The sequence below is a fragment of the Nocardia pseudovaccinii NBRC 100343 genome, assembly GCF_001613225.1.
Taxonomy (GTDB): domain Bacteria; phylum Actinomycetota; class Actinomycetes; order Mycobacteriales; family Mycobacteriaceae; genus Nocardia; species Nocardia pseudovaccinii.
The window spans coordinates 1-51,159 of the sequence record NZ_BDBY01000024.1; the positions used below are offsets into that span (position 1 = coordinate 1).

A 51,159-nucleotide genomic window follows, 5' to 3' on the forward strand; every position below is an offset into this window, starting at 1 on the left:
AAGCGGTCGGCGAGGCCGTTCTCGATGGCCTGTTCGGAGACGAAGTGCAACGAGGTCGCGGCGGCGGCCAGCGGTGCGGCACCGAACATGGGGCGCGGCAACACCGGCTGCGGCGTGGGGATGGAGGCGTTGGCATCGCCCATGGCGGCCCAGGCGATCGCGCCGCCCTTGAGGACGGCATGCGGGCGGACACCGAAGAACGCCGGATCCCACAGCACGAGGTCGGCGAGCTTGCCCACCTCCACCGAACCGATTTCGTGGTCGAGTCCGTGGGCAATGGCCGGGCAGATGGTGTATTTCGCGATGTAGCGCCGCACGCGGGCGTTGTCGGCGGCGCCGTCGCCGGCCAGCGCACCGCGGCGGCGCTTCATGACGTGCGCGGTCTGCCAGGTGCGCATGACGACCTCGCCGATGCGGCCCATGGCCTGGGAGTCGCTGCCGATCATGGAAATCGCGCCGAGATCGTGCAGCAGATCCTCGGCGGCGATGGTGGAGGGTCGAATTCGACTCTCCGCGAAGGCGAGATCCTCCGGGATGGACGCGCTGAGGTGATGGCACACCATGAGCATGTCCAGGTGCTCGTCCAAGGTATTGACGGTATGCGGACGGGTCGGGTTGGTCGAACTGGGCAGCACATTGAGATGTGCGGCGACGGTGATGATGTCGGGTGCGTGCCCGCCGCCCGCGCCCTCGGTGTGGTACGCGTGGATGCCGCGGCCCGCGATGGCGGCGAGCGTGTCCTCGACGAATCCGGCTTCGTTCAAGGTGTCCGAGTGCAGCGCCACTTGTACACCCGCCGCATCGGCGACGGTGAGGCAGGCATCGATGGCGGCCGGAGTGGAACCCCAGTCCTCGTGCAGCTTGAAACCCGCCGCGCCACCGCGCAATTGCTCCCACATGGATTCGGCGCTGACGGTATTGCCCTTGCCCAGCAACACGATATTCATCGGCCAGGCGTCGGTGGCCTCCAACATCCGGGCCAGATGCCAGGATCCGGGCGTCACGGTGGTCGCCTTGCTGCCCTCGGCCGGGCCGGTGCCGCCGCCGATCAATGTAGTGATGCCGCCGCCGAGTGCCTCGTCCATCAGCTGCGGACAGATGAAGTGCACATGACAGTCGATGGCGCCCGCGGTGAGGATCCGGCCGTTGCCCGCGATGATCTCGGTATTCGGGCCGACCACCAGATCCGGATGCACTCCGTTCATGGTGTCCGGATTGCCCGCCTTGCCGACGGCACTGATGCGGCCGTCGCGAATTCCCACGTCGGCCTTGATGATTCCCCAGTGATCGATGATGACCACGCCGGTGATGACGGTGTCGGGGGTGCCGTCGGCGCGGGTCGCGCGGGCCTGGCCCATGGATTCGCGCAGCACCTTGCCGCCGCCGAAGACGGCCTCATCGCCGGCGAGTCCCGGTCCGCCGCTGCGGTCTTCGGTGATCTCGATCAGCAGATCGGTATCCGCCAGGCGAATTCGGTCGCCGGTGGTCGGGCCGAACAGCTCGGCGTAGCGCGCGCGGCTCAGCTCACTCAAGACGCACCGTCCAAACGTCCGGGGGGATTCAGGCCGATGCCGTGCACCTCGCGCGCACCGCCCAGCGGAATCAGCGAAACCCTTTGGCCGAGACCGGGTTCGAAGCGCACTGCGGTACCGGCGGGAATATCGAGCCGACGTCCGTGCGCGGCGTGTCGATCGAAACGCAGCACGGCATTGGCCTGCGGGAAATGCACATGGCTGCCGACCTGGACCGGTCGGTCACCGGTATTCACGACATCGAGCTCGATGCGGTCGGCGCCCGCGTTCAGCTCGATAGTGCCCTCGGCGCAGAGGTATTCACCCGGAATCATGGTCGCCCTAGCCGATCGGATGGTGGACGGTGACCAGCTTGGTGCCATCCGGGAAGGTGGCCTCGACCTGCACGTCGTGGATCATCTCCGGCACCCCTTCCATCACATCGGCACGCGTGAGAACCGTTCGCCCCGAAGACATCAGCTCCGCGACCGTGCGCCCGTCGCGCGCACCCTCGAGCACATGATCGGTGATCAGCGCGACCGCCTCCGGATGGTTCAGCTCGAGCCCGCGCGCCTGCCTGCGTCGGGCCAGTTCGGCCGCGTAGCTCAGCAGCAGCCGTTCCTGCTCGTGCGGCGACAGTCGCATCCGGGCTCCTCAGCGCTCATGGATCGGGGTGACGGTAATTCTGGCACGCCCGTTCCGGGAGCGCCGATCAATCCCGGGCGGGCAGGTTCTGCAGCCGCACCTGGCCACGCGCCACCGTGCGACCCTCGCCATCGGTGAGCACGACCTGCCACAGCTGCTGCAAGCGGCCGCGGTGCAGCGGCGTCGCCTCGCCGAAGACCTTGCCCTCGCGGACCGAGCGCAGGAAGTCGGTGTTGTTGTTCACCCCGACCACGGTGCCCTTATTGCCCTGGGCGTTGTACCAGACCCCACCCCCGACGCTTGCCAGCGTTTCGACAACCGTGCAGTACACGCCGCCGTTGACAATGCCTGCCAGCTGCAGCAACTGCGGCCCCGCGGTCAACTCGCCGCGCACCCGATCCGGCGTCACCTCGGTGAATTCGAGGCCGATCAGATCGGTGAAGGTGTTCTTGCTGAGCTCGGTCATCAGCTCGGGCGTCACGTCGGCCAGCGACTCGAACTGGGCAACTTCCTGCTGTGTCATGCATTCACCTTGACACAGGGCATCCTGGCCCTCGCACGACGGCTACTTCCCGGCGTTCGCTCGCCGAGACAGAGCGGCGGGCTCCACACGCACATGGAGCCCGCCGCGGCAGTGGATCGGGGGTTCACGGCAGCCCTCCGGAACACTCGGCCGATCCCAACGCCGAAATTATTATAGGTCAGGCTTACCTAAGTAGGCAACTCTTGCCGGATCGGACTGCGCACGCGATGGCGCATTCGACCAAGGCCGCGCGGACGGCCAGACACTTTCTGCCATAACCCATTCCACGCGCGACTAGCGTGCCCGATCGTCGTCACGGCCAGGTGGACCGGCTCGGCACGCGACCGGCAACCACGACAATTCGTTCGCCGCGCCCCCCGAGACGCCGCGGGTAGAGCCGAGCAAACCGCCCACTGATAGGGCCTTATCGAACCAAGCAACCCACAACGCGTCGCACGGGCAAACCACGCTCTTCCAGCGTCGACAGCAACCCCTCACCCCGGCGCGCACCGACCAGCGAATCCGTCCGCGCCAGATCCGGCACGTAAGTGGCTGCGCCCACAATCGATTCACCGACCAGCGACCAGAACCGACGCTCACCGAGGCCCGCGCAACCCGCCAATGTCCGCTGGATCAACCGCAACGACGGCTCACACCGATGCGCGAGCCAGACGTACATCGCCCGCTCGCACGGCAACGTGACCACACCAGCCTCCCCTACCAGCCGATCACCGTCGAGCACCCGAATCGTGGTATCCGCCAGGCCCGCCCAGTCGATGCCGCCGTCATTGTCGGTGTGCAGCCACAGATTCTCGAGACCCGGATCCCAGACCCGCCCCTCGGCCACCAGGAGCGCGACCACCCGGCCGATCACCGCGTGGATCAGCGCGGTCGCCACCACCTCGGCGGCGGTATCGGCGCTGATCATCTCCGCGGCATGCCGCCGATACATCAGCTCGATCCGTCCCTCGCGCAATCCGTCGGCCAGCCGCCACCAGCGCCGTTTGCCCTGTTCAGACATGGCGGCGACGGCATATACCCGCGGATGTTCGGGTTGCAACGAGCGCAACCGGGCACAGGCCCTACCGAATGCCACCTGGGACTGGCGAGGCATGTAGGTCGTGACTGGCTCGGACATCGAACCTCCTCGGGTCGGCTCCGTGATGGGTCGGATTGAAAAGATAGGTTAGGCTTACCAGACCTAGCAATCGGATACCAGCTATCCAGTCAGGAGTAGTTCGTCGCCGTGACGGCATCAGGCACCATCGCGCCGGGGGCGCGACGAACGAACACGGCGCGCCATCGTCGGCTCGGACTCGTCGCGTTGACCGCACTGCTCCTCATCGCCACCGTGGCCAGCATCGCCATCGGCACCCGATCACTGTCGCCCGGCACCGTCTACGACGCCGTGCACGATGCCCTCAGCTGCCCGGGCGGGCCGTTCACCTGTCCCGCCGGGTCGACCGCGGAGGAGATCGTGCGCGGACTTCGCTTGCCGCGCACCGCACTCGGGCTGGTCACCGGGCTCGCGCTCGGCATCGCGGGCGCGCTGATCCAGGGCTACACCCGCAACCCACTCGCCGACGCGGGCCTGCTCGGTCTGAACGCGGGCGCGGCCTTCCTTGCGGCACTGAGCATTTACCTTTTCGCGCTGACCGCACCTGAGCAGTACATCTGGTTCGCCTTCGCGGGTGCGCTGATCGCCGGGCTGGTGGTGTTCGGCGTGTCCGCGATCGGCGGTGGCAAGGCGAGTCCGCTCAGCCTGGTGCTGGCCGGCGCCGCGGTGACCGCATTCCTGCAGGCGATGACGAATGCCATTGTGCTCATGGACAATGCCGCGCTGGACACCTACCGATTCTGGGTGGTCGGAACGGTGAACGGGCGCGACGCCGAGGTGTTCTGGCAGGTGCTGCCGTTCTTGGCGAGCGGCGTCGTGCTGGCCGTCGCGGCTGCGCCGGGCCTGAATCTGCTGAGCCTCGGTGACGAGGTCGCGCGTGGACTCGGGGTGCATATCGGACGCAGCCGCGCGCTCGGCCTGGCGGCGATCGTATTGCTGTGCGGCGCCGCGACAGCGGCGGTCGGCCCGATCGCGTTCATCGGATTGATAGTGCCGCATGTCGCAAGGGTTTTCACCGGTCCCGACTATCGCTGGCTGATCCCGTACTCCGGACTGCTCGGAGCATTGCTGCTGCTCGTCGCCGATGTGGTCGGGCGAATTGTGGCGCGACCGGGCGAAGTACAGGTCGGCGTGATGATCTCGGCCCTGGGTGCACCGTTCTTCATTCTGCTCGTTCGTCGCAAGAAGTTGGTGAGCCTGTGAGGGAGATGTCACCGCGATCGCCGCGCACGAATTCGCGGGCCACCGGGGAGCATCCATGAGCGAACGAATCATGGACGCAATCTCCCCGGACAGCACCGCGACCGGGCCTGGCGGTACTCCGTCGGCAGCGCCGTTGCGCCGCCTCCGCCCCGCCTTGCGCCTCGGTCCGGTGTCGATTGTGTCGCGCCCCACCATGGCGCTCATCATTCTGGCGCTCGCCGCGACTGTGCTCACGCTGTTCTGCCTCGATATCGCCTTCGGCGACACCCACATTCCGATCGGCCGAGTACTCGATGTCCTCGGCGGCGGCGGCACTCGATCCCAGCGCTTCATCGTGCTGGAGTCTCGATTGCCGCGCGCGCTCACCGCCGCGGTCGTCGGTGCGGCACTCGGCATCGCGGGTGCGATCACCCAATCGATCCTGCACAACCCGCTCGCCGCACCGGATATGCTCGGCATCACCACCGGCTCGAGCCTCGGGGCGGTCGCGGTACTGGTCGGAACCGGCGGCGCGACAACGGGACTCGCCGCGAGCGTCGGCACACCACTGGCAGCGCTGACCGGCGGTCTGCTCACCGCGATCGTGATCTACCTCCTCGCCTGGGGTCGCAGCGTGACCGGCGACCGCGGCGTCACGCCGATGCGACTGGTGCTGATCGGCATCGGTGTGAACGCACTCTTGTTGTCCGGCATCAGCTTTCTGCTCACCCGCGCCAGCCTGCAGGACGCGGCACGCGCGCAACTCTGGCTCAATGGCTCGCTCAACAGCGCGGACCGCACGAAACTCGTCCCGGCCGCGCTGGCCCTGGCCACAGTCGTCGTGGTCGCGGTGGGCTCCGCGCGAACCCTTGCCGCACTCCGTCTCGGCACCGACACTACCCGCGTGCTCGGCGTGCGGATCCAGACCCAGCAGACGCTATTGATCGGCGCAGCCGTCGTGGCCGCGTCCGTCGCCACGGCGGCTGTCGGCCCGGTCACTTTTGTGGCGCTCGCCGCACCGCAGATCGCACGCCGACTGCTGCGAACTCCCGGCGAACCACTCATCGGCTCCGCGCTCATCGGTGCCATCCTGGTAGTCGGCGCGGATGTGGCCTCGCGCACGCTTTTCCCGGTCGATCTGCCGGTCGGTGTGGTGACCGCGGCCTTCGGCGGACCGTTCCTGCTCTACCTGCTCGTGCGTATGAATCGGAAGGCGACCCTGTCATGACCAGCGATGCGCGGCTCTCCGCACAGGAAGTCACCCTCGGCTACGGCGACCGCGTCATCGTCGACGGCCTCGATATCGATATCGCACCCGGCGTCGTCACCACCGTCATCGGCCCCAACGGCTGTGGCAAGTCGACCATGCTGCGCTCGCTCGGGCGACTGCTGCGTCCGCGGCAGGGGCGAATCCTGTTGGACGGCAAGGCGATTTCGACGATGAAGACCAAGGATGTGGCACGCGTCATCGGCATGCTCCCGCAGTCGCCGGTCGCGCCCGAGGGCCTCACCGTCGCGGATCTCGTTGCGCGCGGGCGTCATCCGCATCAGTCCTGGATAAGGCAGTGGTCGGTCACCGACGAGGCCGAGGTCATGTCCGCACTCGCGGCGACGGGCATCGCCGACCTGGCCGATCGTTCACTCGACGAGTTGTCCGGCGGTCAGCGCCAGCGCGCCTGGATCTCCATGGCATTGGCCCAGGGCACCGATATCTTGCTGCTCGACGAGCCGACCACCTACCTCGACCTCGCCCATTCGGTCGAGGTACTGGACCTGATCGACCGGCTGCACGACGACCTCGGCCGCACCGTGGTGATGGTGCTGCACGATCTCAACCTGGCCATTCGCTACAGCGACCGACTCATCGTCATGCGCGACGGGCGCATCGTCGCCCAGGGCGCGCCCGCCGATATCATCGATGCCGCCCTGCTGCGCGAGGTCTTCGATCTCGACGCCTCGGTCCTCGAGGATCCGGTCTCCGGCCGTCCGATGATCGTGCCCATCGGAACCCGGCACGTTTTGCCCGGGTATGACAAATGACACACCAGCTATCAGGCAGTTACGACGGGGTGTAGTACGCAATTGTGTCGTTGAGTCCGTAAACTTGTGGAATGGCAGGACTTGGTGAACTCGAGAAAGCGGTCATGGACCAGCTGTGGTCCAGTGACGAGCCGCAGACCGTCCGGCAGGTACACGAGGCTTTGGCCGCCCGCCGTGAGCTCGCGTACACCACGGTGATGACGGTGCTGCAACGGCTGGCGAAGAAGAATCTGGTGGTCCAGCGCCGCGACGACCGCGCCCACCGCTACGCCCCGGTGCACACCCGTGACGAACTGGTGGCCAGCTTGATGGTCGACGCATTGCAGCAGGCCGATGTGGCGGGCAGCCGCGCGGCGGCGCTCGTGCATTTCGTCGAACAGGTCGGCAGGGACGATACGGACGCGTTGCGAGAAGCACTCGCTAAGCTCGAGGCATCCGAAGATACTGCGTCGCCGAAGCAGTAGTCTTGGGATCCTGGCCTCACAACGAGGTGAGACCCTGGCCCCACAACGCAGTGAGCTGAGTCGATGAACGCAACCGCGCCGGTCTTCGCCGGTCTCGCTTTGCTTCTCGCGGGGCCTGCCCCAGCGCTGCTGAGCCGCGCGACCTGGCCGTATCGGACTCCGCGCGCCGCGCTCGTGTTATGGCAGGCCATCGCGCTCGCCGCCGTGCTCAGCGCATTCGGCTCGGGCCTGGCCATCGCCGCCCAACTACTCGTCCCCGGACCGAACGGTCGCCCGACCACCTCCCCGGCCCGGGAAATCGACGCGCTCGGATTGCCGCTGTGGCTGGCCTATGTCTTCGTCTTCGCGCTGACCCTGCTGGTCGGCGCGCGACTGATGTACGCGATCGTGCGCGTCGGCGTGCACACCCGCAGGCGCCGGGCGCGCCACCGCATGCTCGTCGATCTGCTCGACCAGAGCGGACCGCAGCGCCGCGCCGCCGATATCCGGGTGCTCGCCTCGACCGAGCCGATCGCCTACTGTCTGCCCGGCCTGCGCCAGCGGGTCGTACTGAGCGAAGGCACGCTGACCAGCCTGCAGGACGCCGAGGTCACCGCCATCGTCAGCCATGAGCGCTCGCACCTGCGCGCGCGGCACGATCTGGTGCTCGAGGCGTTCACGGCGGTGCACGAGGCCTTCCCCCGGGTGGTGCGCAGCAAGGCCGCGCTCGGATCGGTGAAGCTGCTGATCGAACTGCTCGCCGACGACTCGGCGGTGAAGGTGACCGGCCCGAAGCCGCTGGCCCGCGCGCTGGTGGCATGCGCCAAATCCACCGCTCCGCAGGGCGCGCTCGCCGCGGGCGGGCCGACCACCCTGATCCGCATCCAGCGCCTGGGGGGCCGAATCGGCGATATTCGGGTGGCCTCGGCGGCGTATCTGGGGTCGGCGGCCATCCTGGTGGTCCCGACCATGGCCGTCGCGGTACCCTGGCTGGTCGAACTGGATCGACTGCTGCGTAACTGATTCCTCCGGTTCTCCCCGACACACCCGGTCCTACCGCATCCCGATGACCGGGCCCAACCATCTCGGCGGCACCACGCGTGCCCGGATCCGCCCGCGCCGAGACATGAAAGGCACACAACCCCGTTGACCTCCTCCACCCCTGCCACCACCTTCGCGGATCTGGGCCTACCCGCCGTGCTCGTCCAGGCGCTGCGCCGCGACGGCATCGAGGCCCCGTTCCCGATCCAGGCCGCGACCGCGACCGATGCGCTGGCGGGTAAGGATGTGCTCGGACGCGGCCCGACCGGCTCCGGCAAGACCCTGGCCTTCGGGCTGCCGATGCTCGCGCTGCTGGCGGGCGCGCATGCCAAGCCGGGCCGTCCGCGCGGTCTGGTGCTGGTGCCGACCAGGGAACTGGCGGCCCAGATCGAAAAGGCACTGGACAGTGCGGCATTGTCGCTCGGGCTGCGAGTCGCTTCGGTGGTCGGCGGCGCACCGATCAAGCGGCAGGCCGACCGGCTCGCGCGCGGGGTGGACCTGCTGATCGCCACGCCCGGGCGGTTGGAAGATCTGATCAACCAGCGCTCCGCCGACCTGTCCGATGTGCGGATCACCGCACTGGACGAGGCCGACCACATGGCCGACATGGGCTTCCTGCCGCAGGTCACCAAGCTGCTCGACCGGACGCCGAAAGATGGTCAGCGCCTGCTGTTTTCGGCCACTCTCGATGGTGAGGTCGACAAACTGGTCAAGCGTTACCTGCGCTCCCCCGTCACGCATTCCACCGCGCCGCCGTCGGCCTCGGTCGCGACGATGTCGCACCATCTGCTGTACCTGCGCAAGGCCGATAAGCGCGAGATCACCGCGCAGATCGCCGCCCGCGACGGGCTGACCATCATGTTCGTGCGCACCAAACACGGTGCGGACCGGCTCGCCAAGCAGTTGCGCGCGGCCGGAATCGCCGCAGGCGCGCTGCACGGCGGGAAGGCACAGAACAACCGCGTGCGGACGCTGGCCGCATTCGCCGACGGTACGACACCGGTGCTGGTGACCACCGACGTGGCCGCGCGCGGTATCCATGTAGACGGGATTTCCCTTGTCGTGCACGTGGATCCGCCCGCGGAATCCAAGGCGTACCTGCATCGCGCGGGCCGCACCGCCCGTGCCGGTGAGGACGGCGTCGTCGTCACGCTGGTCACCGAGGAGGAACGCGCCGAGGTCGAGAAAATGACCCGCAAGGCGGGCGTCGATGTCGACGGTGTGCAGGTCCGTCCGGGCGATCGGCGCCTGATCCAGATCACCGGCGCGAAGCAGCCGTCGGGCGTACCGATCGTCGCGGCGAACTCGGCGGTCACGGTGGGTGACGAGGGTGAGTTGAACGTCGGTAGGTCGAGCCGCCGGTCTGGCCCGGGTTCCGGCGGTCGTGGTCGCGGCACACGCTCCGGCGGTGCGGGCTCAGCTGGTGCCGGGCGGCGTAGTGCTGGTTCGAGTGGTCGCGCCGGAGGTGCGAAGAAGTCCTCGGGTGGTTCGTCGAGCTCCACCGCGACTTCGAATCGGCGCAGTGTCGCAACCTCCGGTCGGGGGCCGACGGCCGCCCCCGCAACGGGTCGGAACACAGCAGCAGCGGCGACGGCTGCCCGCGGCCGGAGCGCCGGGTCGGCGAACACGGCTCCGGGGCGGACCGCGAGCACGGCATCGGCCGCGCCGGGTCGGGCTGCCGGGTCCGCCAAGGCAGCCCACGGAACGGGCTCATCCGCGCGCGCTACCTCTGGCGGACATGGCGCAGGGGCCACTTCCGGTCGTGGTGCCGGGTCCGGTCGCACCGCTGCGACCAGCGGCGACACGCCCGGACGTACGCGTCGACGCGCCGGGCGGGCACAGGGGGTGCCGGGCAACCGCAATCGCGGGGCAAACTGACCAGGTGGCGAATCATCAGGTGGGCGCGGTCGTCTGTGCGCTGATCGCGGCATTGCTCTTCGCGGTGGCCGCGGTCGCGCAGCAGCATGCGGCGGCCGCGGTGCCCGAGGACGAGTCGCTCATGCGTTCACTGCTGCGCAATCCGCGCTGGTGGGGCGGAATCATTGGAGATGCGGGCGGTTACGCCATGCAGGTCGCCGCACTGACTCTGGGTGCGGTGCTGCTCGTCCAGCCGATTCTGGTGAGCATGTTGGTCTTTGCGCTCCCGCTCTCGGCCCGCATAAACCGCCGCCGCATCACCCCGCGCACCTGGGCGACCGCCGTCGCACTCGCGGCAGCCCTTGCCGCCTTCTTGATCATCGGCGATCCGACCGAGGGCAATACCAATGCGCCCCTGCGTGATTGGATCCCGCCGCTCGCCGCGCTGCTCGGTGTGCTGGCAGTGGCCGTCGTGGTCGGCCTCGGGACCTCCGACCCGACCCGGCGCGCACTCCTGTTCGGCACCGCGGGCGGCGCCCTGTTCGGTCTGGCCGCCGCGCTCACCGAGTACGTGACCGAACTCTTCGACGGCGGCCTCATCCACGTGCTGGGCAGCTGGCAAACCTGGGCTCTGGTGGCCTCCGGTTTGACCGGCCTCTACCTCCAGCAACGCGCCTTCCAATCCGGCCCCCTCGTCGCATCGTTGCCCGCCGTCACCATCGCCGAACCGCTGGCCGCCGCCTTCATCGGCATTACCGTCCTCGACGAACGCCTGCGCACCGACCACATCGGATTCGCGGTGATCACCGTCGCCGTAATCATCATGTGCGCGACCACAATCCAACTCTCCCGTGCCCAAGCCGACGCGTGACACGCACGGCTCGAGATCAGGTGAACACTGGCACAGAGGGAATGCTGGGTGATTGCACCGAACTGCGGCGCACCGGTTAGAATCGGTTAAGTGCAGTTTCTCCCTGGTCATCAACCGCCGTACGACCTGACCTACGACGACCTCTTCCTCGTCCCGAATCGGACGGATGTCGCGTCACGGTTCGACGTGGATCTTTCGACCGCAGACGGGTCCGGCACCACCATTCCCATTGTCGTCGCGAATATGACCGCGGTCGCCGGACGCCGGATGGCCGAGACGGTCGCCCGTCGCGGCGGCATCGTCGTCCTACCGCAGGATCTTCCGATCGCCGCGGCATCGGAAACCATCGCCTTCGTCAAGAGCCGTTCGCTCACCGCCGATACCCCGGTCACGCTGGATCCGGAGCGTTCGGTCTCCGAGGCCGTCGCCCTGATGCACAAGCGCGCCCACGGTGCCGTGGTCGTCGTCGACGGCGGTAAGCCGGTCGGTGTGGTCACCGAGGCGTCCTGCACCGATGTCGACCGGTTCGCCCGGCTGCGCGATGTCGCGGTCACCGACTTCGTGCAGGCACCGGCCAGCACCTCGCCCCGCGATCTGTTCGACCTGCTCGAGGCCGAGCACGCGCAACTCGCCGTGCTCATCGCCGAGGACGGCGGCCTCGCGGGCGTGATGACTCGCACCGGCGCCATCCGCGCCGGGATCTACCAGCCCAATGTGGACGCCAACAACCAGTTGCGCGTGGCCACCGCGGTCGGCATCAACGGCGACGTGGCGGCAAAGGCCAAGGCGCTCGTAGACGCGGGAGCGGACCTGCTCATCATCGATACCGCACACGGCCACCAGGCCAAAATGCTCGAAACCCTCAGCGCCATCCGCGATCTCGGCCTCGGTGTGCCGCTGGTCGCGGGCAATGTGGTCTCCGCGCAGGGCACCCGCGATCTGGCTGCGGCGGGCGCGGACATCATCAAGGTAGGTGTCGGCCCCGGCGCCATGTGCACCACCCGCATGATGACCGGAGTCGGCCGTCCGCAGTTCTCCGCGGTGGCCGAATGCGCCACCGCCGCAAAGGAACTCGGCGTGCACATCTGGGCCGACGGCGGGGTCCGGCACCCGCGCGACGTCGCTCTCGCACTGGCCGCTGGCGCGTCGAATGTGATGATCGGCTCCTGGTTCGCCGGGACCTACGAATCCCCCGGCGACCTGCGCGTCGACCGCGACGGCAATGCCTACAAGGAAAGCTTCGGCATGGCCTCCAAGCGCGCTGTCGCCGCCCGCACCGCCACCGACAGCGGCTTCGACCGCGCCCGCAAGGCTCTGTTCGAGGAGGGTATCTCCAGCTCGCGTATGCGCCTGGATCCGGAACGCCCCGGCGTCGAGGACCTCATCGACCACATCTGCTCCGGCGTCCGCAGCGCCTGCACCTACGCGGGTGCCCGTAGCCTTGCCGAGTTCCACGACAAGGCCGTACTCGGCGTGCAGTCGGCCGCAGGTTTCGCCGAGGGCCGCCCGCTGCCGTCCGGCTGGTAGCCCTACGCGGCGGCGGACAACAGTCGGAAGATTTCCACCCCGGCCGACGACTACGGAGCGAGTCTTACGAGCGACCGTTCGCGGCCCGTCTCGCATCCGAGGGGCCCAAGCGCATGCGCCGAAGGCGCGAGTCTCGGCCCCTCGGATGCGAGACACCAGGGGGCCGCGAACACGCCGCACCGCAGGCGCGGCCAATCAAACACACCAAATCCAACACAGCAATACCGGCCCACGCGGGCACGCGCGTGGGCCGGTAACATAGTGGTTGCCGGTTTCCGGTTTAACAAACCCATTTGCCGAGAGGAACAAGTTGTCACCCGCGTCCGAGGGCGCCACACAGGAGGGCTCCTCTACCGAGCCGGGTGACAAACCCGGCGCCCTCCTTCCCACAGCCGCCCGATCCGATTCAGCTCATCGCATGTCTCGCAGGTGGTGCTGACGATGTCCGTCGTGCTCACCGTGCTCAGCCTGATCGGGTTCATCGCCCTCACCGTCGGCACCGCGTTGTTCGTTGCCGCCGAATTCTCGCTCACCGCTCTGGAACGCAGCACCGTCGAATCGCATGTGCGCACAGTCGGGGACGCCCGCTCGCGCATGGTGCGGCAGGCGCACACCACCTTGTCGTTCCAGCTCTCCGGAGCCCAGCTCGGTATCACCATCACCACGCTGATCACGGGCTATATCGCCGAACCCGTCCTGGCCCGGCTGCTGTCGCCGCCGTTCACCGCGCTCGGTCTGAGCGCGGGTGCGGCGCATGGCATCTCACTCACGCTGGCGTTGGTGCTCGCCACCTCACTGTCGATGATCTACGGCGAGCTCGTCCCGAAGAACATCGCGATATCGAAGCCGCTCGGCACCGCCCGGGTGACCGCTGGCCCGATGATCGCGTTCTCGGTGGTGTTCAAGTGGATGATCCACTTCCTCAACGGCACCGCGAACTGGGTGGTCCGCCGCCTCGGCGTGGAACCGGCCGAGGAGCTGCGTTCGGCACGCTCCCCGCAGGAACTCGGCTCGCTGGTGCGCACCTCCGCACTGCGCGGCGCACTGGACCACCGCACCGCGCAGCTGGTCGATCGCTCGCTGCAATTCGGTGAGCGCAGCGCCGAGGAGCTGATGACACCGCGGGTCAAGATCGAATCCCTGGACAAGTCCGACACCATCGCCGATCTGATCGCCGCCGCCAGCCGCACCGGTTACTCCCGCTTCCCGATCATCGATGGCGATCTGGACAACACCCTCGGCGTGGTGCACGTCAAACAGGCGTTCACCCACGCGGCGAATGTCCGCAACACCATCCCGCTGCATCTGCTCGCCCGGCCGGTCCCGATCGTGCCCGCCAGCCTCGACGGCGACGAGGTGCTCGAGCGGGTGCGCGCCGACGGCATGCAGGTCGCGCTGGTGGTCGACGAATACGGCGGCACCGCGGGCATCGTGACCATGGAGGATCTCATCGAGGAAATCCTCGGGGATGTCCGCGACGAGCACGATGAGGAAGAACGCGATGTCCGCCGGGTAGCCGACGGCTGGGACTGCTCGGGGCTGCTACGCATCGACGAGGTCTCCCGGGCCACCGGCTACGACGCGCCAGAGGGCGAATACGAAACCCTCGGCGGTCTGGTGCTCACCCGGCTCGGCCGTATCCCGGTTACCGGCGATGAGGTGATCCTGCCGAATCCGCGGTCCTCGCATCGCTATCCGAACGACGATGACGGGGGCTGGATCGCCAAGGTCGAACGGATGGATGGGCGGCGTATCGATCGGATCCGGCTGGTTCCGGTGGCGGCCGCGGTGCTGAAGGAGAACAGCCATGGGTGATCTCCTCGGTGTCCTGTTGACAGTGGTGCTGCTGGCTTGCAATGCCTTCTTCGTCGCCGCCGAATTCGCGCTCATCTCGGCCCGCCGTGACCGGCTCGAAGCGCTCGCCGCACAGGGGAAGCGCAAGGCGCACACGGTGATCCGGGCCGGTGAGAACCTGTCCATGATGCTGGCCGCCGCGCAGCTCGGCATCACCATCTGCTCGATCCTGCTCGGCCGGGTCGGCGAACCCGCGGTGGCGCATTTGCTGGAGGGGCCGTTCGAGCTGGTCGGCCTGCCCGAACAGCTGCTGCATCCGGTGGCCTTCGCCATCGCGCTGGCGATCGTGGTGATCCTGCACATTCTGTTCGGCGAGATGATTCCGAAGAATATCGCGCTGGCCGGACCGGAACGCAGTGCGCTGCTGCTGGTTCCGGTGCATCTGATGTGGTTGCGCTTGGCGCGTCCGCTCATCGCCCTCTACAACCTGGCGGCGAATCTGTCGCTGCGCATGTTGCGGATCGAGCCGAAGGATGAGCTCGAGGCGACGGTCTCGAGTGTCGAGCTCGCCGAGATGATCGGTGAATCCCGTTCGGAGGGCCTGCTCGACGAGGAAGAGCACCGCCGCCTCACCCAGGCGCTCGGCACCTCCGATCGGGTGGTGGGCGATGTGATGGTGCCGCTGGCGACGACCCGCTCGGTTCCGTTGCGCGGCAATGGCACCACGCTCGGCGATATCGAAACCGCGGTCGCCGAAACCGGTTTCTCCCGGTATCCGGTGCGCGCGAGTGACGGCTCGCTGGTCGGGTATCTGCATGTGAAGGACGTGCTCGACAAGGTCGCCGACGAAAGCGCCGGACCGAATACGCCCATCCCGCGCACGGATATCCGTCCACTGCCGACGGTGAGCGCCGGTACGCCCCTGTACGAGGCGCTGGCCCGCTTGCGCCGCACCAACTCCCACCTCGGCCGTGTCGTGGACACCCGTGGAAATACGGTGGGCATCGTGGCGCTCGAGGATCTGGTGGAAGAGTTCGTCGGCACCGTGCGCGACGGGACGCACCGGGTGATCGAATGATCGTGCTGGCCGAGTCCGAGTGGCGGACCAGGGCCGCCGCGCACCGGGCTCGGCTCGACGAGCTCGTCGGACCGTATCTCGAGCGGCGCGCGGCGGGTTCGTCACATCCGGTGATCGACTTCCTGTTCACGTACTACGGACACAAGCCCGCCCAATTGCGGCGCTGGCACCCGGGATTCGGTGTCGCATTGGCGGGCGCGCGGGAGTACGACGGGGCTCGTGGGTATCACCGGCACGACATACGTTCCGGCGCGGGTGCCTATACCGCCGACCCCGCGTTCATCGGGCGGCGCCGCGACACCGTCGAGTTCATCGCAAAACTGCTGCGCGCCACGGCCTCCCGCCCGGCGCAGCTGTCCTGCTTCGGCCTGCACGAGTGGGCAATGGTGTACAAGACCGACGAGGTCCGACACCAACAGGTGCCGCTGCGCCTGGGCAGCACCGGCACCGATGCGGTCGTCGAATCGATGTCTCTGCGCTGCACCCACTTCGACGCATTCCGCTTCTTCACCCCCGACGCGGTCGGTCGCAACGCGGACCCGTTGACCCGCGCCGATCAGGTCGTCCGCGAACAGCCCGGCTGCCTGCACGCCAATATGGACCTCTACAAATGGGGTTTCAAACTGACCCCGCTCATCTCCTCCGGCCTGCTGCTCGACTATTTCGAATTCGCCTGCGCCGCACGCGAACTCGATATGCGCGCTAGCCCGTACGACCTCACCGACTACGGATACGAGCCGATCCGCATCGAAACACCGGCGGGGCGTGCCGAATACGTTCGGGCGCAGTCGGCATTGGCCGAGCGGTCGACGGGACTCAGACAGTCCCTGCTCGACGTTTGCGCATCGCTGCTGACCGGTGAGATCGAGGCACTCTCCGCCAGCTGAGGGTAGCGGCGAGACATGCCAATTACCTGGCATTTTCGCCAAAACCCAGCTGTAAGTTACTGCCTGTTACTACCATTCAGTCAGTTCTTACTCCGTCTGAGTCGGCGCGGTCTGTGCCCATGATGAGGAAAGTTGGGATGCAATGACGCACCCGAAGCTGAGACTGTGTCGTGCCCGGCCCTTGGCATTGTTCGCCACCACGATCGTTGCCACAATGATGTTGCCCAGCAGCGCATCAGCCGATCTGCAATCCGATATCGCCACCGCGGTCCAGGAATTCCTCGATGTCGGCCGGACCTCGGTACCCCGGGCGGACTGCGGACCGGGATCGATGCCGGAAACCGGGCTGCAGGGCGATGTTTCGGCCGCCGACCGCGACAGTCGGCGCAGCACCCAGGGCTACACCTGCAATATGTCGATGGTCGGCAATTACGCCGGACGCGGCGCGGGCATCACCTCCACCAGCTTCGACCACTGCGCCTATATGGGTTCGTTCTTCCCCGGTGACCTGATCAGCGAGGGCCGCGGCGTCCAGGTACTCGACGTCTCCGACCCGGCGCACCCGCGCCCGACGGTCACCCTGACCGAACCCGCGATGCTCGCGGGCACCTGGGAGAGCCTCAAGGTCAATACCGAACGCAAATTGCTGGTCGGGACCGGTGTGCCGGTCGGCGAGGGCGTCGGCTATCTGTCGGTCTACGATGTCTCCGATTGCGCGTATCCGAAGCTGCTCAATCTCGGACCGGGCACAAATCTGCTGATGCCGCTGCCGATCACCACACACGAGGGCGGCTGGTCACCCGACGGCCGCACCTACTGGGCCTCAGGCGTCGCGCCCGGTTTCGTCAGCGCGGTCGATCTCACCGATCCGGCCGATCCGCACGTCATCTGGCAGGGGCTGACCGGCATCGAGGCGCACGGCTTCGGCATCAGTCCGGACGGCAACCGCATGTACCTTTCCGCGCTCGGCGGATTCACCGTGCTCGATATCAGCGCGGTTCAGCGCCGCGACCCCAACCCGCAGGTCACCCATATCGGCCGAACCTTCTGGACCGACGGCTGGGCCACCCAGCACAGCATCCCGGTGACCTATGACGGCAAGCCCTACCTCTACACCGTCGACGAAGGCGGTTCCGGCGGTGTGAAACTCATCGACATCTCCAACGACACCGCACCGAAGGTGGCCGGGAAGGTGAAGCTGGAGATCAACCTGCTGCAGAACATCGACAGCAATATCGGTAGTTCGATGGGCGGTTCGGCCTTCGCGTACGAATCGCACTACTGTGCCGCCGACCGCCCGGACAACCCCACCGCCCTCGCGTGCGGTTGGATCTCCTCCGGCATCAGGATTTTCGATATCCGCGATCCACACGATATCCGCGAGATCGCCTACTTCAATCCACCCGCACGAACCGGCCAGAACCTGAGCCTGTGGAACTCACCGCATGCACTCGCGTCGATCATCGGTGTGCCGTTGATGAGCACACCACCGGCCGCACGCGCGGTGTTGGAGGGACAATTCGATCCGTTGGACGCGCTCACCCCGCGCACCGGCAACCTCGCCTTCGGCGATGTCTCCACCGACTGGTGTTTCTCGCCGCCGGAGTGGCGCGGCGACCAGCTGTATGTCGCCTGCTCCGATAACGGATTCATGGTGCTGCAACTGGAGAACGGCGTATATACGGTGCCCGAGAATCAGCAATCGACCGTCGGGTCGTAGCTGTGTCCCGTTGGTTCCGGGTCGCGGCGCTCGCCTCGGTTGGGTTCGTCCTGGTTGTGCTCGGCGCGGCGCTGCGGCCGCTCGTATTGCCCGAACAGCATACGACCGCACCGGTTCTCAACGCGGTCGAGATCGGATTCGCGCAGGATATGACCGCGCATCATCAGCAGGCGCTGATCATGGTGCAGCGCTTGGATCGTGACGTGGACCCGACCGTGCTGCGGCTGGCACAACAGCTTTCGGACGCGCAGAGCATCGAGATCGGGACCATGCTCGGATGGTTGCGGCTGGCCGATGCGTCGCCGCTGTCGTCGCATCCGATGGCGTGGATGCACGCCGATGCGGCTGTGTCGCAACATCATCCGGGCGCGGTCCAATCGAACGGCGATGCGATGCCTGGTATGGCTACTACCGCCGAACTAGACGCCCTGTCCGCAGCCCGCGGTCACGATGCCGAAATACTGTTCCTGCAATTGATGTTTCGTCATCATCAAGGCGGACTGGTGATGGCTCGTGCCGCCGACGAGCTTCTGACCTCGGGCCCGGTCAAGGAAACCGCGCGCTCGATGTTCCAGAGCCAGAGTCAGGAGGCCGGTGTGATCAGCGTGCTGCTCACCCAACTCGGCGGGCAGGCCACGCAATAGCCGATCCGCCCCTCACCGGATGCGGGTCGGCCACGCGGTGGGCAGCCCGGGGTTTCACCACGAAGATTCCGATGCGCCCGAATCCGGAGGTACGGTCGATCCAGATCGACGGCACAGAAAGGCGCGCGCGACCCGTGATCCAGACCGAGACAGTCACCGTCCCCGAACACGTGCACGGATATCCCGACGTCGCGTTCGGCGGCTACGTCGCGGGCCTGCTGGCCGGGCCGTGCGAGGCCACCGAGATACGCGTCGACTTCCGTGCCAAGGTACCGTTGGAGACCCCGATGTCATTGCGCCCCACCAGATCCGGTGGATATACGCTGACCGATGCCAACGGCGCGCTACTCGCCGAATCCACTCCGGCGGTGCTCACCATCGATCCACCGCCCGCCCCGAGCTGGGTCGAGGCGAAGGCCGTCACCGATGCGGCCATGGTGTCGCGCCGCGTCACCGACTGCTATGGCTGCGGCGCCGCCTGCGCACCCGGCCGCGGCCTGCGCCTACTCACCTGGGACACACCGGATCACGACCTCGTCATCGCCGCCTGGACTCCGGATCCCGGCCTGGCCGACGAATCCGGCCAACTCCCGCCGGAAGTCGTGTGGTCCGCTCTCGACTGCCCCGGCGGCTGGACCGCCATGCGAAAACAAGGTATGAGCTTCGGCGGCGTAACCGCGGCCCTCACCGCCACCCAACTCCTCCCCCTCTACCCCGGCTCCCCCTATATCTCCTACGCCTGGCCCATCAGCCACCAAGGCCGCAAACACACCGTCGGCATCGCCCTCGCCACGTCCTCCGGTGATCTCTGCGCCGTAGCCGAAGCCCTCTGGATCGAACCCAAACCCTGAACCAGTGGTCACTTCATGGTGGCCAGGTTGTGCCAGAGGTTGCGGAGGCTGTCGGTCCCGCCGAACAGTGTGGTGAAGTTGGTGGAGTCGATCAGCACAATGTCACCGGCTCGTCTGTCGGCGGGCGGCATCCAGATCAACGTATTGAATTCCGTATTGCCTGCGGCGGTGAAGGGATGGGGTCGCTCGGGGTCGACACGCTGGCGGCCCAGGACACGAAGCGAGTCGGATTCCGGCGCGGTGAGTTCGTAGTGCGGTAGATGGGGGTGGAAGTTGAACGTCGTCACGTTGTCCAGCAGCCGGGGCGTGTCCAGATCGCGGAACCCTGTCAAGGGCGCGATCTCATTGGTGCCGTCCACAACCGCGGGGCGCAGGCCCCATTTGTTGTGCACCGGCACATCGAGGGCCCGCATGAGCGAGCGTGTGTACTGGCCGAATCGTTGCTGCCGCGGCACCAGTGGATCGCCGTGATGCTGGTATTCCATTTGTCGCTGCGCGTAGTCGTCGGTGCACCCGACGTCGTGGTGCGGCGCCAGCAGCAGGCAGGTGCCTTCGCGTTGCAGCCAGCCGCGGATCGCATCGATCTCGGCTGAGGCGGCTTGCTGCTCGGAAAGAACGTGATCGAGCCCGAACACCATCAGGGTGTCGGTGTCGGCCAGGATCCGCTCGTCGATCGGCAAGGTGTAGCCGGCCTGGTCGATGCGCTGGAACACCGCGACGGGGTGACCGGTGGCCTCTGCGGCCAACTGCTGAAACGCCAGCGTCGAGCGATGGAACAACTCCAGTGTGCCTGCGATGCCCTGCAGGAAGTGCGCGGCGTCGTATTCCGGAGTCTCGTAGCTCGGCCACAGTACGTTGCGCACCTCGGTCATCGTCGAGAAGCGGTTGTACATCTCGGCGGGATCGCGTTGGGCCTCCCATGGATAGCTCCATGTCCAATAGATGCTCATCCGCCGTCGCCCGTCGTGTTTGCGCGGAATGTGGTTCTGGTTGTAGGTGCGTGCCGACGGCAGGGTGCTGCTCATGGTGTCACCTCTCGACTGTCGAGCGTGGCCAGGTATCGGAGAGCGCTGATGCTCGGGAGGAAGAAGTACGCGCCGCCCCTGAGCGTGGTGAAGGCCGGCAGTCCCTTGTGCACCGTGCGGATGGGCCGCTTGGGGATCGTGAAATCGAGGGTGCCGTCCTGGGTGCCGCAGATGGGGTCGTGTTCGTTGCCGAGTTCGTGGAATGTCTTGTCGTTGATCCAGACGTTCTGGGCGAACTCGAACTGGCGTACCAGGCTGGCGCAGATGATGAACGCGGCGATCCCGCGGTCCACTCCGTCGTCGGGGGCATCCTCGGGTAGCGCGGGCCCGTAGGTGGCGCCGCGGCGAATCATTCTGCGGCGGTTCATGTTCGGCGCGGTGTCACGGGGATTCAGACGCCGCGCGTGCGCGCCGAGTGGTACCGCGTAGCCGTGCGGATCCATTTCCTTGTAGTTGAAGTCGTTGTTGCGCATGGGATCCGCGCCCAGCGCCGGATCATCCCGGTCCGGCGCCAGCACCAGGGGGGCGCCGCTGCGCCAGCGCCCCATGATCTTCGCGGCGAGCAACTCCTGCTCCTCCGGGGTGTCCGAGTGCTCGCGCAGGTAGTTCCGAAACGCGCCGACGTGTTCCTGTAGCCGCCGGTAGGCCATATAGCTTCCGTTGCGGAACAACACCTCCGGCTGCGGCAGCGCTCGTGCCGGTCCCTCCTCGTCGGGGTAGCCCAGGATGAATTCCCCGGGTTGCAGCGGTGCCCCCGAACCTGGAGTCGGCGCTTCGCCGGATCCGGCGATCACCGGCTGGGACAACCGATCTCGGAACCCGAAATGATCGTGGGCGTAGTCGAAAGGCGGCGTCGCGTTCAGATCCAGGAACGACAACACGCGCACACCGGAGCAACGGGCGATCAGCTTGTGGTGTTCGGTGGTGCAGCGCTGGTGCTCGGCATCGGTGCGGGCGAACAGGATCGCGATGGCGTGCACGTCGTCACCGGCCAGCCCACCCACCCAGTTGCCGGGAGCACAGGCGCCCGTGTCACCCAGGATGTCGGCGCGTGCGGCCATGCCTTCGCGGAACTCGTCCGGGAAGGTGGCGAGCGTTTCTTCCGGCACCCCGAGCGCCCGCAGCCCGCGCCAGGTGAAGGCCAGCGTGACCCAGCGGTCGGAACTGTCCATCGTGGCGCGCACGTCCGCGGCCGATTGCACACGGTCCACCAGCGGCGTCAACCAAGCCCGCGCCCCGACGGGATCATCGAAGGACAGGAACTCGTAGCGGCCGGTCACCGCCGGGGTCCGGGTCAGCAGGATGTGCTGAATATCGTCGAGTTCGAGCATGGCCCAAGGGGTCACTGCATCTGGTCGAGCATGTCGGAGAACGCTGCTTTCAGCCGCAGCGCCTTTTTGATCTCGTCGGCGGTGACGTAGGGATACTCGCCGTATTCGAGAAAGCTCGGAAACTGGTGTTCGCGAACAAATTTCACGAACGCCTCCGGGTTTTCCTTCCAATCCTCCGGAAATCCCTCGAGATTGGTGAAAACCGTCGTGATGCCGGTCTGGGAGAACAGGGCAACGGCGTCCTCGGTGTATTTGTCGAAATCGGTGTCGAAAATTCCCTGATATTGGAAATGCAGTCCCGATCCGACGTCGAACAAGACCCACCGCAGATAGTGCAGCCGCAGCGGCGCCAGCACATCCGGACCAGCTGCTATCGCATCCTGGATCTGCTTGCCGTATGCGCGAATAGCCTCCTCACGACCCGGCTTCACCTTGGCGATGATCGAGAACCCGTAGCAGGCCGGTGTCCGGGGATAGATCGGACCGTATCGTCCCCGCTCCAACTCGAAATAGCCTTCCGCCGGGATGGCCACGGCCGCCGGTTTACTCCAGTCGGGCTCGGTCGTCGTCATATCTTCACCCACCTTCCGCGCGGCAGTAAGCTGGACTTTCAATATGCTATGCCTCGGCCGATCTCGCCGAAACCCACACAGCACCGGCAACTAGGACGGAATTCGAGCTACGACGTCGGTGCGTTGAATTGTGCGCCGGGAGCCCCACGAGGAAAACAGACCTGGCCGGAAATCCAGCCCACCGGCGTTCGGATTTGACACGATGACGTCATGTCCACATCGCCGCAAAACACCGAGCGGGCGCCGACGCCGCGCCAGTTGTCGACACCGCGAGCGGCCGCCCTGGCCGGAGTGGTCTTCGCAGTGTTGTTCGGCACAACACTGATCTTGATCCGCATCGACATGCCTGACGGCATCGAAGGCTCGACTCACTGGCTGAACAGTCAGCAGAATGCGATCAGAACAGCGACGGTGCTCATGCCCTTCGCCGGAATCAGCTTCCTATGGTTCGTCGGCGTCGTCCGCGACGGATTCGGCCGCTACGAAGACCGGTTCTTCCTATCGGTATTCCTCGGCAGCGGGCTGCTGTTCCTGGCGATGATGTTCGTCGGCACCGCCGTCGCTGCCGGTCTGGTGTCCAGCAACACCGAAGTCACCGACCCGGCCGCGCGGGCCGCGGTGGTCGACTTCGGCAAGATGATCGTGGTTTCGGCATGCCAGACCTACGCACTGCGGATGGCGGCCGTGTTCATGATCTCGCTCGCGACGATTTGGCTGAAGACCGGGCTGATGCCCCGCTGGCTCGCCGGTCTCAGCTATCTGGCGGCCCTGGCACTCCTGGTGGCCAGCGAAACGAGCAGATGGATGACGCTGGCTTTCCCGGCGTGGGTGCTCCTGGTCAGCATCCTCATCTTGGTTCGCTCCACATCCCGAACGTGACAAACACCCACCAGGTCTGCGCGACTGTGCGACAGTACCCCTTGTGGACGAGCCAGCTCCCCGCCGTCCGGCCGATCTGGAGATGGTCTACCGGACCGTGTCGGACCGACGCCTGCAATACGAGAACCTCCTCTGGCAGGTTCCCGCCCTCAGCCTGACTGCCCAGGCATTCCTGTTCAGCATCTCGATGGGAGCCGACAACGATTCCGTCGCGCGCATAGCCTCGTCGCTACTCGCGCTGATCGTGTCGTTCATTTCGATCATGCTCATGGCCAGCCATCGCCTTGCCGAGCGCAGGGACGCGCTGTGGCTGGAGCAGTTCGAACAGCAGCAGATCGGCGCGGGCACCTGGGGTTCACATGGCCCTGTCTTCGAGACGCAACTTCAGAGCGTCGATCTCGACGTCCCCTGGCTGGACAAGCTGATACCGATGCGGCAGATGTTCACCGTATGGGTCATCGGACTGGCCTGTTTCGGCGTGGCCGCAATCTTCATGATCATCCGAACACTGGTTGCTGTCGGGCACTGAGCTCTACAGCGACGGCGGGCCTCGGCCGATCCGGTCAGGTGTTCTCGACGAAGCGGTACCAGCGATCGTGGAAGGGTTCGTAGCCGATACTGCCCGGTCCGGCGGGTCCGATGCTCGGGGCGCTGTCCGGGAAGTAGGCGAAGCCTTCGGAATTGGTGGCTCCGCCACTGACGTAGAACAGACAGGCGCCGTCGCGACGGGTGATGTAGGTGACGGTGTAGACACCAAGGCGGGTGCGATGGCCCGGATTGGCGCAGGCGGTGGCCTGATCTTCGAGGATGGGGCGGGACAGACGCCAACCGGTGGTTTCGGGCACTTCGTACCACACCAGCGCGGCGAGCGCAGCGATCAGTAGCGGTGCGGTAAGGCTCACCAGGACAGCGTGATAGCGGATCAGGCCCAGGATGGCGAAGACGATCGCGACCAGCCCGACCACCGAAAGTCCCACCCACAGTAGCACTTTGGCTGGAAAGCTGCCCTGAGCAGCCAATTCCCAGCACAGCGCGGCACAGAGCAACGCGATGACGGTGGTGATGGCGCCCATCCAGAGCTCGAACCACAACGGTGTCGGTCGGGGGCGGCCGCTGCTCATGCCAAAGAAGATACGTCGATCCGACCTGTCCCCGAAGGGAATCGGCTCACCGTCTGTGGAGATATCTCACCGGGCAAAGGAAACCCCCGGACTCGGCGTCCCATCGAGGGGCCGGGACCGGGGGTCGTCGTACCAGACGTTCAGCTCGGCTATTACAGCGGCGGAAAACCGGCCGAACCGGTGGCCATCCAGTTCCAGAACATCGCCGCGCGATTCACAACCAGGGCGAATACATCAAGGACAACGCTTCCCATAAAACTTCCTCACATCCGACTGTCTCGTGCAGCGCCCAGGGTAACGGATCGTTATGCGGGTCGAAACCAGTCATCTGCCCCGTCGACGGCCGTCATGTGGTAAAGGAATCCCCCCGCCCGGCAAGCGCCCGGGCGGGGGGATTCACGAGTTACTCAGACGCGCAACGCCTTAGACGCAAGCCAGCGCCTTGGCCTCGCGGCGGCGGCGGTGCAGGATCGGCTCGGTGTAGCCGTTGGGCTGCTTGGTCCCGTCCAGCACCAGCTCCTTCGCGGCCTGGAACGCAATGCTGCCCGCGAAGTCCGTCGCCATCGGACGGTAGTTCGGATCGCCCGCATTCTGCTTGTCGACCACCGGTGCCATCCGCTCCAGACTGGCCACCACCTCATCGGCGGTGACCACGCCGTGACGCAGCCAGTTCGCCATCAGCTGGCTCGAAATGCGCAGGGTCGCACGGTCTTCCATGAGACCGATATCCCGGATGTCGGGCACCTTGGAGCAGCCGACGCCCTGGTCGATCCAGCGCACCACGTAGCCGAGGATGCCCTGGGAGTTGTTGTCCAGCTCCTGGCGCTTCTCCTCGTCGGTCCAGTTCGGGTCGGCCGCGAGCGGGATCTCCAGGATCTGATCGACGGTGGCGCGACGGCCACCGGCGGCGATCTCCTGCTGCCGCTCGAACACATCGACCTGGTGGTAGTGCGTCGCATGCAGTGTGGCCGCGGTCGGCGAGGGCACCCAGGCGGTGTTGGCGCCCGCGCGCGGGTGGCCGATCTTCTGCTCGAGCATGTCGTGCATCAGATCCGGCATCGCCCACATGCCCTTGCCGATCTGCGCCTTACCGGGCAGTCCGGCGGCCAGACCGGTATCGACGTTCCAGTCCTCGTAGGACAGGATCCACTGCTGGGTCTTCATCTCGGCCTTGCGGACCATCGGCCCGGCCTCCATGGAGGTGTGGATCTCGTCGCCGGTGCGGTCCAGGAAGCCGGTGTTGATGAACACCACGCGCTCGGCGGCCGCCTGGATACAAGCCTTCAGATTGACCGTGGTGCGGCGCTCCTCGTCCATGATGCCGACCTTGAGGGTGTTGCGGGTCAAACCGAGGACGTCCTCGATCCGGCCGAACAGCTCGTTGGTGAAGGCGACCTCGTCCGGACCGTGCATCTTCGGCTTCACGATGTAGACCGAACCGGTGCGGCTGTTCTTCAATTTCGTATCGCCGAGCAGGCTGTGCTTGGCGATCAGCGAGGTGATCAGGCCGTCCATGATGCCCTCGGGCACCTCGTTGCCCTCGGCGTCGATGATCGCGTCGGAGGTCATCAGGTGACCGACATTGCGCACGAACAGCAGCGACCGGCCGTGCAGCACCAGCTCACCACCGCCGAGCGCGGTGTAGACGCGGTCCGGGTTCATGGTGCGGGTGAAGGTCTTCTCGCCCTTGGTCACCTTCTCCGCCAGCTCGCCCTTCATCAGGCCGAGCCAGTTGTGGTAGCAAAGCACCTTGTCCTCGGCATCCACCGCGGCGACCGAATCCTCGAAGTCCATGATCGTGGTGACCGCGGACTCCAGCACCACATCCTTGACACCCGCCGGATCGGTCTTGCCGATCGGCGAGGCGGCGTCGATCTGGATGTCGATGTGCAATCCGTTGTGCTTCAGCAGGATCGAGGTCGGCGAGGCCGGGTCACCGAGGTAGCCGACCAGTTCCGCGCCATCGGCGGCCAGCGTGGTGACGCCGTCGTTGCTCAGCGTGACCGCAAGTTTGCCGCCATCGATCGCGTAGTGCGTCGAGGACCGGTGCGAGCCGTTGGCCAGCGGGGCGGCGGTATCGAGGAACTTGCGCGCGAACTCGATCACGCGACCGCCGCGGACCGGGTTGTAGCCGGTGCCCTTCTCCCCGCCGTCGGCCTCGGAGATGGCGTCGGTGCCGTAAAGGGCGTCGTAGAGCGAACCCCAGCGCGCGTTCGCGGCGTTGATCGCGAAGCGCGCGTTCATCACCGGTACCACCAGCTGCGGGCCCGCGGTGGTGGCGATCTCGTCGTCCACATTCTGGGTGGCGATCTCGAAGTCGGCTGGTTGCGCGCGCAGGTAGCCGATATCGCCGAGGAAGCTCTTGTAGGCGGCCTTGTCGTAGTTCGCGCCGGGGTGCTCGGCGTGCCAGGCATCGAGCTTGCCCTGGATCTCGTCGCGTTCGGCCAGCAGGGCGCGGTTGCGCGGAGCCAGGTCGTTGATGACCTGCTCAGCTCCGGCCCAGAACGCGGCGGAATCTACGCCGGTTCCGGGGAGCGCCTCGTTCTCGATGAACTCGTGGAGAACGCTGGCCACCTGGAGCCCGCCGACCTGAATCCGCTCTGTCATCTACTGCCTCACTTTTGAGAAAGCCGGGTGGGAAAAATCGCAACCAATGTTACCCATCGGTAGTGATGTGACGGTGTGTCGGGGCCTTGATTGTATCGTCCGGCGGAATTAATGTACTGATTGGAACATTACCGGCAGCCGGAGCAATGGAGCGCTATGCCAGGACAGTCGTTAGCGGATAAGGTCGCGCTGGTCACGGGCGGTAGCCGCGGGCTCGGCCGGGAGATGGTGCTGGCCTTCGCCGCGGCCGGTGCGGATGTGGTGATCGCGAGTCGCAAACTCGACAGGTGTGCCGAGCTGGCCGATGAGGTGAAGAACACCCATGGACGGCGCGCATTGCCGGTGGCGTGCAATGTCAGCGATTGGGCGCAGTGCGATGCGCTGGTCGAGGCGGCCTATGCGGAGTTCGGCAAGGTCGACGTGCTGGTCAACAATGCCGGGATGTCGCTGCTGTATCCGAGCCTGGATCAGGTGAGCGAGGACATGTTCGACAAGGTGATCGCGGTCAATCTCAAGGGCCCGTTCCGTTTGTCGACCTTGATCGGTACCCGGATGGCCGCCACCGGTGGCGGTTCGATCATCAATATCTCCTCGATCGAGGCCGAACGGCCGGAACCGCTCGCGGTGCCCTATGCGGCCGCCAAGGCCGGATTGGCCAATCTCACCGGCGGACTCGCGCAGAGTTTCGCGCCGACGGTGCGGGTCAACACGATCCAATGCGGTCCGTTCGAGACGGATATTTCCAAGGCGTGGCCCGATGAGTTGCGCACCGAGCTGACTCGGCATCTGGCGCTCGGGCGGATCGGCCGCCCGGATGAGATCGTGGGCGCGGCACTGTACTTCGCGACGGATGCTTCGGCGTATTGCACCGGCGCAACTCTGGCACTGGACGGCGGTTGGCGATGAAGGCACTGACTTACCAAGGACCGCAACAGATCTCGTACACCGAGGTGCCCGATCCGATGCTGCCGGGCCGCGACGGCGCAATCGTCCGGGTGACCGCCGCCGGAATCTGCGGTAGTGATCTGCACATCTATGCCGGGCACGGCTTCACCGACGGCACCGGATACAGCGTCGGCCACGAGGCCGTCGGCGAGATCGTCGAATTGGGTTCGGACATACAGGGATTCACCGTCGGTGACCGGGTGTTGGTCTCCGCTTCCGTCGGCTGTAACCGCTGCGCGAAGTGCAAGGCAGGCATCGTGGCGGCCTGTGAACGCCACCCGATGCCTGCCGACGCCTGCTATGGACTCGGCGGATCGCTCGCCGGTGCACAGGCGGAATATCTCGCGGTACCCCATGCCGAGGGGAATCTGGTACGGCTGCCCGATTCGGTCAGCGATGAGGCCGCGATCGTGCTTACCGACAACGCGCCCACCGCCTGGTACGGCGCGCGGCGCACCCGCATCGCACCCGGTGAGACCGTGGTGGTGATCGGGCTGGGACCGGTCGGGCTGATGGCCGTGCAGTCGGCGTTCGCGATGGGCGCGGCGCGGGTGCTCGGGGTGGATCTGGTGGCCGACCGGCGCAAGCGCGCCGCCGAATTGGGCGCGGAAATAGTCGAATCCGACGAACCCAAGACCGTTATCCGCGAAATGCTCAGCGGTGGTGCGGATGTCGCGATCGAGGCGGTCGGCGCCGATGCGACCATCAAACTCGCCATCAGCGCCGTCGGGCATCGTGGCCGGGTCGGCGTGGTCGGCGTCAGTCATAATCGCGCCTTCCCGTTCCATATGCAATTGGCGCAGGTCAAGGAGCTCGAATTCCATATCGGACTCTGCTCGATCCAATACGAGCTGCCCGCACTGCTGCGACTCACCGCCGCTGGTCGAATTCGGCCCGAAGCCGTTGTCACACACCGATTCCCGATGTCGGACGGCGCGAACGCCTACCGCATGTTCGCCGACCGTGCCGACGGGGTTTCCAAGGTCGTCCTGGATCCGCGCAAATGACCGCAGTATCGCGCAGCGATTCCATGAGGGGTGGTGGCCGGGTGACGAGTGGGTCCGAGTTGGCCTCGCCTCGTCGCCGTGGTCGTCCACCGGCCGCGGAGACCACGGCCGAGGCGACCAGGGCGCGCATCGTGACGGCTGCGGTGGAACTGTTCGCGGAGCAGGGTTTCCACGGTACCGGCGTCGCGGAAATCGGTGATCGAGCGGGGGTTCAGCGGGGTGCGCTGTACTACCACATCGGTTCCAAGGAAGAACTGCTCTGGCAGATCCTGCGCGATTACATCCAGCTCATGCTCACCGATGCCCAGCGGATCTCCCGCGGCATCGACGACCCGATCGTCAAGTTGCGCAAGCTGATCCACAGCCACGTCGGGCTGATCATCGAGCACCGCCGCGAAGTCGCCATCCAATTGCGCGACGTCACCGCACTGACCGGTGAGCGCGGCGAAGAACTACAGGAAATGCGTGACGAAATACAGGCCTGCTGGCAGCGCGTCATCGACGCGGGTCATGCGGCGGGCCTGCTGCGCACCGACGACCACGTGGTCACCAACAGTGTGCTCGGCATGCTGAACATGGTGACCTTCTGGTACCGCCCACACGGCGGGCGCTCCCCCGACGAAATCGCCGACATTGTGGCATCCACCGTTCTCGACGGCATCACCGACACGAAAGGCTGACCATGGCTTGGGATTTCGAAACCGACCCGGAATACCAGCGGAAGTTGGACTGGGCGGCGGAGTTCGTCCGCACCGAGGTGGAGCCCCTCGATCTGCTCTACCCGAATCCCTACGACCGCACCGATACCGAGGCGATGGCGTTGATGCGGCCGCTGAAGGAGAAGGTGAAGGAACATGGACTGTGGGCCTGCCATCTCGGACCGGAACTGGGCGGCCCCGGCTACGGGCAGCTGAAGCTCGGGCTGCTCAACGAGGTGCTCGGCACTTCGGTGTGGGCACCGTCGGTATTCGGTTGCCAGGCACCGGATTCCGGTAACGCGGAAATCCTCGCGCACTATGGCACCGAGGAACAGAAGGCCAGGTACCTGGAGCCGCTGCTGGCCGGTGAGATCGGTTCCTGCTATGTCATGACCGAACCCACCGGCGGCTCGGATCCGACGTTGTTCAAGACCCGCGCCGTGCGCGACGGCGACTCCTGGGTCATCAACGGCGAGAAGTGGTTCAACTCGAACGCGCAGTTCGCCAGCTTCCATATCGTCATGGTGGTCACCGATCCGGATGTCAGCCCGTACCAGGGCATGTCGATGTTCATCGTGCCCGCCGACACCCCAGGCCTGGAGATCGTCAAGAACTTCCACGTGCACGGTTTCAGCGAGCACGAGGGACATCTGCGCTTCACCGATGTCCGGGTACCCGCCGACCACCTGCTCGGCCAGGAGGGTATGGGCTTCATCGTGGCACAGACCCGCCTCGGCGGCGGCCGGGTGCACCACGCGATGCGCACAGTCGCGTTGGTACGCAAGGCCTTCGACATGATGGCCGAACGCGCGGTCTCCCGGCCGATGCGCAAGGGGGCCCTCGCGGGTTTGCAGATGACCCAGGAACGCATCGCCGACAGTTGGATCGAGATGGAGCAGTTCCGCCTGCTCGTCCTGCGCACGGCCTGGCGCATCGATAAGGAACAGGACTATCTGAAGGTCCGCAAGGACATTGCCGCCATCAAGGTGGCGATGCCGAAGGTGATGCACGATATCGCTCAGCGCGCACTGCATCTGCACGGCGCCATCGGCGTCAGCCAGGACCTCCCGTTCGTCGACATGATGAATTACGCCGAGGTCATGGCAATTGCCGACGGCCCCACCGAGGTCCACAAGATCACCCTCGCCAAGGAAGTCCTGAAGGATTACACCCCGGGCGATCCGGTGTACCCGAGCGGCTACCGCCCCGCTCTGCGCGAACAGGCCCGTGAACTGGTGGCGCGCCGCCTGGAACACATTGTCGGCAACCTCTGAATTCGCTACTGGGCGGTCACCGGGTGAACGCTCAGCGTGCAGGTGTCGATGGTGGCGCTGACCGCGTGCGTGTCAGTGGTGTTCGGGGCGGTGACCAAAAGCTTCGTATACGTCGGGCACTGGTTGCCTTCCGCATCCACCGCGCCGCCCTCGACCACTGCCTCGGCATTGTGGTCGTGGTCCAGGACCACGGTCGGTGGCGTATCGATATCGGCCGGGAGACCGCCCAGATAGCCGCGCAATGTGCGCTCGGCGTGCAGGAGCGGCCCGCCGGGGCCGGTATCCACGCCCGGGTATCCGGTCAGCGTGCACGCACCGCTGGCACCCACGACCGAGAAATGCACGCGCACACCGCGGTGGCCCGCGCCGGGCGACATCGGTTCCACGCCGACGATGAGCTGGCTGCCGACGCACGCCGGTATCGGCGGCAACGGCGAAGCCGGTTCGCCGGTCGCTCCAGTCGGCTGGTCTGTGGCTACCGCGCTCGGCCCCGGCACGCGGCTACCGGTGCTGGTGGGCACTGCGCTCGTGCCTATGGCCGTACCGTGGCCATGATCACCGCCCGCGCAACCGGCCAACGCGAGAACCGCGCAGCAGCCCAGCGGCACCAGATATTTCACCGTCGATATCGACATCGGAACACATCCCTTGCGTATTCGATTCGAACTGGTGCCCCACCGATTCTTTGCGGACGCCACTTCCGGAACTCCCCCGTTCGACACGCGGTCCCCCGAGCGGACGAGCCTGTCGAGCTGTTTATCGGCCGCACCCGTCGAACGTTATCGGTGCACACCCGAATAACCAGGTCTAACCTGGATGCCCGGAGGTAACCGAGTGATCGCATACGAGGTGCGGCGGGTGCACAGCTGCGAGTTCTGCGGTACCGACGACCAGGCCCTCGGCACCGACAGCTCGTTGGACCGGGCCAAGTCGATCGCCGAACGCGACGCGGGCCTCGCTCTCGAATGGGCATGGTTCATCGCCGACGGCGAGTGGCCGCTGAGCGCCGACCCCGGGGATGGCGTCTACCGTTACTACATCTACGCGCGAGACACGACTGCGTAATGGTCACGAGGCGCGGACGACCGGATCCGCATATCCCGCAACGGGACTCAGTTGCAGTACCGACGGCATCCGCCGGGTCAGCGCGGTCGGCCCGGTGAATTCCACTCGGCCGGTTCGCATTGCGTGCGAGAGCGGAATACGTCCCAGCCAAACCTGGTACAGCGATTCGACATCGGAGCTGATGGTGACGTCGACCGGATAGCCGGGATCGGCATCGCACACCGAGGGCACACCCGATTCGACGACGATCCAATAACGCCGCAAGTCGTCGGTGAACCGCACGCACAACACATGACGCTTACCGGGAAACGTGGATGTATCCAGCCGGGAGTGCATCCACCACACCAGCAGCCCGGCATCCAGTTCCTCGGGCCGCGGTTCGCCGAAGGTCCAGCGTGCACCCCATTCGCCCAGCCCGAACAGGATCGGCTCCAATTCCCGACCGGCGGCGGTGAGCAGGTATTCGCTGCCCACCTTGTCGATCAATCCCGCCCGCTCGAATTGGCGCAGCCGCTTGGCGAGCAGACTGCGCGAGAGCCCGGGCAGACCGCGCGCCAGATCGTTGAAGCGCGTCGTGCCGATGAGCAGATCGCGCAGGATGAGCAGCGACCAGCGCTCGCCGAGCACGTCGAGCGCACGGGAGATCGGACAATATTGGCCATAGCTTGCGGTCGTGCTGGTCATGGTCACCTCGCGAACCGGGGTCCATTTTCTGGACCGTGGGAGTCCACTTTCTGGACTATTCGGTTATCGCGGCCGTTCCTAACTTCGAAACATGACAGCTATCGCCCATGACATCACCACCACCGACTGGATCGCCCTGGCACGCCGGGTAGGGGTAAACCTGCGCGCCGATGTGGCCGCCCGCGACCGCACCGGCGAGATCTCCATCGCCGCCTTCGACCTGCTGCGGACCACTGGACTGTCCGCGGCACTCGTTCCCGTCGAGTTCGGCGGCGGCGGTGTGTCGCACCGCGAGATGGGCGAGATCCTGCGCGAACTCGGCCGCCACGACCCGTCGACCGCCGTCGCGTTCGCCATGCACACCCATCTGGTGGCCGCGCAGGTCTGGCGGCACAACCACGGCATCGACGCCTCGGCGGTCTTCGGCAAGGTGGCGGCGGGCGCGATACTGGTCAGCACCGGCGCGTCGGACTGGGTCGAATCCAACGGCTGGGCCGAGCACGTCGACGGCGGCTTCCGGGTGACTGCACGCAAGGCGCCCGCCAGTGGCTGTGAGGTCGGCGATGTGGTGGTGACCAGCATCCGCCGCGGCGATGCGCCGGAGGGACCTCAGGTGCTGCACTTCGCGGTGCCATTGGTCTCCCCCGGCATTCGCATCGAAAAGACCTGGGACACTATTGGTTTGCGGGCCAGCGGCTCCCACACGGTGGTCTTCGAGGATGTCTTCGTTCCCGATGCCGCGATCTCGCTGACCCGCCCCGCCGACGTCTGGCCTCCCGTGCTGAATGTGGTGATCGGCGCGGCCATGCCGCTGGTCATGGCGGCCTATCTCGGCATCGCCGACGCCGCGGTCGAATCGACCGCCGCACTTGTCGCCGACCGCGGCGAACCACATACTTTCCAGCTCGCGGGCGAAATGATGAACGCCTACACCACCGCCGCGGATCTGATCGCGGCCATGTTCACCGATTCGGACAATCTGCACTTCGACAATACCGACAGCTATGGTGCCCGCACGCTCAGCCGCAAGACCGTGGCCGCCGGCGCACTCGTCGATACCGTCCGGCTGGCCATCGAAACCGCTGGCGGCGTGGGCTTTTCGCGCGGCTGCGAGCTGGAGATGTGGTACCGCGACATCCACGGCTGCCTGTTCCACCCGCTGCCGCGGGCCAAGCAGACCCGGTTCACCGGCCGAGTTCTGTTGGGCCACACGCCCATCGGCTGACCCGACCTTCTCGAACGACATATGCTCGAAGCCGGGACGCACGCCTGTCGATCGGGTTCAATGGATGGGCACACGATGATGCACGGGAGGGAGTCATCGGTGTCCTGATAACCACCACAACCGTGGACGAGGCGGTGACTGCCCCTCGGACACGATGAAGGAGTCGCGCACCCCCTCGCCCGCGGCTCCTTCATCCCGCCGCGCCGGGCGAATCGTCGGCATTGTGCATTGTGTTAAAAATGTTCGGCGTTTGTCACGGGTTGTTCCCGCATCAACCCCTGGTCAGACCGTACGGTTGTCTCCGACGCGACGGCAGGCAGTCGCGTACGGCCCCCGGCCGCTTCGGACCTAGCAAAACCGAGGTGTGGACCATGTTTATGCGCAAGATGATCGGTGCTGTGGCGGGAACCGTCATGGTAGGTGCGGCGGGCACCGTCGGCGGTGCCGGCGCGGCGACGGCAGCGCCCGATGGCTGCCCCGACCTGTATGTCGTGGCGGTACCCGGCACGTGGGAGACCTCCGATGCCAATCCCGGCGAGGGCATGCTCGCGAGCGTCACCGATAACCTGCCGCGAAATACCAGGACCGACTACGTGACCTACGCGGCGACCGCTTTCCCCTGGGAGACCGATGTTTACGGCCGGTCCAAGCGGCAGGCCATCGACAATGCTCGCGGCCTGGTCACAACCATGGCCCAGCAGTGCGCCGAGACCAAGATCGCGCTGATCGGCTACAGCCAGGGCGCGGATGCGGCAGGCGATCTCGCCGCCGAAATCGGCACCGGACTGAGTCCCGTTCGGCCCGAACGCATCGCCGCGGTCGGGCTCATCTCGGATCCGCGCCGCTCCCCGGCCGACGCACTCATCGGCCCGCCGGTCGACGGCGCCGGTGCGGGCGGCCCGCGCATCGGCGGCTTCGGCTTCCTCACCCCGAAGACCCGCACCATCTGCGCCGTCGGCGATCTCTACTGCGCCGCACCGCCCACCGACTTCGCGACCCGCGTCGCCGGCTTCCTGGCCCAGGCCTCCGATCCCGACCCGGCACAGCTGTGGCGCTACCAGCAGGAGGCGTTCGCCATCTTCAACGACCTGATGGCGACCGGGGTGGCCCCGCTCGTCCAGAACCAGCTCGCCGATCCGGAAATGAACGAGCGCAAACGGGAATTCGAGCGGTTCTACAACTCGTTCGTACACCAGAACTATCCGACCTACGTCGTCGATTCCAACGGCGCCACCGCCACCTCGTGGCTGCGGCAGTGGCTGGTCGGCCTGGCCTGAAAAACCCTTCGCCAGCGGTGGGCACGCTGTGCCACCATGGATTTCGATGATGATCACCTGATTCCGCGGGTGCTCACGAGCATGAGGAAGGAGGCGGCGGCCGTGACCATTGTCGTATCGAGCTTGCGTCGGTATGACGCGCGCGTCGGGCAGGAACTGCGCCGCCTCCCGGCCGGTAACTGACCGGCCCCGCCTTCCGAATCCGCTCTGCTCTCTCGAAACATGGTGACTCCCATGATGTTCCACCGCGCCACCGATCCGGTGGTGTCTACTGTCGACAACTGGATACACACCCGGGTACTGGTATTGAACGCCAGCTACGAGGCGCTCACCGAGATCAGCGCCGACCGGGCCGTGGTGCTGCTCATGAGCGGCGCCGCGGAGTCGATCGCGGATCGGGAGCCGCACCTCCCGATCCGGTCCAAGCACCTCGAGCTCGCGCTGCCGGAGACGATCCGGCTGCTGCGGTACGTATACCTCGACCATGTGACGCGAATACACGACGACAGTCGTGCGACGCTGGCCGGGGTGCTGCGCCGAGACCACCACCGGTGCGGATACTGCGCGTCCTGGGCGCGCACCGTCGACCACATTCGGCCCCGCAGCAGGGGTGGTCCGAACACCTGGGACAACCTGATCGCCGCGTGCGCGCCGTGCAACTCGAGCAAGGCCGACCGGACGCCGGAGGAAGCGGGCATGCGGTTGCTCTGGCAGCCGAAGGCGCCGGACCACCTGGCCAAACGGCAACAGCGGATCTGGAAGCAACTGGCCGCCACCTGAGCCGAGAAAGAAAGGAGAAGGCTCGAAATGACCGTCGAATTGGAGACCAGCGCGGTTGTCGATCTGACCGACCTGCTCCCGCTCTCGGATTCCCGAGAGTGGCATCGGGCGGCCTGCCGCGGTGATCCGAATCACGAGGCGTGGTTCCCGTACCCGTCGCAGGACTTCGAGTACGCGCGTGCGGTTTGCGCGGGCTGCCCGATTCGGGACGCCTGCGGTGAATTCGCCGCGCGGACTGGACAGTCCGGAGTTTGGGGCGGACACGAGTTCGACCGCGGACGGATGATCCGCGCCTGATCGGACGTTCACGCCACGCCGTGCCGGTGCGCCGCACCGGACACACCGGCACGGCAAATCTCGCGTGAACATACACTGAGGATCGTGGGCACACATCGCAGCGGAACCAGGTCCCGGGGCGTCAGCAAAGGTCCGGTTATCGCAGTGGTTGCCGTTTTGCTGTCAGTCGCGGCGGTCTTCGCGTTTTTTCAACTCAGTGATCGCGCCGCGAACCGGGACAAGTCGGCCGCGGCGGAATGTAAGGAGGGGCCGTCGACGCTGTTCGTGACGGTCGATCCGGATATCGCCGATCCGGTGCGGGCCGCGGCGGAGCGCTACAACGCGACCAATCCGAAGGTGCGCGATCATTGCGCGAAGGTAGTGGTGACGGCCCAGCCGTCGGCGGCGATCGTCGCCGGATTCACCGCGGGCACGCCGTGGAACGGTGCGCTCGGTCCGCAGCCGGGGCTGTGGATCGCCGATTCGATGCGGTCCATCGAATCCATGCGGGTGCCCGGTCTGATCGAGGGCACCCCCGCGCCGGTTGCGATGAGTCCGATCGTGGTCGCCGTTCCCGAGGATCTGCGGGGTGCGCTCGAGCAGGCCAAGATCACCTGGGCGGATTTGCCACGGCTGCAACAGGGTTCGCTGGACGAACTCGGATTGTCCGGGTGGGGTGGGCTGCGGATGGCGCTGCCCGCCGGGGACTCGACCTTGGCGGCAGCAGCAGCGGTCGGCTCAGCGGTTTCGGGAACCGATCCGCTCACCGATCAAGTCGCGCAGTCCGGTCAGGTGGTCGCGGCGATCTCCGGGCTCGCCGCGAAAGCACCGCAGGCGGCCGACACCACGGCCGCCTTGGCCGCGATCGGTGGGACGAATTCGCCGATTCACGCAGTGGCGGCTACCGAGCAGCAACTGAAAGCTGTTGGTAGTACATCGGAATTTCGGCCAATGGGGACCGCACCTGTTGCCGATCATCCCGCCGCGCTGATGTCCGGGGCGTGGGTGGACAAGACCCAGAATCTGATCGCGTCACTGTTCGCCGACTACCTGCGCGCACCCCAGCAGTCCTCGGCCTTCACCGCCGCCGGATTCGCCGCGGCACCGGCCATCGCCGCACCCGCCGCGCCGCGGACCGCACTGGACAAGGTGCGTGCCACACTCGCCAATCCTGTTCTCGGCGTGCAGGCTACGGTGCTGCTCGACGTCTCGTCCTCGATGGGCAACAACGACGGATCCGTCACCCGGCTCTCGAATGCGCTCGGCGCGCTGCGCTCCACGATGAATGTGATGCCGCCGGACTTCGGACTCGGCGTGTGGACGTTCGGGAAGAACCTCGACGGGACAACGCCGTACAAGGTCCAAACGCCCACCGCGCCACTGAACAATCAGCAGCGCACCGCGTTGGATACGGCGCTGGAGGCGGTGAAGCCCACCGAATCCCGTACCGACCAGGCTTATCCGTCACTGATCGCCGCCTACAAGTCGGCTGTTCGCGGATACACTCCGGGGCTCACCAATTCGGTTCTGCTCATCACCGACGGCCCGGATGACGACTCCACCACCACCGGAGCCAAATTGCTGACCGAGCTGACCTCGGCCGCCGATCCGGCCCACCCGGTTCGCATCGATGTGATCGTCATCGGGGGCAATGGCACGGAGACCCTCCAGACCGCCGCTCAGCGGACCGGGGGCACGTACACGCGACTGCCGACCTCGGACGATGTCAGCTTCGGGACCGCGGTTATGCACGCGTTGACGACGCCGTGAACGATCGCCACGGCAATCTCCTCGCCGTGGCGCCGATCTACTACCGCTCGTTCATCACTCACGAACCGCTGACCACGCAAGACAGCCTCCGCACGGCCGGTGCCGCACCAGTCGCGGCATGTGCCGGTGCGATCTGACGGCCGATCGGGGCACAGTGGAGCAGCCCGCAATGCAATGATGACCCGGTGACTTCCTGGCTTCCGCTTCTCAGCTCGCTCATCGTCGCCGCCGCGGCGCTCATCGGCGTCCTGATCAACAACCGGACGAACCGCGACGCGATCACCGCGGCCGACGAGCGCAACCGGACCACACTTGATGCCGCACAGGCCAATATCGAGACGACCCATGCCGCCGCGCAACGCAATATCGACAACGCCAACGCCGCCGCGGAACGCCGCGAACAGGACAAATGGCGCCGCGACTCAATTCTGACCGCGATCTCCTCGGTACTGCTCGCCGCCGCCGACGTCCGCCAAACCCTGTGGGACACCCTCGATTGGAAGGCCGAATCCGTCGAGGAGGTGGACAGTTTCGGCAAGGAAGTACAGCAGAGCATCTCCGCGTGCAACGGCTACATCACCCGCCTGCGCGTCTTGGCGAACCCTAAGATCCCGCAGCGCTGCGAGGACCTCCTGCGCACCCTCACCGCAGCCCAGAGCATCACCGTGCAACGCCTCAAGGTCGAACTCGACCACGAAGCAACCATGGACGACGTCAACGCGATCCGCGCATTGTGGCACAAGGCAATTGCCAACACCGTCCAAGACGAACGCGCCGTCATCGACGCGACGCGGTCGGAACTGGGCATCGAAGCCCTCAGCGAGATACCGGAAATCGAACCTGAGGCCGTGCCGGCCCCGGCGTGACTCGCCGCCCTCGGAACACGTCAGATGGGTACCGAACCGCACCCCCTACGGGTCGAGGTGCGGCTCGGTTGCCGTCAGTACGCGTCCAGCGGCGGGCAGGAGCAGACGAGGTTGCGGTCACCGTAGGCGCCGTCGATGCGCCGCACCGCGGGCCACACCTTGCCCCGCGCCGGATCCAACCCCTGCGGGTACACCGCGACCTCCCGGCTGTACGGGTGGTCCCATTCCCCGACCAGGCAGGCCGCGGTATGTGGCGCACCGCGCAGCGGGTTGTCCTCGACCGGCCACACACCCGCGGCTACCTGATCGATCTCGCCCCGGATCGCTGTCATCGCGAGGATGAAATCGTCCAGCTCGGCGAGGTTTTCGCTCTCGGTGGGCTCCACCATCAACGTGCCCGCCACCGGGAAGCTCATGGTCGGCGCGTGGAATCCGTAGTCCGCCAACCGCTTTGCCACATCGTCAACGGTCACGCCGGTCCGCTTGGTGATCTCGCGCAGATCCAGAATGCACTCGTGCGCAACCATCGAGTTCTCACCGGTGTACAGCACCGGGAAGTGCTCGTTCAAGCGGCGGGCGATGTAGTTGGCTGACGCGATCGCGGTCAACGTGGCCTTACGCAATCCATCGGCCCCCATCATCCGGATATAGGCCCAGGTGATCGGCAGGATCGACGCCGAACCGTACTTCGCCGCCGACACCGCGTGCGAACCCGGCTCGAGCGGGTCACCGGGCAGATACGGCGCCAGATGCGAACGCACCGCCACCGGGCCGACGCCCGGACCGCCGCCCCCGTGCGGAATGCAAAAGGTCTTGTGCAGGTTCAGATGGCTGACATCGCCACCGAACCGGCCCGGACGGGCAAGGCCCACAAGGGCATTCAGATTCGCGCCGTCGACGTACACCTGACCACCCGCATCGTGCACCAGCGCGCACAACTCGGCGACCTCGTGCTCGTACACGCCGTGCGTGGACGGGTAGGTGATCATGATGCAGGCCAGCCGGTCGGCGTGGTCGGCGATCTTGGCGCGCAGATCGTCGAGGTCCACATCGCCGTTCTCCCGGCACTTCACGACCTCGACGCGCAGCCCCACCATGGTGGCCGAGGCCGCATTGGTGCCGTGCGCACTGGACGGAATGAGGCACGTATCCCGATGTGTATCACCACGATCCAGGTGATAGCGCCGAATGGCCAGCAACCCGGCGTACTCACCCTGGCTGCCCGCATTCGGCTGCAGGCTCACCTGGTCGTATCCGGTGATGGCCGAGAGCCAGCCCTCCAGATCGGTGATCACCCGCAGCAGACCGGGCGCATCCTCGACCGGCGCGTACGGATGGACTCGCGCGAAACCGGGCCAGGTGATGGCCTCCATCTCGGCGGTGGCATTGAGCTTCATGGTGCAGGAGCCGAGCGGAATCATGCTGCGGTCCAATGCGATGTCCTTATCGGAGAGCCTGCGCAGATAGCGCAGCATCGCGGTTTCGGTGTGGTAGCTGGTGAAGGCCGGATGGGTGAGGAATTCCGAGGTGCGTGTCTCGATCGAAGCGCCGGTAACGCCCGGCGCACCGCCCGGATCGCCGACGCCCGATGGCAGTCCGGTGCTGAAGGATTCGAGCACAGCGGTGACATGCGCCTCGGTGGTGGCCTCGTCACACGCGATGCCGACATGATCGGCATCCACCAGCCGCAGGTTGATCCCGCTCGACTTCGCCTTCGCGACAACCGATTCCGCGCCGCCGGGCACGCGCACCAGCAGGGTGTCGAAGAAGTTCTCGTGCACCACGACACCATCGAGCCCCGCCGCGATGGCGGCCGCGCGCGCATGAACGCGGCGGGCGATCGCCCGCAGTCCGTCGGCACCGTGGTAGCTCGCGTACATCGCGGCCACAATGGCCAGCAGCACCTGTGCGGTACAGATATTGGAGGTCGCCTTCTCCCGGCGAATGTGCTGCTCACGGGTCTGCAGCGCGAGCCGGTATGCCTTGTTGCCATCCGCGTCCACGGAGACGCCGACCAACCGGCCGGGCAGCTGCCGCGCATGTTTGGTGTGTACCGACAGATATCCGGCATGCGGACCGCCGAAGCCCATCGGCACCCCGAAACGCTGTGTGGTGCCGAAACATACGTCCGCACCCTGCTCCCCCGGCGGCGTAATCAATGTCAGCGCAAGCAGATCCGCGCCGACCGCCACCAATGCACCACGCTCGTGCGACGCCTCGATCACCGGCCGCCAGTCCACAATCCGCCCCGACGCACCCGGAACCTGAACCAGCACGCCGAAGAACTCGCCCTCGGGCAACTCCCCACCGGACAGATCCGCCGAGACGATCTCGATGCCAAGCGGCCCGGCCCGGGTGGACAGCACGGTCCTGGTCTGCGGGAAAAGATCGTCATCGATGAGCAGACGTGCGGACTTGGACTTGGACTTGCCCGCGCGACGCAGCAGCGTCATCGCCTCGGCGGCGGCGGTGGCCTCATCCAGCATGGACGCATTGGCCACCTCCATCCCGGTCAGATCCGACACCATGGTCTGGAAATTGAGCAACGCCTCGAGCCGCCCCTGGCTGATCTCCGGCTGGTACGGCGTGTAGGCGGTGTACCAGGCCGGATTCTCCAGCAGGCTGCGCACCAGCACCGGTGGAGTCAACGTGTCGTAGTAGCCGAGCCCGATCATCGAGGCGGCGACGGTATTGGAGTGCGCGAGCTCGGCGAGTTCGGCGAGCACCTCATGCTCGGTGGCCGCGGGCGGCAGCACCTCGAGCCCGGAGCCGTCCAGAATGCTCGCGGGCAGCGCCGCGGCGGCGAGCTCGTCCAGCGAGCCGACGCCGACGACGTCCAGAATCCGGGCGATTTCGTCCAGGTCGGGTCCGATGTGGCGGTCGGCGAATGATCGAGTCACGGCAGCTCCAAGGTCGGGCGGGGTCCACCAACAGTGGTCGACGGGTACCAGCCCTCCCCCTCTGTCGTGGAGCCTGAGAGATTCGGACGCCGCGACACCCTGCCTCGAACGGACAGGGCTCAGGACCCCTTTCCCCATGGGCGGGCGATCGCCGCGTTGTGCGCCAAACACCACTTTCCAGAGACGTCGAAGCCCGTACGGTCCTTTTGCCTGAGAGATTGACGGGGAGGTGCTGCTCCTTCGGCGCCCGGACTCTTGTGAAGTCCGGAACTCTCCCGCACGGCGGCGACGCATGGCTAGTTTATGCCGCGCGCGCAATAAATGACGCCACCGGACCACGGATGGGCGTGTAGCGCTCATCACTCCGGTGCATATGAGAAGTGCCCGCCGCAGCAGCGACGGGCACTCGACACGATCCCTAGCCGGTCTTCCGGTTCATCCGAGCCTTACGACGGAAGGACAGTTCGTCCTCCGGGCGTTCGCTCGCACTGCCGCTCACCGCCCGCTCGGCCGGGAAGTTGGCGATGGCTCCGGTCAGTTCCCGCATGGCGCCGCTGACCGCGATTCCGAAGACGCCCTGCCCACCCTGCAGTAAATCGACTACCTCCTCGGGCGAGGTGCATTCATACACCGAGGTGCCGTCGGAGAACAGCGTGATACCAGCCAGATCCTGCACGCCCCGGCTGCGCAGATGATCGACCGCGATGCGGATGTTCTGCAGCGAGATGCCCGCGTCCAATAGTCGCTTCACGATTTTCAGGACCAGAATGTCCTTGAACGAATACAACCGTTGGCTGCCCGAGCCCGCTGCACCTCGGATGGAGGGCACGACCAGTCCGGTCCGCGCCCAATAGTCGAGCTGCCGATACGTGATCCCGGCCACCTGGCATGCGCTGGGTACGCGGTAGCCGACCAAATCGTCGGGCACCGAATCATCCGGGAACAGGCCTGGCTGTACCACATCCTGCGATTGCTCTGCCACTGACCACTCCCTTGCTTCGCCGACGCCTTGCCTCATCGATGACCCGGCTCCGTCACGACCAACGACCGGCCATAACGGACGTGGCCCAACTATCGAGATTACTCCCCCTGATTGTCCCGGGAGCGGCATCATCCGACCAAACGCGACGCGCGGTAAGAGTCTCGACCTTTCCTTTAGGGCCAGTAGAGAATTCGCGTTCTCCGCGAACTCGACCACCGCGGAGCGAGTCTTACGAGCGACGTTCGCGGCCCGTCTCGCGTCCGCGCCGAAGGCGCGGCCAAAGATTCAGCTATCGGTGGCCTTGAAATCGTCCGGCGAAACGGACTCGAGGAACTCCTTGAACTTCTCCACCTCGTCCTCGCGTTCGTCCGGCATGACCAGCCCCGCCTCCTCGAGCACCGGCTCCTCGGCATAGATGGGGCAACCCACCCGCAAGGCGATCGCTACCGAATCCGACGGCCGCGCCGAGATCCGCAGATCGTTCTCGAAGACCAGATCCGCGTAGAAGGTGCCCTCCTGCAGATCCACGATCCGTACTTCCTTGAGGGTGTGCCCGAGGTCGGCGATCAAGATCTTGATCAGATCGTGAGTCAGCGGACGGATCGGGGTCACCCCCTCTTGTTCGAGCACGATCGCGGTCGCCTCGGCCTGCCCGATCCAGATCGGCAGATACCTGTCTCCGGACACCTCGCGGAGCAACAGCACGGGCTGGTTCTGTGGCTGCTCGACACGAATGCCGATTACGCGCATCTCACTCATCGCACTGCCTCCCAATGACTCGCCGGCCGCCCGGCATGACCGCTGCAGAGCTCGCCGTACCACGAGTCTAAGCGAACCTCGAGGCGTGCAGCATTCCCTGTGCACAGCCGAAATCGGCGTGTTGTCCGTCTGGAACGCAAGCGAACTTCGGATGCACCCGCCGAACTCAGCCGCCGAGCGAGGACCGCACCGATGCTTTCACCAGGCAGGTATGCAAGGTCAGCGACAATGCCGCCAACTCCCGCACCGTCTCCTCCGCACGTGCGCGCGCACCCGCATCGCGACTCTTGGCGATCGGGGCAGCGATCTGCGCGACCAGCGCGGCCTCGCGGTCCGCGGCCAGCTTGAAGGCACGCAAATGCCGTGCCTCCAAGCCGAATTCGGCCATCGCCTTGGCGGTTTTGGCCAGCGTCACCGCATCCTCGTCGAAGAAACCGGCGGCGCCGGGGGTGATCAGATTCGCTCGGATCAGATCGGCGAGGAATTTCTCATCGATCTCGGCCCTGGCAAGCAGATCCGCCCGGGTGAGCCGGATTTCGTGATCGAATCGCAGCTCATCGGGCGAGATCTCACCGGGCACGACGCCGAGTTTGCGCGGCGCCGCAGTGCGAGCCCCGTGGTGCGGCGCCGGTGTGGCGATGAGCTCGGAGTCGGGCGTGGCAAGCCCCGACTCCGGCGCACCGTTGCGGCCGGAGTGCGCCCGGGCGCGGGCTTCCCGCACACCGAGCGTCGCCGCACCGCTGTCGATCGCTTCGAGCTGCTCCTTGATCACCTTCAAGGGCAGGTACTGATCACGTTGTGCGGTCAGCACGAATCTGAGCCGCTCGCAGTCCGCGATCGAGAACCTGCGATAACCCGACGGTGTGCGCTCGGGTCGGATCAGCCCCTCTGCCTCGAGGAAACGGATCTTCGAGATGGTGATATCCGGAAAATCCGGTCGCAGCAGGTCCAGCACGGAGCCGATCGACATGCCTCCGCGAGCCCACTGCGCCGCGCCCGTCATAGCACCGAGTCTTTCATGACACAGCGTTCTTCCCTGTCAACACTGCCGACACGCGAAATCCGTGCCGCTGATGTCACAGGCTGCCCGCACCCGCCGACGAATCGCTCTGCTGGACCCGGGGCCCAGTGAGGAAGACCAGACGGAACTTGCCGATCTGAACCTCGTCACCGTTCTGCAACTCCGAGGAGTCCACCGGCTCCCGGTTGACGTAGGTGCCGTTGAGGCTGCCCACATCGACCACCTGGAAGGAATCGTCGTCCTGCCGGAATTCGGCATGACGACGGCTGACGGTGACGTCATCGAGAAAGATGTCACTGTCGGGATGGCGGCCCGCCGACGTGGTCGGCTGATCGAGCAGGAACCGCGAGCCCGCATTCGGGCCTCGCTTCACGACCAAGAGGGCAGCACCAACCGGCAGACCCTCGACCCCTTGGACCGGCTGTTCGCCGGTCGCCTCAGCGGAGCGCGACGCGTCGACCTCGTTCAGGAAATCCGCGCGGAAGACCGACGTCGTCTCGGCCGCGGTCTCCCCGTAACCCGGGTCTTTGTTCTCGCTCACCGTTTCTCTCCTCCTCGAACCTGATTATCCATGCAAGCAGGTGCTGCCTTCACCGCCACGACCTGGGGATCCTGACGCTAGAACACCGGCTGCCAAGCACCGGCACATCTGTTGGCATTGACCGTACCCTGCCAGGGCGTACCCGTGCAGGTAGAACTGGGAAGGCTGGGTCAGCCCCCGATAACTCCTTGATAACCTGCGGCATCCAGTAGTTCACCGAGCGCGGCATCCACACCGGCCTCGTCGCTCAATTCGAGCTCGAAGATCCACCCATCGCCGTAGGGATCGGTGTTCAGCGTTTCCGGCTCCGTGTCCAGAACATTGTTCACCGCAACGACTTTCGCGGCCAGCGGAGCGTAGATGTCGGACACGCTCTTGGTCGATTCCACCTCGGCGATACTGTCTGCGGCCGCCACATCTTTGTCGACCTCCGGCAACTGCACGAACACAACGTCACCGAGTTGAGACTGGGCGTAGTCGGTGATGCCCACCCGAACCCGGGTCGGGCCGATCCGCCGCACCCATTCGTGCTCTTCGGTGTAGCGCAGATCCTCGGGGGTCTGGGTCACAGGCCGTCCTTTCATCGTGCTGACCTTCTCGAGCGACCAGCAAGCAGTCGCCAGCGGGTTCCACGCAACTCTAATCGCTACTCACTGCGGTGTGGCACAGCCGGTATCGCTCGCGCGACGGCGAAAGCCTTCCAGATGTAGAGCACGCCGGTCCACACATACACCGCCGTGCCCCAGACCAGGAATGCCCCGCCGAAGGCACGACCGAAACCTGCCAGCGCCCAATCCATCTGACCGGCCAGCAACCACGGCAGCGCCGACATCAGCGCGAAGGTGGCGGCTTTACCCAGGTAGATGACCTCGGGTGGATCCAGTTGGCGGCGTTTGTACACCGAAAGAGTCAAGGTAAGGACGGCGTCGCGGCCGATCAGGATCACCGCGACCCACCAGGGCAGCAACCCGCGGATCACGAATGCGGCCAGCGTGGTCACCAGGTACAGCCGATCCACGAACGGATCGAGCAGTGCGCCGAGTCGCGACGACTGGTCGAGCAGCCGGGCCAGTTTGCCGTCCAGGAAGTCGGTGACGCCGCTGAGCACCAGCAGCGTGAAAGCCCAGCCGTCGGCACGCACCACCAGCAGCAACCACAGGAAAAGTGGCACACCGGCCAGTCGCAATACGCTCAGGACATTGGGAACGGTGAAGATGCGGTCGGCGAAGACGCCGCCCGCGGCCGGATCGCCCGCTTTTCCCGGGTTGCCCGCGCCGGAGCCGGCGCGTTCGCCCGGTTCCGTTTTCCCCGATTCGGTTGTCACAGCCCGTGCATACCGCACCGACCCCGGTTCACGCCATCCGGGCACGCCGGTCGCGCAGACTTTCGGTACCTACCCGCTGTGCGATACACCGCACCGACCCGGGTGACAGAATGAGTGTGGAACCATCTCATACGGTTGCCGCACGGTTCAGAGAGGGAAACCATGCCAGCATTCGACTACGACGTGGTAGTGATCGGCTCCGGATTCGGCGGCAGCGTCAGTGCGCTGCGCCTGACCGAGAAGGGCTACCGGGTCGGCGTGCTCGAGGCCGGACGGCGCTGGCCCGCCGAGGATATTCCGAAGACGAATTGGAATGTGCGCAAATCGATCTGGGCACCGCGGCTCGGTTTGACCGGACCGCAGCGGATCAGTGTGCTCGGTAAATGCGCGGTCTTTTCCGGCGCGGGCGTCGGTGGTGGTTCGCTCATCTACGGCAACACCCTCTACGAGCCGCTGCCGAACTTCTACACCGATAAGCAGTGGGCCCATATCACCGACTGGAAGGCCGAACTGGCGCCGTACTACGACCAGGCGCAGCGCATGCTCGGCGTGGCCCCGAATCCGCGGATGACACCCGCCGACGAGGTGATCAAGGAGATCGCCGACGATCTGGGCGTCGGCCATACCTTCCACCCGACCAATGTGGGTGTTTTCTTCAACGAGACCGATCCGGGCGCCGAGGTCGAAGATCCCTACTTCGGCGGCGCGGGCCCGCACCGCCGCGGCTGCGTGCACTGCGCGCAATGTTTTACCGGCTGCCCGAACAACGCCAAGAACACCACCACGACGAATTACCTGTATCTGGCCGAAAAGGCAGGTGCCGAGGTACATCCGCTGACCACCGCGACCGCGGTGCGGCCGCTGTCCGGCGGCGGATATGCGGTCGAGACCGAGCGCTCCGATCGCTGGATCCGCAAGCAGCGCAAGACATTTACCGCCGAGCAGGTGGTATTCGCCGGTGCGGCGCTCGGCACGCAGAAGTTGCTGCACAAGATGCGCGACGAGGCGATACTGCCGGATCTGTCGCCGCGCCTCGGTGAGCTGACCCGCAGCAATTCCGAGGCGATCCTCAATGTGGTGAGCCGCTCGCGCCGCGATTTCGCCGAGGGCATCGCGATCACCTCCTCGATCCATCCGGAGGCCGATACCCACATCGAGGTCTGTCACTACGGCAAGGGGCAGAACGCGCTGTTCCCGATGTCGGTGCCGATCGTGGACGGCGGGGCGTTCCGATTCCTGCGCTTCCTGCTGGCAATCGTGTTGCATCCGTTGGTCTTCCTGCGCAGCCTCAATGCCCGCCATGCCTCGGAGAAGTCGGTGATCCTGCTGGTGATGCAGTCACTGGACAATTCGCTGACCTCCTACCGCAAGCGCGGTCAGTTGAAGACCAAACAGGGCACCGGCGAACCGAATCCGACCTGGATTCCGCTGGCGCACGATATCGGCCGCCGGTTCGGCGCCAAGGTGAACGGCGATACCCACGGCCTGATCATGGATGTGCTGAATATCCCGGCCACCGCGCATTACATCGGCGGTTGTGTGATCGGCGAGGGTCCGGAGGCCGGTGTGGTCGATCCATATCAGCGCGTATTCGGACATCCCGGGCTGCATGTCGCGGACGGTTCGGCGGTGACGGCGAACCTCGGTGTCAATCCGTCGCTGACGATCACCGCACAGGCCGAGCGCGCAATGGCCTTCTGGCCCAATAGGAACGAGGCCGATCCGCGCCCCGAACTGGGCTCGGCATATCAGCGGATCTCCCCCGTCGCCCCGAACCATCCGACAGTGCCCGCAGCCGCCCCCGGCGCATTGCGATTGCCGATCGCACCCGTCGATCCCGCGGTGCCCGCTACCTGAGCGCGAACCCGGGCTTCGGCGTTCCCGCACGCGTCTGACTAATCTGGACCGTTGTGTTGGACGGTGGTATTGATCTTCGCTCGTATCTTCCTGCCGAGGACGTCCGCGCCCGCGGGCGGGCGCTGCGGCAGCGGGTTCCGGTCGGTGCCCGGGATCGAGCGGTCACCTGGTCCACGCGACCGGACGTGCTCGACTTCATCGCCGCGAGCAATGCCGGTCGGTTACCGCATCTGGTTCCGTTGCGGGTCGGTCGCATGCTCGCCTCGCCGTTCACCTTCTATCGCGGTGCGGCCGGGTTGATGGCCGCCGATCTCGCGGGCAGTCCGGACACCGGCGTGCCCGCGCAGATCTGCGGCGACGCGCACGCCGCGAATTTCGGTCTGTACGGGACGCCACGCGGCGAAATCGTCATGGACATCAACGATTTCGACGAAACGATCGTCGGCCCGTGGGAGTGGGATCTGGAGCGGCTCGCGGCCAGTCTGGTGCTGGCGGGCCGCGAAGGCGGTGCGGCCGAAGACGATTGCCTGCGGGCCGCGCGGGATGCGGCCCGCAGCTATCGCCTCGCCATCGATCATCTCGCCGAGCAACCGTTCATGGAATCGTGGAGCGCGCTGCCGGACGAGTCGATCATCGGCAGGGCAAGGGCCGATGATCTGCTCGACGACTTCAAGAAGGCTGCGAAGAAGGCGCGCAAGAACACCAGCGCCAAGGTGGTCGAAAAGTGGACCGAACATCTGGATGACCACCAGACCGGGATCAGCAAGCACCGATTCGTCAGTGACCCACCGATTCTCACGGCGGTCGACGCAAAGGTCGCCGAGGAGATCATCGACGGGCTGGAGCGCTACGGCGACACCCTGCGCGAGTCCCGGCGCAATCTGCTGGCCCGATTCGCGGTGTCCGACACCGCCTTCCGCATTGTCGGAACCGGAAGCGTCGGACTGCACAGCTATGTCGCACTGTTGCACGGCAATGATGGCGAGGCTCTGGTACTGCAGCTGAAACAGGCCAACTCCTCGGCGCTCGCGCCATTCCTGCCCGCGCCGCCGCCCGCGCATGAGGGTGAGCGAATCGTGCGGGGCGCCAGGCTGGTTCAGTCCGAGACCGATATCCTGCTCGGCTGGACCACACTGCGCTTGGAGACCGGCGAACTACCGTTCACCGTGCGCCAGTTCCGCAACATGAAGGGCAGTATCGATCCGGCCGAGCTGTCCTCGGACGATCTCGACGATTACGGCAGGCTGGCCGGTGCGCTACTGGCTCGCGCACATTCGCGTTCCCTCGATCCGCGCCTGCTCGCCGGGTATTTCGACAGTGACGAGGCCTTCGAGGATGCCGTCGCGCGGTTCGCGGCTCGCTATGCCGATCGGACCGAGGCCGACCACGCCGAATTGGTCGATGCGGTGCGGGCTGGAAAGATCGCCGCGGAACAACCGCAGTGACACGCCGCGTCTGGTCATAGGCGCGGCGAACCGGGCAGAGTTGTCCGTATCCTTGCCACCATCGAGTGATGACGTGAAGGGCGGTCGCGAATGCTCGTGCGAGTACAGAACCCGGCAGGCACCAATGCCGAGCGGGCGCTGATCGACTGGCTGCGCACCTGGAAGGATCCCGCTAGCCCGCATGGCGTCGCTACGGTGAATTGCAGTCTGTTCCACAACGATCGGCTGCATCAGTTCGATGCGGTGGTCTGGACCCCGACCAGTTGCGTGGTGATCGAGGCCGAGGCGCTGGTCGCGCGTCAGGACGGCGTGCTGGAGGTGTCGCTCAGCGGTCCGTGGACCATCTCCGGCGCACCGATCGCCAGCGAGGCCCGCGATCGCCGCACCCCGCTGGACAGATCGCGCGAACACACACTCGCACTGCAGAATTGGCTTGCCGCGCGCGGTCTCGGTCAACGCGCGGTGCACGGTGTCGCGCTGATCGTGCCGCTGCGCGGCGCCGAGCTGTCGGTCAAACAGGAGTGGAGCGATCCGAGTTTCGATGTGATCCTCGGCAGCGATCCGGAACGGCTGCGGCATTATTTCGAGACGCTGGCCGATGCCGAAAAGAACATCCACCTGTGGACGGCCAACGATGTCGCGGTGGCCTTCCGCAGCCTGGGCATCCTGCCCGCCCTGCCGGCCCCGCAGGATCTGGTCAACGAGGGCTTCCTCGGCCCGATCGATATCACCCTGTGGCACGGCGGCCCGAACCAGGCGCAGGCGGAGGCCTATGCCGAGGAGCTGGCGCGGGCCGAAAAGGATGCCGACGCGTCGCCCCTGGTCATCGAGGCGCCGTGGTACAGCCCGTGGAAGCTGTATCCGCGACAGGCAGGCGATATGGATATGGGGCGGGCGTTCATGCGCATCACGCTGGCGGCGGGCATGCTCATCGCCTTCGCGTGGGTGATCTGGTTCGTGATCACCGCGGTATTGACCTACGGGCCGGGGTGAGGACGGAGTACCGCACGTAGATGCCCGGCGGCGATGGTGAGCGTCGCGGCTTCGGTATCGCGGACGCCCGCGCTGCAGTAGGCCCGAGTGCAGCCCTCCAATGCGATGATCGCGGACAGCACATGTGCTGTCCGCTCGTCGTCTTCGAGCACCTCGCGATACAGCTCCTGGGCGCGCGCCGCGGTCTCGGCGCCGAGCTGGGCA

Annotated in this window: 51 protein-coding genes, 1 pseudogene and 1 riboswitch; of the genes and pseudogenes, 32 read left to right on the forward strand and 20 right to left on the reverse strand. The window is 66.0% G+C overall.

What is annotated here, in order from left to right:
• The 5 genes from NP3_RS02560 to NP3_RS02580 all read right to left on the reverse strand — a co-directional run.
• Positions 1-1,532: urease subunit alpha (locus NP3_RS02560; protein WP_063037370.1), on the reverse strand; the 1,532-nt coding region annotated here is incomplete at its 3' end.
• Complete coding sequence (locus NP3_RS02565; RefSeq protein WP_063037371.1) at positions 1,529-1,846, reverse strand: urease subunit beta; 318 nt, start codon at positions 1,844-1,846, stop codon at positions 1,529-1,531. The genes NP3_RS02560 and NP3_RS02565, both read right to left, overlap by 4 nt.
• A 7-nt stretch (positions 1,847-1,853) precedes the next feature.
• Complete coding sequence (locus NP3_RS02570; protein WP_063037372.1) at positions 1,854-2,156, reverse strand: urease subunit gamma; 303 nt, start codon at positions 2,154-2,156, stop codon at positions 1,854-1,856.
• Between the two features lie 67 nt (positions 2,157-2,223).
• The gene (locus tag NP3_RS02575; RefSeq protein ID WP_051181982.1) at positions 2,224-2,622 is read right to left on the reverse strand and encodes a PaaI family thioesterase; all 399 of its coding nucleotides are present in this window, start codon (positions 2,620-2,622) and stop codon (positions 2,224-2,226) included.
• Between the two features lie 481 nt (positions 2,623-3,103).
• Positions 3,104-3,817, reverse strand: a complete 714-nt coding sequence (locus NP3_RS02580; protein WP_063037373.1) for a hypothetical protein — start codon at positions 3,815-3,817, stop codon at positions 3,104-3,106.
• Positions 3,818-3,925: 108 nt separating this feature from the next.
• Here NP3_RS02580 and NP3_RS02585 point away from each other — a divergent pair, with 108 nt between their 5' ends.
• From NP3_RS02585 to NP3_RS02650, 14 genes and pseudogenes are all read left to right on the forward strand, one after another.
• A complete protein-coding gene (locus NP3_RS02585; protein WP_245720774.1) occupies positions 3,926-4,999 on the forward strand; it encodes a FecCD family ABC transporter permease in 1,074 nt (357 codons plus the stop codon).
• Between the two features lie 55 nt (positions 5,000-5,054).
• Complete coding sequence (locus NP3_RS02590) at positions 5,055-6,206, forward strand: FecCD family ABC transporter permease (protein WP_084508055.1); 1,152 nt, start codon at positions 5,055-5,057, stop codon at positions 6,204-6,206.
• Positions 6,203-7,018 carry an ABC transporter ATP-binding protein gene (locus NP3_RS02595; RefSeq protein WP_063037374.1) on the forward strand — a complete coding sequence of 272 codons (816 nt, stop codon included), beginning with the start codon at positions 6,203-6,205 and terminating at the stop codon, positions 7,016-7,018. Before NP3_RS02590 ends, NP3_RS02595 begins: the two co-directional genes overlap by 4 nt.
• A 71-nt stretch (positions 7,019-7,089) precedes the next feature.
• Positions 7,090-7,482 carry a BlaI/MecI/CopY family transcriptional regulator gene (locus tag NP3_RS02600; RefSeq protein ID WP_063037375.1) on the forward strand — a complete coding sequence of 131 codons (393 nt, stop codon included), beginning with the start codon at positions 7,090-7,092 and terminating at the stop codon, positions 7,480-7,482.
• Between the two features lie 63 nt (positions 7,483-7,545).
• Entirely contained in the window at positions 7,546-8,484 is a 939-nt protein-coding gene (locus NP3_RS02605) for a M56 family metallopeptidase (RefSeq protein ID WP_063037376.1), read from the forward strand.
• A gap of 123 nt (positions 8,485-8,607) precedes the next feature.
• Positions 8,608-9,951 (forward strand): annotated as a pseudogene (locus NP3_RS02610) (DEAD/DEAH box helicase); the annotation flags it as partial.
• 433 nt (positions 9,952-10,384) lie between these two features.
• A complete protein-coding gene (locus tag NP3_RS02615) occupies positions 10,385-11,230 on the forward strand; it encodes a DMT family transporter (RefSeq protein ID WP_063037380.1) in 846 nt (281 codons plus the stop codon).
• A 90-nt stretch (positions 11,231-11,320) separates the two neighbouring features.
• Positions 11,321-12,757 carry a GuaB1 family IMP dehydrogenase-related protein gene (locus NP3_RS02620; RefSeq protein ID WP_063037382.1) on the forward strand — a complete coding sequence of 479 codons (1,437 nt, stop codon included), beginning with the start codon at positions 11,321-11,323 and terminating at the stop codon, positions 12,755-12,757.
• 441 nt (positions 12,758-13,198) lie between these two features.
• On the forward strand, positions 13,199-14,572 hold the full coding sequence (locus NP3_RS02625; RefSeq protein ID WP_063037430.1) for a hemolysin family protein: 1,374 nt from the start codon (positions 13,199-13,201) through the stop codon (positions 14,570-14,572).
• Positions 14,565-15,629: a hemolysin family protein gene (locus tag NP3_RS02630; protein ID WP_063037384.1), complete on the forward strand. Its 1,065-nt coding sequence runs from the start codon at positions 14,565-14,567 to the stop codon at positions 15,627-15,629. The genes NP3_RS02625 and NP3_RS02630 overlap by 8 nt, the downstream gene beginning before the upstream one ends.
• Positions 15,626-16,516 (forward strand): hypothetical protein, encoded by an 891-nt coding sequence (locus NP3_RS02635; RefSeq protein WP_063037386.1) that lies wholly within the window; start codon positions 15,626-15,628, stop codon positions 16,514-16,516. The genes NP3_RS02630 and NP3_RS02635 overlap by 4 nt, the downstream gene beginning before the upstream one ends.
• 214 nt (positions 16,517-16,730) lie before the next feature.
• Positions 16,731-18,236 (forward strand): LVIVD repeat-containing protein, encoded by a 1,506-nt coding sequence (locus tag NP3_RS02640; RefSeq protein ID WP_063037432.1) that lies wholly within the window; start codon positions 16,731-16,733, stop codon positions 18,234-18,236.
• Between the two features lie 2 nt (positions 18,237-18,238).
• Positions 18,239-18,880 (forward strand): DUF305 domain-containing protein, encoded by a 642-nt coding sequence (locus tag NP3_RS02645; RefSeq protein WP_063037387.1) that lies wholly within the window; start codon positions 18,239-18,241, stop codon positions 18,878-18,880.
• A gap of 134 nt (positions 18,881-19,014) precedes the next feature.
• Positions 19,015-19,731, forward strand: a complete 717-nt coding sequence (locus NP3_RS02650) for a hotdog fold domain-containing protein (RefSeq protein WP_063037434.1) — start codon at positions 19,015-19,017, stop codon at positions 19,729-19,731.
• Positions 19,732-19,739: 8 nt separating this feature from the next.
• Here the strand turns inward: NP3_RS02650 and NP3_RS02655 are convergent, their stop codons facing one another.
• From NP3_RS02655 to NP3_RS02665, 3 genes are read right to left on the reverse strand one after another with little or no spacing between them, the layout of a single operon-like run.
• Positions 19,740-20,756 carry a hypothetical protein gene (locus NP3_RS02655; protein ID WP_063037388.1) on the reverse strand — a complete coding sequence of 339 codons (1,017 nt, stop codon included), beginning with the start codon at positions 20,754-20,756 and terminating at the stop codon, positions 19,740-19,742.
• Positions 20,753-22,087 carry a Dyp-type peroxidase gene (locus tag NP3_RS02660; protein ID WP_063037389.1) on the reverse strand — a complete coding sequence of 445 codons (1,335 nt, stop codon included), beginning with the start codon at positions 22,085-22,087 and terminating at the stop codon, positions 20,753-20,755. Before NP3_RS02660 ends, NP3_RS02655 begins: the two co-directional genes overlap by 4 nt.
• Positions 22,088-22,098: 11 nt before the next feature.
• Positions 22,099-22,659 carry a hypothetical protein gene (locus NP3_RS02665; protein ID WP_063037436.1) on the reverse strand — a complete coding sequence of 187 codons (561 nt, stop codon included), beginning with the start codon at positions 22,657-22,659 and terminating at the stop codon, positions 22,099-22,101.
• A gap of 210 nt (positions 22,660-22,869) precedes the next feature.
• On the opposite strand from NP3_RS02665, the gene NP3_RS02670 reads away from it, so the two are divergent.
• Both NP3_RS02670 and NP3_RS02675 read left to right on the forward strand, forming a co-directional pair.
• On the forward strand, positions 22,870-23,538 hold the full coding sequence (locus NP3_RS02670; protein ID WP_084508058.1) for a hypothetical protein: 669 nt from the start codon (positions 22,870-22,872) through the stop codon (positions 23,536-23,538).
• A gap of 43 nt (positions 23,539-23,581) precedes the next feature.
• A complete protein-coding gene (locus NP3_RS02675) occupies positions 23,582-24,067 on the forward strand; it encodes a hypothetical protein (protein WP_157124013.1) in 486 nt (161 codons plus the stop codon).
• Between the two features lie 34 nt (positions 24,068-24,101).
• Here NP3_RS02675 and NP3_RS02680 read toward each other — a convergent pair whose 3' ends face one another.
• Both NP3_RS02680 and NP3_RS02685 read right to left on the reverse strand, forming a co-directional pair.
• The gene (locus NP3_RS02680; protein ID WP_063037391.1) at positions 24,102-24,659 is read right to left on the reverse strand and encodes a hypothetical protein; all 558 of its coding nucleotides are present in this window, start codon (positions 24,657-24,659) and stop codon (positions 24,102-24,104) included.
• Between the two features lie 423 nt (positions 24,660-25,082).
• Positions 25,083-27,266, reverse strand: coding sequence for a malate synthase G (locus tag NP3_RS02685; RefSeq protein WP_063037393.1), 2,184 nt, complete (start codon positions 27,264-27,266; stop codon positions 25,083-25,085).
• A gap of 156 nt (positions 27,267-27,422) precedes the next feature.
• Between NP3_RS02685 and NP3_RS02690 the strand changes: the two genes are divergently transcribed.
• The 4 genes from NP3_RS02690 to NP3_RS02705 are packed head-to-tail and all read left to right on the forward strand — an operon-like array spanning position 27,423 to position 31,190.
• Positions 27,423-28,172, forward strand: a complete 750-nt coding sequence (locus NP3_RS02690; RefSeq protein WP_063037395.1) for an SDR family NAD(P)-dependent oxidoreductase — start codon at positions 27,423-27,425, stop codon at positions 28,170-28,172.
• Positions 28,169-29,218, forward strand: a complete 1,050-nt coding sequence (locus NP3_RS02695) for an alcohol dehydrogenase catalytic domain-containing protein (protein WP_063037397.1) — start codon at positions 28,169-28,171, stop codon at positions 29,216-29,218. The genes NP3_RS02690 and NP3_RS02695 overlap by 4 nt, the downstream gene beginning before the upstream one ends.
• Before the next feature lie 23 nt (positions 29,219-29,241).
• Positions 29,242-29,898: a TetR/AcrR family transcriptional regulator gene (locus NP3_RS02700; protein WP_063037440.1), complete on the forward strand. Its 657-nt coding sequence runs from the start codon at positions 29,242-29,244 to the stop codon at positions 29,896-29,898.
• Positions 29,899-29,900: 2 nt separating this feature from the next.
• Positions 29,901-31,190 (forward strand): acyl-CoA dehydrogenase family protein, encoded by a 1,290-nt coding sequence (locus NP3_RS02705; protein WP_063037399.1) that lies wholly within the window; start codon positions 29,901-29,903, stop codon positions 31,188-31,190.
• Between the two features lie 5 nt (positions 31,191-31,195).
• Here NP3_RS02705 and NP3_RS02710 read toward each other — a convergent pair whose 3' ends face one another.
• On the reverse strand, positions 31,196-31,825 hold the full coding sequence (locus NP3_RS02710) for a DUF4232 domain-containing protein (protein WP_157124015.1): 630 nt from the start codon (positions 31,823-31,825) through the stop codon (positions 31,196-31,198).
• Positions 31,826-32,024: 199 nt separating this feature from the next.
• Between NP3_RS02710 and NP3_RS02715 the strand changes: the two genes are divergently transcribed.
• Positions 32,025-32,255: a hypothetical protein gene (locus tag NP3_RS02715; RefSeq protein WP_063037401.1), complete on the forward strand. Its 231-nt coding sequence runs from the start codon at positions 32,025-32,027 to the stop codon at positions 32,253-32,255.
• Positions 32,256-32,258: 3 nt separating this feature from the next.
• On the opposite strand, the gene NP3_RS02720 is transcribed toward NP3_RS02715, so the two are convergent.
• On the reverse strand, positions 32,259-32,939 hold the full coding sequence (locus tag NP3_RS02720; protein ID WP_063037403.1) for a winged helix-turn-helix transcriptional regulator: 681 nt from the start codon (positions 32,937-32,939) through the stop codon (positions 32,259-32,261).
• A 91-nt stretch (positions 32,940-33,030) separates the two neighbouring features.
• Between NP3_RS02720 and NP3_RS02725 the strand changes: the two genes are divergently transcribed.
• The 8 genes from NP3_RS02725 to NP3_RS02750 all read left to right on the forward strand — a co-directional run bounded on the left by NP3_RS02725 (position 33,031) and on the right by NP3_RS02750 (position 39,133).
• The gene (locus NP3_RS02725) at positions 33,031-34,164 is read left to right on the forward strand and encodes an acyl-CoA dehydrogenase family protein (protein ID WP_063037404.1); all 1,134 of its coding nucleotides are present in this window, start codon (positions 33,031-33,033) and stop codon (positions 34,162-34,164) included.
• A 371-nt stretch (positions 34,165-34,535) separates the two neighbouring features.
• The gene (locus NP3_RS02730) at positions 34,536-35,441 is read left to right on the forward strand and encodes a cutinase family protein (RefSeq protein WP_373864727.1); all 906 of its coding nucleotides are present in this window, start codon (positions 34,536-34,538) and stop codon (positions 35,439-35,441) included.
• A gap of 36 nt (positions 35,442-35,477) precedes the next feature.
• Complete coding sequence (locus NP3_RS47565; protein ID WP_157124016.1) at positions 35,478-35,624, forward strand: hypothetical protein; 147 nt, start codon at positions 35,478-35,480, stop codon at positions 35,622-35,624.
• 54 nt (positions 35,625-35,678) lie between these two features.
• The gene (locus NP3_RS02735; protein WP_063037444.1) at positions 35,679-36,221 is read left to right on the forward strand and encodes an HNH endonuclease; all 543 of its coding nucleotides are present in this window, start codon (positions 35,679-35,681) and stop codon (positions 36,219-36,221) included.
• A gap of 27 nt (positions 36,222-36,248) precedes the next feature.
• Positions 36,249-36,518: a WhiB family transcriptional regulator gene (locus NP3_RS02740; RefSeq protein ID WP_063037408.1), complete on the forward strand. Its 270-nt coding sequence runs from the start codon at positions 36,249-36,251 to the stop codon at positions 36,516-36,518.
• Between the two features lie 84 nt (positions 36,519-36,602).
• Complete coding sequence (locus NP3_RS02745) at positions 36,603-38,267, forward strand: VWA domain-containing protein (protein WP_063824634.1); 1,665 nt, start codon at positions 36,603-36,605, stop codon at positions 38,265-38,267.
• Positions 38,264-38,404 (forward strand): hypothetical protein, encoded by a 141-nt coding sequence (locus NP3_RS47570; RefSeq protein ID WP_157124018.1) that lies wholly within the window; start codon positions 38,264-38,266, stop codon positions 38,402-38,404. The genes NP3_RS02745 and NP3_RS47570 overlap by 4 nt, the downstream gene beginning before the upstream one ends.
• A 48-nt stretch (positions 38,405-38,452) precedes the next feature.
• Complete coding sequence (locus tag NP3_RS02750; RefSeq protein ID WP_063037412.1) at positions 38,453-39,133, forward strand: hypothetical protein; 681 nt, start codon at positions 38,453-38,455, stop codon at positions 39,131-39,133.
• A gap of 74 nt (positions 39,134-39,207) precedes the next feature.
• Here the strand turns inward: NP3_RS02750 and gcvP are convergent, their stop codons facing one another.
• The 7 genes from gcvP to NP3_RS02785 form a co-directional block, all read right to left on the reverse strand.
• Complete coding sequence (gene gcvP, locus NP3_RS02755) at positions 39,208-42,033, reverse strand: aminomethyl-transferring glycine dehydrogenase (protein ID WP_245720776.1); 2,826 nt, start codon at positions 42,031-42,033, stop codon at positions 39,208-39,210.
• Positions 42,034-42,221: 188 nt separating this feature from the next.
• Positions 42,222-42,321: riboswitch (glycine riboswitch) on the reverse strand.
• Between the two features lie 130 nt (positions 42,322-42,451).
• Positions 42,452-43,051, reverse strand: coding sequence for a MerR family transcriptional regulator (locus NP3_RS02760; protein WP_040689886.1), 600 nt, complete (start codon positions 43,049-43,051; stop codon positions 42,452-42,454).
• Between the two features lie 249 nt (positions 43,052-43,300).
• Positions 43,301-43,774 carry a bifunctional nuclease family protein gene (locus tag NP3_RS02765; protein ID WP_063037414.1) on the reverse strand — a complete coding sequence of 158 codons (474 nt, stop codon included), beginning with the start codon at positions 43,772-43,774 and terminating at the stop codon, positions 43,301-43,303.
• A gap of 166 nt (positions 43,775-43,940) precedes the next feature.
• Positions 43,941-44,777, reverse strand: coding sequence for a transcriptional regulator FtsR (gene ftsR, locus NP3_RS02770; RefSeq protein WP_063037416.1), 837 nt, complete (start codon positions 44,775-44,777; stop codon positions 43,941-43,943).
• Positions 44,778-44,850: 73 nt separating this feature from the next.
• Positions 44,851-45,336 carry a glycogen accumulation regulator GarA gene (gene garA, locus NP3_RS02775; protein WP_040689879.1) on the reverse strand — a complete coding sequence of 162 codons (486 nt, stop codon included), beginning with the start codon at positions 45,334-45,336 and terminating at the stop codon, positions 44,851-44,853.
• A gap of 170 nt (positions 45,337-45,506) precedes the next feature.
• Positions 45,507-45,905: a glycine cleavage system protein GcvH gene (gene gcvH, locus NP3_RS02780; protein WP_174566163.1), complete on the reverse strand. Its 399-nt coding sequence runs from the start codon at positions 45,903-45,905 to the stop codon at positions 45,507-45,509.
• Between the two features lie 77 nt (positions 45,906-45,982).
• Positions 45,983-46,552 carry a CDP-alcohol phosphatidyltransferase family protein gene (locus tag NP3_RS02785; protein WP_063037448.1) on the reverse strand — a complete coding sequence of 190 codons (570 nt, stop codon included), beginning with the start codon at positions 46,550-46,552 and terminating at the stop codon, positions 45,983-45,985.
• A 270-nt stretch (positions 46,553-46,822) separates the two neighbouring features.
• Here NP3_RS02785 and NP3_RS02790 point away from each other — a divergent pair, with 270 nt between their 5' ends.
• The 3 genes from NP3_RS02790 (at position 46,823) to NP3_RS02800 (ending at position 50,955) form a co-directional block, all read left to right on the forward strand.
• Positions 46,823-48,517: a GMC oxidoreductase gene (locus NP3_RS02790; protein ID WP_063037420.1), complete on the forward strand. Its 1,695-nt coding sequence runs from the start codon at positions 46,823-46,825 to the stop codon at positions 48,515-48,517.
• Positions 48,518-48,570: 53 nt separating this feature from the next.
• On the forward strand, positions 48,571-49,962 hold the full coding sequence (locus tag NP3_RS02795) for a DUF2252 domain-containing protein (RefSeq protein WP_063037422.1): 1,392 nt from the start codon (positions 48,571-48,573) through the stop codon (positions 49,960-49,962).
• 90 nt (positions 49,963-50,052) lie between these two features.
• Entirely contained in the window at positions 50,053-50,955 is a 903-nt protein-coding gene (locus NP3_RS02800; RefSeq protein ID WP_063037424.1) for a nuclease-related domain-containing protein, read from the forward strand.
• Here the strand turns inward: NP3_RS02800 and NP3_RS48885 are convergent.
• The coding region (locus tag NP3_RS48885) for a hypothetical protein (protein ID WP_169814431.1) at positions 50,940-51,159 on the reverse strand (220 nt) is incomplete at its 5' end. The two genes, NP3_RS02800 and NP3_RS48885, sit on opposite strands and share 16 nt — an antisense overlap.

Coding starts and splice junctions, on each gene's coding strand:
- NP3_RS02565 (WP_063037371.1), bottom strand. CDS start 1,846: ATGATTCCGGGTGAATACCTCTGCGCCGAGGGCACTATCGAGCTGAAC.
- NP3_RS02570 (WP_063037372.1), bottom strand. CDS start 2,156: ATGCGACTGTCGCCGCACGAGCAGGAACGGCTGCTGCTGAGCTACGCG.
- NP3_RS02575 (WP_051181982.1), bottom strand. CDS start 2,622: ATGACCGAGCTCAGCAAGAACACCTTCACCGATCTGATCGGCCTCGAA.
- NP3_RS02580 (WP_063037373.1), bottom strand. CDS start 3,817: ATGTCCGAGCCAGTCACGACCTACATGCCTCGCCAGTCCCAGGTGGCA.
- NP3_RS02590 (WP_084508055.1), top strand. CDS start 5,055: ATGAGCGAACGAATCATGGACGCAATCTCCCCGGACAGCACCGCGACC.
- NP3_RS02595 (WP_063037374.1), top strand. CDS start 6,203: ATGACCAGCGATGCGCGGCTCTCCGCACAGGAAGTCACCCTCGGCTAC.
- NP3_RS02600 (WP_063037375.1), top strand. CDS start 7,090: ATGGCAGGACTTGGTGAACTCGAGAAAGCGGTCATGGACCAGCTGTGG.
- NP3_RS02605 (WP_063037376.1), top strand. CDS start 7,546: ATGAACGCAACCGCGCCGGTCTTCGCCGGTCTCGCTTTGCTTCTCGCG.
- NP3_RS02625 (WP_063037430.1), top strand. CDS start 13,199: ATGTCCGTCGTGCTCACCGTGCTCAGCCTGATCGGGTTCATCGCCCTC.
- NP3_RS02630 (WP_063037384.1), top strand. CDS start 14,565: ATGGGTGATCTCCTCGGTGTCCTGTTGACAGTGGTGCTGCTGGCTTGC.
- NP3_RS02635 (WP_063037386.1), top strand. CDS start 15,626: ATGATCGTGCTGGCCGAGTCCGAGTGGCGGACCAGGGCCGCCGCGCAC.
- NP3_RS02640 (WP_063037432.1), top strand. CDS start 16,731: ATGATGTTGCCCAGCAGCGCATCAGCCGATCTGCAATCCGATATCGCC.
- NP3_RS02655 (WP_063037388.1), bottom strand. CDS start 20,756: ATGAGCAGCACCCTGCCGTCGGCACGCACCTACAACCAGAACCACATT.
- NP3_RS02660 (WP_063037389.1), bottom strand. CDS start 22,087: ATGCTCGAACTCGACGATATTCAGCACATCCTGCTGACCCGGACCCCG.
- NP3_RS02665 (WP_063037436.1), bottom strand. CDS start 22,659: ATGACGACGACCGAGCCCGACTGGAGTAAACCGGCGGCCGTGGCCATC.
- NP3_RS02670 (WP_084508058.1), top strand. CDS start 22,870: ATGTCCACATCGCCGCAAAACACCGAGCGGGCGCCGACGCCGCGCCAG.
- NP3_RS02680 (WP_063037391.1), bottom strand. CDS start 24,659: ATGAGCAGCGGCCGCCCCCGACCGACACCGTTGTGGTTCGAGCTCTGG.
- NP3_RS02685 (WP_063037393.1), bottom strand. CDS start 27,266: ATGACAGAGCGGATTCAGGTCGGCGGGCTCCAGGTGGCCAGCGTTCTC.
- NP3_RS02690 (WP_063037395.1), top strand. CDS start 27,423: ATGCCAGGACAGTCGTTAGCGGATAAGGTCGCGCTGGTCACGGGCGGT.
- NP3_RS02695 (WP_063037397.1), top strand. CDS start 28,169: ATGAAGGCACTGACTTACCAAGGACCGCAACAGATCTCGTACACCGAG.
- NP3_RS02700 (WP_063037440.1), top strand. CDS start 29,242: ATGAGGGGTGGTGGCCGGGTGACGAGTGGGTCCGAGTTGGCCTCGCCT.
- NP3_RS02705 (WP_063037399.1), top strand. CDS start 29,901: ATGGCTTGGGATTTCGAAACCGACCCGGAATACCAGCGGAAGTTGGAC.
- NP3_RS02710 (WP_157124015.1), bottom strand. CDS start 31,825: ATGTCGATATCGACGGTGAAATATCTGGTGCCGCTGGGCTGCTGCGCG.
- NP3_RS02720 (WP_063037403.1), bottom strand. CDS start 32,939: ATGACCAGCACGACCGCAAGCTATGGCCAATATTGTCCGATCTCCCGT.
- NP3_RS02725 (WP_063037404.1), top strand. CDS start 33,031: ATGACAGCTATCGCCCATGACATCACCACCACCGACTGGATCGCCCTG.
- NP3_RS02730 (WP_373864727.1), top strand. CDS start 34,536: ATGTTTATGCGCAAGATGATCGGTGCTGTGGCGGGAACCGTCATGGTA.
- NP3_RS47565 (WP_157124016.1), top strand. CDS start 35,478: ATGGATTTCGATGATGATCACCTGATTCCGCGGGTGCTCACGAGCATG.
- NP3_RS02735 (WP_063037444.1), top strand. CDS start 35,679: ATGTTCCACCGCGCCACCGATCCGGTGGTGTCTACTGTCGACAACTGG.
- NP3_RS02740 (WP_063037408.1), top strand. CDS start 36,249: ATGACCGTCGAATTGGAGACCAGCGCGGTTGTCGATCTGACCGACCTG.
- NP3_RS02760 (WP_040689886.1), bottom strand. CDS start 43,051: ATGAGGCAAGGCGTCGGCGAAGCAAGGGAGTGGTCAGTGGCAGAGCAA.
- NP3_RS02765 (WP_063037414.1), bottom strand. CDS start 43,774: ATGAGTGAGATGCGCGTAATCGGCATTCGTGTCGAGCAGCCACAGAAC.
- ftsR (WP_063037416.1), bottom strand. CDS start 44,777: ATGACGGGCGCGGCGCAGTGGGCTCGCGGAGGCATGTCGATCGGCTCC.
- NP3_RS02790 (WP_063037420.1), top strand. CDS start 46,823: ATGCCAGCATTCGACTACGACGTGGTAGTGATCGGCTCCGGATTCGGC.
- NP3_RS02800 (WP_063037424.1), top strand. CDS start 50,053: ATGCTCGTGCGAGTACAGAACCCGGCAGGCACCAATGCCGAGCGGGCG.